Annotated in this window: 44 protein-coding genes and 1 riboswitch (2 of these 45 cut by a window edge); of the genes, 21 read left to right on the forward strand and 23 right to left on the reverse strand. The window is 71.5% G+C overall.

Annotated elements, in window-relative coordinates; translation table 11 throughout:
- Both OOK38_RS09300 and OOK38_RS09305 read left to right on the forward strand, forming a co-directional pair.
- A protein-coding gene (locus tag OOK38_RS09300) for an SWIM zinc finger family protein (protein WP_266761890.1) crosses the window boundary here: on the forward strand, positions 1 to 376 show its end. The gene continues 980 nt to the left of window position 1, outside the view; 376 of the gene's 1,356 nt are visible here — the last part of the coding sequence; its start codon lies off the left edge, out of view; it ends in the stop codon at positions 374 to 376.
- Between the two features lie 82 nt (positions 377 to 458).
- The gene (locus tag OOK38_RS09305; RefSeq protein WP_266761888.1) at positions 459 to 2,081 is read left to right on the forward strand and encodes a DUF5691 domain-containing protein; all 1,623 of its coding nucleotides are present in this window, start codon (positions 459 to 461) and stop codon (positions 2,079 to 2,081) included.
- A 456-nt stretch (positions 2,082 to 2,537) separates the two neighbouring features.
- On the opposite strand, the gene OOK38_RS09310 is transcribed toward OOK38_RS09305, so the two are convergent.
- The gene (locus OOK38_RS09310; RefSeq protein ID WP_266761887.1) at positions 2,538 to 2,954 is read right to left on the reverse strand and encodes a cobalamin B12-binding domain-containing protein; all 417 of its coding nucleotides are present in this window, start codon (positions 2,952 to 2,954) and stop codon (positions 2,538 to 2,540) included.
- 801 nt (positions 2,955 to 3,755) lie between these two features.
- Between OOK38_RS09310 and OOK38_RS09315 the strand changes: the two genes are divergently transcribed.
- Entirely contained in the window at positions 3,756 to 4,616 is an 861-nt protein-coding gene (locus tag OOK38_RS09315; RefSeq protein WP_266761885.1) for a triacylglycerol lipase, read from the forward strand.
- 210 nt (positions 4,617 to 4,826) lie between these two features.
- Positions 4,827 to 6,497, forward strand: coding sequence for a M23 family metallopeptidase (locus OOK38_RS09320; RefSeq protein ID WP_266761883.1), 1,671 nt, complete (start codon positions 4,827 to 4,829; stop codon positions 6,495 to 6,497).
- 144 nt (positions 6,498 to 6,641) lie between these two features.
- On the opposite strand, the gene pcrA is transcribed toward OOK38_RS09320, so the two are convergent.
- Positions 6,642 to 9,128 (reverse strand): DNA helicase PcrA, encoded by a 2,487-nt coding sequence (gene pcrA / locus OOK38_RS09325; RefSeq protein ID WP_266761882.1) that lies wholly within the window; start codon positions 9,126 to 9,128, stop codon positions 6,642 to 6,644.
- A gap of 432 nt (positions 9,129 to 9,560) precedes the next feature.
- A riboswitch (cyclic di-AMP (ydaO/yuaA leader) is annotated at positions 9,561 to 9,732 on the forward strand.
- Between the two features lie 7 nt (positions 9,733 to 9,739).
- On the opposite strand from pcrA, the gene OOK38_RS09330 reads away from it, so the two are divergent.
- The gene (locus OOK38_RS09330; RefSeq protein ID WP_266761880.1) at positions 9,740 to 10,915 is read left to right on the forward strand and encodes a C40 family peptidase; all 1,176 of its coding nucleotides are present in this window, start codon (positions 9,740 to 9,742) and stop codon (positions 10,913 to 10,915) included.
- 139 nt (positions 10,916 to 11,054) lie between these two features.
- The gene (locus tag OOK38_RS09335) at positions 11,055 to 12,035 is read left to right on the forward strand and encodes a tellurite resistance/C4-dicarboxylate transporter family protein (protein ID WP_266761879.1); all 981 of its coding nucleotides are present in this window, start codon (positions 11,055 to 11,057) and stop codon (positions 12,033 to 12,035) included.
- A gap of 42 nt (positions 12,036 to 12,077) precedes the next feature.
- Here OOK38_RS09335 and OOK38_RS09340 read toward each other — a convergent pair whose 3' ends face one another.
- Positions 12,078 to 12,431, reverse strand: a complete 354-nt coding sequence (locus tag OOK38_RS09340; protein WP_266761877.1) for a hypothetical protein — start codon at positions 12,429 to 12,431, stop codon at positions 12,078 to 12,080.
- 444 nt (positions 12,432 to 12,875) lie between these two features.
- Between OOK38_RS09340 and OOK38_RS09345 the strand changes: the two genes are divergently transcribed.
- Positions 12,876 to 13,949 (forward strand): NlpC/P60 family protein, encoded by a 1,074-nt coding sequence (locus tag OOK38_RS09345; RefSeq protein ID WP_266761875.1) that lies wholly within the window; start codon positions 12,876 to 12,878, stop codon positions 13,947 to 13,949.
- 14 nt (positions 13,950 to 13,963) lie between these two features.
- On the opposite strand, the gene OOK38_RS09350 is transcribed toward OOK38_RS09345, so the two are convergent.
- Together OOK38_RS09350 and OOK38_RS09355 are read right to left on the reverse strand one after the other, a co-directional pair.
- Positions 13,964 to 14,725 carry a response regulator transcription factor gene (locus tag OOK38_RS09350; protein WP_266761873.1) on the reverse strand — a complete coding sequence of 254 codons (762 nt, stop codon included), beginning with the start codon at positions 14,723 to 14,725 and terminating at the stop codon, positions 13,964 to 13,966.
- Complete coding sequence (locus OOK38_RS09355) at positions 14,722 to 16,011, reverse strand: ATP-binding protein (RefSeq protein ID WP_266761871.1); 1,290 nt, start codon at positions 16,009 to 16,011, stop codon at positions 14,722 to 14,724. The genes OOK38_RS09350 and OOK38_RS09355 overlap by 4 nt, the downstream gene beginning before the upstream one ends.
- Before the next feature lie 178 nt (positions 16,012 to 16,189).
- Here OOK38_RS09355 and OOK38_RS09360 point away from each other — a divergent pair, with 178 nt between their 5' ends.
- On the forward strand, positions 16,190 to 17,566 hold the full coding sequence (locus OOK38_RS09360) for a PspC domain-containing protein (RefSeq protein ID WP_266761869.1): 1,377 nt from the start codon (positions 16,190 to 16,192) through the stop codon (positions 17,564 to 17,566).
- The gene (locus OOK38_RS09365) at positions 17,553 to 17,777 is read left to right on the forward strand and encodes a hypothetical protein (RefSeq protein ID WP_266761867.1); all 225 of its coding nucleotides are present in this window, start codon (positions 17,553 to 17,555) and stop codon (positions 17,775 to 17,777) included. The genes OOK38_RS09360 and OOK38_RS09365 overlap by 14 nt, the downstream gene beginning before the upstream one ends.
- 18 nt (positions 17,778 to 17,795) lie before the next feature.
- Here OOK38_RS09365 and OOK38_RS09370 read toward each other — a convergent pair whose 3' ends face one another.
- Entirely contained in the window at positions 17,796 to 18,326 is a 531-nt protein-coding gene (locus OOK38_RS09370) for a DoxX family protein (protein ID WP_266761866.1), read from the reverse strand.
- Between the two features lie 456 nt (positions 18,327 to 18,782).
- On the reverse strand, positions 18,783 to 20,051 hold the full coding sequence (locus tag OOK38_RS09375) for a hypothetical protein (protein WP_266849323.1): 1,269 nt from the start codon (positions 20,049 to 20,051) through the stop codon (positions 18,783 to 18,785).
- 363 nt (positions 20,052 to 20,414) lie between these two features.
- On the opposite strand from OOK38_RS09375, the gene OOK38_RS09380 reads away from it, so the two are divergent.
- Complete coding sequence (locus OOK38_RS09380) at positions 20,415 to 21,296, forward strand: DUF4429 domain-containing protein (protein WP_266761865.1); 882 nt, start codon at positions 20,415 to 20,417, stop codon at positions 21,294 to 21,296.
- A 115-nt stretch (positions 21,297 to 21,411) separates the two neighbouring features.
- Here the strand turns inward: OOK38_RS09380 and OOK38_RS09385 are convergent, their stop codons facing one another.
- Positions 21,412 to 22,206: a class II aldolase/adducin family protein gene (locus OOK38_RS09385; RefSeq protein WP_266761863.1), complete on the reverse strand. Its 795-nt coding sequence runs from the start codon at positions 22,204 to 22,206 to the stop codon at positions 21,412 to 21,414.
- Positions 22,207 to 22,363: 157 nt separating this feature from the next.
- Between OOK38_RS09385 and OOK38_RS09390 the strand changes: the two genes are divergently transcribed.
- A complete protein-coding gene (locus OOK38_RS09390) occupies positions 22,364 to 22,834 on the forward strand; it encodes a pyridoxamine 5'-phosphate oxidase family protein (protein WP_266761862.1) in 471 nt (156 codons plus the stop codon).
- Between the two features lie 26 nt (positions 22,835 to 22,860).
- Here OOK38_RS09390 and guaA read toward each other — a convergent pair whose 3' ends face one another.
- Entirely contained in the window at positions 22,861 to 24,441 is a 1,581-nt protein-coding gene (guaA, locus tag OOK38_RS09395) for a glutamine-hydrolyzing GMP synthase (protein ID WP_266761860.1), read from the reverse strand.
- 328 nt (positions 24,442 to 24,769) lie between these two features.
- Between guaA and OOK38_RS09400 the strand changes: the two genes are divergently transcribed.
- Positions 24,770 to 25,054: a chorismate mutase gene (locus OOK38_RS09400; protein WP_266761858.1), complete on the forward strand. Its 285-nt coding sequence runs from the start codon at positions 24,770 to 24,772 to the stop codon at positions 25,052 to 25,054.
- A gap of 753 nt (positions 25,055 to 25,807) precedes the next feature.
- Here OOK38_RS09400 and OOK38_RS09405 read toward each other — a convergent pair.
- Positions 25,808 to 27,007, reverse strand: a complete 1,200-nt coding sequence (locus OOK38_RS09405; RefSeq protein WP_266848332.1) for a hypothetical protein — start codon at positions 27,005 to 27,007, stop codon at positions 25,808 to 25,810.
- 213 nt (positions 27,008 to 27,220) lie between these two features.
- On the opposite strand from OOK38_RS09405, the gene OOK38_RS09410 reads away from it, so the two are divergent.
- Positions 27,221 to 28,204, forward strand: coding sequence for an LAETG motif-containing sortase-dependent surface protein (locus OOK38_RS09410; protein WP_266761854.1), 984 nt, complete (start codon positions 27,221 to 27,223; stop codon positions 28,202 to 28,204).
- A 465-nt stretch (positions 28,205 to 28,669) separates the two neighbouring features.
- Here the strand turns inward: OOK38_RS09410 and OOK38_RS09415 are convergent, their stop codons facing one another.
- From OOK38_RS09415 to OOK38_RS09430, 4 genes are all read right to left on the reverse strand, one after another.
- A complete protein-coding gene (locus OOK38_RS09415) occupies positions 28,670 to 30,478 on the reverse strand; it encodes a GMC oxidoreductase (protein WP_266761852.1) in 1,809 nt (602 codons plus the stop codon).
- Positions 30,479 to 30,548: 70 nt separating this feature from the next.
- Positions 30,549 to 32,225, reverse strand: a complete 1,677-nt coding sequence (locus OOK38_RS09420; RefSeq protein ID WP_266848334.1) for a succinic semialdehyde dehydrogenase — start codon at positions 32,223 to 32,225, stop codon at positions 30,549 to 30,551.
- A gap of 230 nt (positions 32,226 to 32,455) precedes the next feature.
- The gene (locus tag OOK38_RS09425; protein WP_266848336.1) at positions 32,456 to 34,159 is read right to left on the reverse strand and encodes a serine/threonine-protein kinase; all 1,704 of its coding nucleotides are present in this window, start codon (positions 34,157 to 34,159) and stop codon (positions 32,456 to 32,458) included.
- A 92-nt stretch (positions 34,160 to 34,251) separates the two neighbouring features.
- The gene (locus tag OOK38_RS09430) at positions 34,252 to 35,892 is read right to left on the reverse strand and encodes a serine/threonine-protein kinase (protein WP_266848338.1); all 1,641 of its coding nucleotides are present in this window, start codon (positions 35,890 to 35,892) and stop codon (positions 34,252 to 34,254) included.
- Positions 35,893 to 36,302: 410 nt separating this feature from the next.
- Between OOK38_RS09430 and OOK38_RS09435 the strand changes: the two genes are divergently transcribed.
- Positions 36,303 to 36,716, forward strand: a complete 414-nt coding sequence (locus OOK38_RS09435; protein WP_266848340.1) for a hypothetical protein — start codon at positions 36,303 to 36,305, stop codon at positions 36,714 to 36,716.
- A gap of 15 nt (positions 36,717 to 36,731) precedes the next feature.
- Here the strand turns inward: OOK38_RS09435 and OOK38_RS09440 are convergent, their stop codons facing one another.
- The 3 genes from OOK38_RS09440 to OOK38_RS09450 form a co-directional block, all read right to left on the reverse strand.
- Positions 36,732 to 38,342, reverse strand: coding sequence for a serine/threonine-protein kinase (locus tag OOK38_RS09440; RefSeq protein ID WP_266849325.1), 1,611 nt, complete (start codon positions 38,340 to 38,342; stop codon positions 36,732 to 36,734).
- A gap of 188 nt (positions 38,343 to 38,530) precedes the next feature.
- A complete protein-coding gene (locus tag OOK38_RS09445) occupies positions 38,531 to 41,593 on the reverse strand; it encodes a protein kinase (RefSeq protein ID WP_266848341.1) in 3,063 nt (1,020 codons plus the stop codon).
- A gap of 169 nt (positions 41,594 to 41,762) precedes the next feature.
- Entirely contained in the window at positions 41,763 to 43,895 is a 2,133-nt protein-coding gene (locus OOK38_RS09450; protein WP_266849327.1) for a serine/threonine-protein kinase, read from the reverse strand.
- 263 nt (positions 43,896 to 44,158) lie between these two features.
- On the opposite strand from OOK38_RS09450, the gene OOK38_RS09455 reads away from it, so the two are divergent.
- A complete protein-coding gene (locus OOK38_RS09455; RefSeq protein WP_266848342.1) occupies positions 44,159 to 45,235 on the forward strand; it encodes a serine hydrolase in 1,077 nt (358 codons plus the stop codon).
- 70 nt (positions 45,236 to 45,305) lie between these two features.
- Here OOK38_RS09455 and OOK38_RS09460 read toward each other — a convergent pair whose 3' ends face one another.
- Positions 45,306 to 47,012: a glycerol-3-phosphate dehydrogenase/oxidase gene (locus OOK38_RS09460; protein WP_266761839.1), complete on the reverse strand. Its 1,707-nt coding sequence runs from the start codon at positions 47,010 to 47,012 to the stop codon at positions 45,306 to 45,308.
- Positions 47,013 to 47,281: 269 nt separating this feature from the next.
- Here OOK38_RS09460 and OOK38_RS09465 point away from each other — a divergent pair, with 269 nt between their 5' ends.
- The 3 genes from OOK38_RS09465 to OOK38_RS09475 all read left to right on the forward strand — a co-directional run bounded on the left by OOK38_RS09465 (position 47,282) and on the right by OOK38_RS09475 (position 49,449).
- On the forward strand, positions 47,282 to 48,487 hold the full coding sequence (locus tag OOK38_RS09465; protein WP_266761838.1) for a nucleotide sugar dehydrogenase: 1,206 nt from the start codon (positions 47,282 to 47,284) through the stop codon (positions 48,485 to 48,487).
- 151 nt (positions 48,488 to 48,638) lie between these two features.
- Positions 48,639 to 49,181: a hypothetical protein gene (locus OOK38_RS09470; protein ID WP_266761836.1), complete on the forward strand. Its 543-nt coding sequence runs from the start codon at positions 48,639 to 48,641 to the stop codon at positions 49,179 to 49,181.
- A 1-nt stretch (position 49,182) separates the two neighbouring features.
- The gene (locus OOK38_RS09475) at positions 49,183 to 49,449 is read left to right on the forward strand and encodes a hypothetical protein (protein WP_266848344.1); all 267 of its coding nucleotides are present in this window, start codon (positions 49,183 to 49,185) and stop codon (positions 49,447 to 49,449) included.
- A gap of 73 nt (positions 49,450 to 49,522) precedes the next feature.
- Here OOK38_RS09475 and OOK38_RS09480 read toward each other — a convergent pair whose 3' ends face one another.
- From OOK38_RS09480 to OOK38_RS09495, 4 genes are all read right to left on the reverse strand, one after another.
- A complete protein-coding gene (locus tag OOK38_RS09480) occupies positions 49,523 to 50,647 on the reverse strand; it encodes a GuaB3 family IMP dehydrogenase-related protein (protein WP_266761832.1) in 1,125 nt (374 codons plus the stop codon).
- Between the two features lie 137 nt (positions 50,648 to 50,784).
- On the reverse strand, positions 50,785 to 52,293 hold the full coding sequence (gene guaB, locus OOK38_RS09485; protein ID WP_266761831.1) for an IMP dehydrogenase: 1,509 nt from the start codon (positions 52,291 to 52,293) through the stop codon (positions 50,785 to 50,787).
- A 471-nt stretch (positions 52,294 to 52,764) separates the two neighbouring features.
- On the reverse strand, positions 52,765 to 53,340 hold the full coding sequence (locus tag OOK38_RS09490) for a sigma-70 family RNA polymerase sigma factor (protein ID WP_315903658.1): 576 nt from the start codon (positions 53,338 to 53,340) through the stop codon (positions 52,765 to 52,767).
- Between the two features lie 268 nt (positions 53,341 to 53,608).
- Entirely contained in the window at positions 53,609 to 54,220 is a 612-nt protein-coding gene (locus OOK38_RS09495; protein WP_003948568.1) for a response regulator transcription factor, read from the reverse strand.
- A 389-nt stretch (positions 54,221 to 54,609) separates the two neighbouring features.
- On the opposite strand from OOK38_RS09495, the gene OOK38_RS09500 reads away from it, so the two are divergent.
- Positions 54,610 to 54,939: a WhiB family transcriptional regulator gene (locus OOK38_RS09500; RefSeq protein WP_266761829.1), complete on the forward strand. Its 330-nt coding sequence runs from the start codon at positions 54,610 to 54,612 to the stop codon at positions 54,937 to 54,939.
- Positions 54,940 to 55,189: 250 nt separating this feature from the next.
- On the opposite strand, the gene OOK38_RS09505 is transcribed toward OOK38_RS09500, so the two are convergent.
- Positions 55,190 to 56,086, reverse strand: coding sequence for a LysR family transcriptional regulator (locus tag OOK38_RS09505; protein WP_266761828.1), 897 nt, complete (start codon positions 56,084 to 56,086; stop codon positions 55,190 to 55,192).
- 79 nt (positions 56,087 to 56,165) lie between these two features.
- Here OOK38_RS09505 and OOK38_RS09510 point away from each other — a divergent pair, with 79 nt between their 5' ends.
- On the forward strand, positions 56,166 to 56,834 hold the full coding sequence (locus OOK38_RS09510; RefSeq protein WP_266761827.1) for an MOSC domain-containing protein: 669 nt from the start codon (positions 56,166 to 56,168) through the stop codon (positions 56,832 to 56,834).
- A 108-nt stretch (positions 56,835 to 56,942) separates the two neighbouring features.
- Positions 56,943 to 57,671, forward strand: the 5' portion of a protein-coding gene (locus OOK38_RS09515; RefSeq protein ID WP_266761825.1) for an SDR family oxidoreductase. The gene runs 45 nt beyond the window's last position; only the first 729 of its 774 coding nucleotides appear in the window; its start codon is at positions 56,943 to 56,945; its stop codon lies off the right edge, out of view.

Genomic DNA, 57,671 nt, shown 5'->3' on the forward strand with positions numbered 1-57,671 from the left:
GCAGGTGCGGGCGGCGCTGGGCGAGCGGTTCACTCCTCCGGCGCCCGCGGCGATACGGCCGGCAGGACTGACCACGTCCGAGGCGGCCGCCCGTTACGGAGAGGCCCTGCGCGCCGACCCCTGGCTGGACTCCTACCCGGTCACTCTGGACCGGGTCGTCCCGATCCCGGACGGCGATTCATGGCAACTCGCTGATGCGGACGGAGAGTTGGCTCTGCCGCTCACTCTTTCCTCGCGGTCCCGTCCCGATCTGTGGCGACTGGTCGCCCTGTCCGGCGGCGCCCCGGTCACGGTCTTCGGCGAGTGCGGCCACCGCGGCTTCACTCCGCTGACGGCATGGCCGCAGGGCGAGGGCGAGGCGGTTCCGCTGTGCTGACCGCCGTCACCACGCCCGGCACCCCGGCCTCCCGCCGCGGCGGTCGGCCGCCGCTGATGCCCACCGTTCGGAAAGGACGCTCATGAACACGACCTCGACCTCGGCGGGCGTGCCCGTCGGTGGCTCCTGGGAGGAGCTCGTCACCGTGGCGCTGCTCGGGACCGAGCGACGTACACCTCCGGGGCGGCACCCGGGGCAGCAGGCTCCGGCGGCGCTGCTGGACGCGGCCGCCGTGGAGACCGTGCGACGGCGGGCCGGAGTGCGGCCGGCACGGGCGGCGGCCCGTCCGGAGCCCGCGGCGCCGGACCCCCGGACCGCGTTGCCGCCCGCCGCGGCCCGCAGACTGGCGACGCTGCTGGCGGACCGCCCCGGCACGGGCGGCGGTGGCCGCAGGGGGTCGGCGCCCGACCTCATGGAGCTGCTGCCCCAGTGGCTGACCCTGGCGAACGCGCGGGGATTCGCGGCACCCCCGGGGACCCTCCCGGCGCTCCTCGACGCGGCCCGGGGGCGCACGGACCTGCGTCCCGCGGCGCTGGCCTTCGCCGGGCCGCGGGCGCTGTGGCTGGCCCGGCTGAACCCGGAGTGGCGGTTCGCGCTGCGCTCCTCGCCCGGCGGTGGCGCGGCGCTGCCGGGGCCGGACGAGGCCGATCGCGTACAACAGCTGTGGCAGGAGGGACTGTTCGCCGAGCGGGTCGCCCTGCTGGCATCGGTTCGGGCCAAGGATGCCTCCGCCGCACGCGAGTTGCTCGTCACGACCTGGGCGACGGAGCGGGCCGAGGACCGGCTGATGTTCCTCGACTCGCTGCGGTCCGGGCTGTGCGCCGAGGACGAACCGTTCCTCGAACGGGCTTTGGCCGACCGCAGCCGCAATGTACGGGCGACGGCGGCCGAGTTGCTGTCCGCGCTGCCGGGTTCGGCGCTCGCCGCGCGGATGGCGGACAGGGCCGGTTCGTGCGTGGCCGTCGACCGTACGCGGAGCATGCCGGTGATCGTGGTCGAGGCACCCCACGAGTGCGACGCGGGGATGGAGCGGGACGGGATGGTGCCGAAACCCCCGGCCGGCCGGGGCGAACGGTCCTGGTGGCTGGGCCAGCTGGTCGAAGCGGCGCCGCTCGGGACCTGGCGGGAGCGGTTCGGCGGACGGTCGCCGGAAGAGATCGTGGCCCTGCCCGTGGCGGACGACTGGCAGAGGGAGCTGCATGCGGCGTGGTGCCGGGCGGCGGTGCGGCAGCGCGATCCCGGATGGTCGAGGGCGCTCCTCGGGGCACCCTCCGCACCGGAGGCCGGGGGGCCGGGGGCGGTGTCCCTGGCCGAGCGGTCCAAGCTGCTCGCGACCATGGACGCCGAGGAGCGGGCCGAGTGGGTCGCGGGGTTCATCGGTACGCACGGACTGTCCGAGGCGTTCCAGCTGCTCGGGGTGTGCGCGGTGCCCTGGGCGGGGAGCCTCGGGCGGGCGGTGGTCGACGCGCTCGACATCGCGCGGGACGCGGGAAGTTTCCCCTGGAGCTTCAGCGGGGTGATGGGGCTGGCCGAGCGCTGCCTCGACCCTGGGGAGGCGGGTCGGCTCGACGCTCTCACCTCGGTGCCCGACGAGTCGGAGCACGCGGTACCGGGAGCCGGCGGCTACTGGGCCGAGGCGTTCCAGCGACTCGTGACGACGTTGCGCCTGCGGGCGGCGATGGCCGCCGAGCTGTCGCCGCCATGAGGTTCCCGGCCGACACCCGGACCCACACGGCACGACTCGGCCCACGCGGCACCTCAGCCCACCCACCCCTGGGAACGGCCGAGTACCGCGGCCCAGGCGGCACCTCAGCCCAGGCGGCGCCTCAGCCACCCGCCCTCTGGGAACGGCCGGGCACTGCGGCTCACCCGGCAAGTCAAGCCCACCAGGCACGTCAGCCCAGGCGGCGCCTCAGCCACCCGCCCCCTGGAGGCAGCCGGGCACCGCGGCTCACCCGGCACCTCATGCCCACCAGGCACGTCGGCACGACCCGGCACCACGGGACGGCCCGGCGCCGCGGCACGAGCCCGGCACCACGGGACGGCCCGGCGCTGCGATACAGCCCGGCACCCCACCATCCGCGCAACCGGACCACCCGGCCGGCGACGGTGGGGACACCCGGCGGTCACGCCGACGGGACGGTCACGCCGACGAGGGCGGTTACGCTCCGGCCGGCTGCCGGACGTTCGCTCGGACCCAGTCCACGATCGACGTCGTCGTCGCGCCCGGGGTGAAGATCTCCGCGACGCCCTTCTCCTTGAGGGGAGCGATGTCCGCCTCGGGGATGATGCCGCCGCCGAAGACCTTGATGTCCTCGGCCTCGCGCTCCTTGAGGAGGGCGATGACGGCCGCGAAGAGCGTGTTGTGGGCACCGGAGAGGATGGACAGTCCGATCGCGTCGGCGTCCTCCTGGATCGCGGTGTCGACGATCTGCTCGGGGGTCTGATGGAGCCCGGTGTAGATGACCTCCATACCGGCGTCGCGCAGCGCCCGCGCGATCACCTTGGCCCCGCGATCGTGGCCGTCGAGCCCCGGCTTGGCCACCACCACGCGGATAGGTCCGGCTGCCACACCCATCACTGCCTCCATGAACCGACTACATCAACCTGTACCGACGAGGACTGCCGACACATGCCTACGACCACCGACTGACGACCACCGCCGGCGACCACCGACCGGCGAGGACCGGCGACGACTACCGAGCGACAGCTGACGACTACCCACTGTTGCCCGTGGGCGTTCGTCGACCGCCAACTACTGACCATCGACACATATCGCACATTTTTTCCGCTCGCCGCACCGATGGCCCCCGGATCACCGGATGAGCCAAGCGGCACAGGCGCCCCGAGCCGTATCGGCCCGGGTAAGTGAACGAACGTTATCGCCAGCATCCCGTAACCGGCAGTTTCGCGGTGGAGACCGAGGGGGAAATCACACACTGGGACAAGTTCGCCGCGCACGGTTCCGTACCGCGGCACCGGCGCCGCACGGAATGTGCGGCGTACGGGCCAGGCCGGAGTCGGCGCAAGAAGAGCCGCGATCAGGTGGCCGCATCACCGCGTCGTCAGCGGGACAGCGTGGTGACGGGGCACATCGGCGACGGCACGACAGCGGGGAGCAACGCCGGAAAGAGGACCGCGGGACGACGAGGGCGACTCCACGCCACGACACGATGCCGGCGCACCCAGCCCGGCGGAGCGTCGCGGATCCGGGGTCGGCGTCGTGTCCCACACCCCCCGGCGGGGCACTCCGTAGCGTCATCGGCGTCTCAGGCGCCGCGGACGCGTCGTCGGCCACCGCCGTCACCGACCTCACGGCTTTCCACTAGGGCACACGGGGGACGGAGCGGTCCTGCCGCGTGCCGACTGGAGGTCGGCCATGAAGGTCACTGGGGCCGCGTCGCCCTTTCTCCTCTGTCAGCGCCTGTTTCCGACGAAGCTCGCAGGGCTCTCGGTGGCCCTCCTGAAGGCAACAGCCCTGGAGATCGCGATTCTCGCCGGGCACCTCCTCCTCTATCCCTCAGGCATCACCCAGGAACGCCGCACCGCAGCCTCACTCCCCTCACCCGACGCCGCCGCCAAGCTGCCCACCGAGGAAAAGCCCCCGGTCGTCCTGCTGCACGGCTTCATCGACAATCGCTCCGTCTTCCTCCTGCTGCGCCGCAATCTCGCCCAGCACGGCAGGCAGCACATCGAATCCCTCAACTACTCGCCGCTGACGTGCGACATCCGCACCGCGGCGGAGCTGCTGGGCCGGCACATCGAGGAGATCTGCGAGCGCACGGGCCACGAGCGGGTGGACATCGTCGGGCACAGCCTCGGTGGACTGATCGCTCGTTATTACGTGCAGTGCCTCGGTGGTGACAGCCACGTCCGCACCCTCGTCACGCTCGGCACCCCGCACTCGGGCACCCGCGTCGCCCCCGTGATGAACGCGCACCCGATCGTCCGCCAGATGCGCCCCGGTTCCGCGGTGATCGAGGAACTGACCGGGCCGGCCCCGGGTTGCCGCACGCAGTTCGTCAGCTTCTGGAGCGATCTCGACCATCTGATGGACCCGCTGGAGACGGCCTGCGTCGAGCATCCCGACCTGCTCGCACAGAACGTCCGTGTCAGCGGAGTCGGCCATCTCGCGCTGCCCGTGCATCCGGCCGTCGCGACAGGGATTCGGCAGGCGCTCGACCTCGAGGAGCCGGGAGCCCGTACCGCCGCCCGGACCGCCGGCCTCACGGTGGCCTGACAGCCGCCCCGGGGGCCTCCCTGGGGCACCCTCACTTCGAACGCTTATCGAACGCCAGGCCAAAGCCTTGCCCACCCTCCCCCGAAACACGGCCGAATGCCCGTTTCCTGCGAGAGGGAAACCTGCCGAAGATTGTCGCGCCCGCATACCGCCGGGTACAGTCACCGCACTGCTCTGCCAGCCCCTGTTGTCGAGGCGAAAGAGAAGTTGGTGAACGACCGTCACCCGTCGGGGATCGTGACTCCCCCGGCCCCGGCTTCCGATGCCGCCTCGGCGCTCTACGCGCCGTATGGCGCGCAAGAAGCCCAGTACGGCGACTTCACCGCGTACGGCGACTACTCCGCCACGGCCTTCGACTCCGGCGCGAACGCGGCCACCACCGGCGCCTACGCCACCACGAACTTCGACACCGATCCGCTCTTCGGCAACATGCCGGGCGGGGGCGGCGGCACCGGTTCGTACGACGCCACGCAGTGGAACTCCGGCGCCCAACAGACGCTGAACTACGACCCGTACGCGGCCCAGCACCAAGCCGCCTACGACACCGGCGCCTACGGGACGACGGCCTGGGCGACCGGCTATCAGCAGCTCGCCGACATCCCCGCGCAGCACCCGGGCCCCGATGCCTCGGGCCAGTGGGACGCGAACACCTGGATCCAGCCCGGGCAGTCGCCCGAGGGGACCCAGCAGTGGAGCGCGCCGACGCAGGAGACGGGCGCGTACGACGCCACCCAGTGGAACAACGCCGGGGGCCAGGACGCGTACCAGGCGTACGAGCACCCGCAACCCGAGTCGTACGAACAGCATCACCCGCAGAACGAGTACGAACAGCAGCACACGCAGCCCGAGTCGTACGAGCAGCACGCGGAGCCCGAGTCGTACAACCACGAGCTCACGCAGCTCGACATGACGTACGAGCAGCAGTCCGACGCGGGGGCTCCGGTCCCCTTCGATCAGCAGGCGACCGCCACCTTCGATCAGGCCGTCCACGATCAACTCGCCTCCGAGGAGGACGAGTTCGACGACGCCGCGGACTCCGTCGACCCGGACGACTCCTACGAGGCGTACGACGAGGGGCGCGAGACGCCGCTGCTCGACGACATGGAAGAGATCACCCCGCGCCCCGCGTCGCGGACCGCTTCCCGTTCCCGGCGCCGCAGCCCCGCGAAACGTTCCGCTCTGCTGACCGTCGCGGTGCCTTCCGCCTGCGTGATGGGGGTCGCGGGGATCGCCGCCGCCTCCGTCGGCGGGATGGGCGGGGACGACACGAAGGACACGACGGCCAGCGCCCCCGACGCGGCCTCGGTGAAGCCCTCGGCCGCCAACAACAAACTGGACACCCAGCTCAAGAGTCTCTCCGCGGGCGCGGACGACTTCGCCGACCGGGCGAGCCGTACGCAGGAACGTATCGACCTCAAGGCCCAGCAGGTGGCGGAGAAGAAGAAGGCGGCGGAGGAGGCGGCCCGCAAGGAGCGGCTGCGTCCGAAGTTCGCGCTTCCGGTGGCGCGGCAGGGCCTCAGCGCCTACTTCGGCCAGGCGGGCGTCAACTGGATGTCCGTGCACACGGGCATCGACTTCCCGGTCTCGTACGGAACACCGGTGCTGTCCGCGACCGACGGGACCGTCCGGACGCAGTGGAACAGCGCGTACGGCAACATGATGATCGTGACCGCGATGGACGGCACCGAGACGTGGTACTGCCACCTCTCCACGTACAAGGTCCCCTCCGGCACCACCGTGAAGGCCGGTGACCAGATCGCCTTCTCCGGGAACTCCGGCAACTCGACCGGCCCGCACCTGCACTTCGAGGTCCGTCCCGCCGGCGGTTCGGCGATCGACCCGCTGCCGTGGCTGCGCAGCCACGGTCTGGACCCCACGTAGCGCGTGACGCGCAACTCGTCGCGGCGGCGGCCGCGACGGGAGAGCCGACGGCCGACTCCGGGGCCCCGGGCCGTCTTCGGACAGCCGAGGGTCCCCGCGATCCGGTCCTGTGACGGAGCCCGGTCCTGCGACCGGTCCCCCGAGCTACAACTTCTCCACCGGCGCGTACCGCAGGAGCAACCGCTTCGGCTTGGGCTCTCCGAAGTCGACCGTCGCCTCCGCGTTGGCGCCCGTCCCCTTCACCCCGACGACCGTGCCGAGGCCGAACTGGTCGTGCGTGACCCGGTCCCCGACGGCCAGCGAGACCACCTGCTTCTCGGAGACACCGCGGCGCGTGGCGAACCCGGAGGCACCCGAGGCCGCGGACCGCGAGCGCGACGAGGACAGTGACGCGGCGACACCGGAGACCGGGCCGGCCGACACGGGCGCCATCGCTCCCGTGCGCTTCCAGTCCAGATGGGTCGCCGGGATCTCCTCCAGGAAGCGGGAGGGCGGGTTGTACGAGGGCTGCCCCCAGGCACTGCGCATCGACGACCGGGTGAGGTAGAGCCGCTCCCGCGCGCGGGTGATGCCGACGTACGCCAGGCGCCGCTCCTCCTCCAGCTCCTTGACCTGTCCGAGGGCGCGCATGTGCGGGAAGACGCCGTCCTCCATGCCCGTCAGGAAGACCACGGGGAATTCGAGGCCCTTGGCGGTGTGCAGGGTCATCAGGGTGATGACGCCGTTGCCGTCCTCCTCGTCCGGGATCTGGTCGGAGTCGGCGACGAGCGCGACCCGCTCCAGGAACGCGGAGAGCCCGCCCGCGGTCTCGCCCTCGCCGGTCTCCTGCTCGAACTCCAGGGCCACGGAGGCGAGTTCCTGGAGGTTCTCGACCCGGGTCTCGTCCTGGGGGTCGGTCGAGTTCTGCAACTCGGAGAGATAGCCGGTGCGTTCGAGGACTGCCTGCAGGATGGTGGCCGGGCCCGCGCCGGACTCGACGATCGTACGGAGGTCCTCCATCAGCGTGTTGAACCGCTTGACCGCGTTGGTGGAGCGCGCGGCCATGCCGTAGGCCTCGTCGACCCGGCGCAGGGCCTGCGGGAAGCTGATCTTCTCGCGCTGCGACAACGCGTCGATCATCGCCTCGGCGCGGTCGCCGATACCGCGCTTGGGCACGTTCAGAATGCGGCGCATCGGGACGGAGTCCTCGGGGTTGGACAGCACCCTGAGGTACGCCAGGACGTCCCGGACCTCCTTGCGCTCGTAGAAGCGGACGCCGCCGACGACCTTGTAGGGCAGGCCGACGCGGATGAAGATCTCTTCGAAGACACGGGACTGCGCGTTCGTGCGGTAGAAGACCGCGACGTCGCCGGCCTTGGCCTCGCCCGCGTCGGTGAGACGGTCTATCTCGTCGGCGACGAACTGGGCCTCGTCGTGCTCGGTGTCCGCGACGTAACCCGTGATGTTCGAGCCCGCGCCCGCGTTGGTCCACAGGTTCTTGGGGCGGCGGGACTCGTTGCGCTCGATGACCGCGTTGGCGGCGGTCAGGATCGTCTGGGTGGAGCGGTAGTTCTGTTCGAGGAGGATCGTCGTCGCGTTCGGGTAGTCCTCCTCGAACTGGAGGATGTTGCGGATGGTCGCGCCGCGGAAGGCGTAGATCGACTGGTCTGCGTCACCCACGACGCAGAGCTCGGCGGGCGCCAGGTCGAACTCGCTGGGCGGTACGTCCACGGGGTGCTCGGAGGTGCCGACGAGCTCCCGCACGAGTGCGTACTGCGCGTGGTTCGTGTCCTGGTACTCGTCGACCAGGACGTGCCGGAAGCGGCGGCGGTAGTGCTCGGCGACGTCCGGGAAGGCGCGCAGCAGATTGACCGTGGTCATGATCAGGTCGTCGAAGTCGAGCGCGTTGGCCTCGCGCAGCCGCGACTGGTACATCGCGTACGCCTGGGCGAGGGTCTTGTCGAAGCCGTCGGCGGCCTGGGCGGCGAAGTCCTCCTCGTCGATCAGCTCGTTCTTCAGGTTCGAGATCTTGGCGCTGAACGACTTCGGCGGGAAGCGCTTGGGGTCGATGTCGAGATCACGACAGACGAGCGCCATCAGACGCTTGGAGTCGGCGGCGTCGTAGATCGAGAACGACGAGGTGAAACCGAGCCGCTTGCTCTCGCGGCGCAGGATGCGGACGCAGGCGCTGTGGAAGGTCATCACCCACATCGCGTTGGCGCGCGGGCCCACGAGCGCCTCGACGCGTTCCTTCATCTCGCCCGCGGCCTTGTTCGTGAAGGTGATCGCGAGGATCTGGCCGGGGTGGACATTGCGCTCGCCGAGCAGATGCGCGATCCGGTGGGTGAGCACACGGGTCTTGCCGGAGCCCGCGCCGGCCACGATGAGCAGCGGGGAGCCGGAGTGGACCACGGCCGCGCGCTGGTTCTCGTTCAGTCCGTCCAGCAGGGCCGCCGGGTCCACGACGGGCCGGGGCGCGCCGTCGCGGTAGTACGCGTCCCGGCTCGGCGGCGCGTCGAACTTCCCGCCGAACAGATCGTCCGGAACCGGCTCCGGTCCGTGATCGTCCTCGGGCGGCGGCGGGTGCTCGTCCTCGTGGGCCGCGGAGGGCTTGAGGTCCGCCAGGAAGCTGTCGTCAAAGAGGCTGCTCATCGCTCTCCGAGTCTAGGCCGCCCCACTGACAGCCCGCCGCCACCCCGGGAACTCGACCGGAAGTCGTGACGCGGCGCCGGGGCGGACGGGCTCGCGGCCATGGCACCCGGAAGCCCGTGACCGCACATGATCGGCCGGTCACCCCAGGTGAGGGCCCGGCGGGACGGAGTCGGCCTCCGCCCGGCCCCCGAAGGCACCGCGCCGCGACGGCAGCGAGCGCTCCCGTGGAAGCCGTCGCTCCATGACGGGCGCGAGCGGCCAATGCGCCCATATCCGAACGGATCGCCGTGAATGCGTCGCGGATAGCGGGACACATGGCGAAGGTCACGAAAATGTATCGGGCATATCGCGCATCAACCTTCACACGGGCCACACCCGTTGGCTAGCGTGCGGGAAGGCCACTCGACCGCAACCGGCGAACGTCGCCGGGCCGAGCGGCCTCCGCCGAGTTCGGCACGCCCACGAGGCCGCCGGAGCCGGGGACCCACCGACCTTGGGGTGAATCGGTCCAACCGCCTTGTGGGGCACGGACCGTAGGGCAACCTTCCGGAACCACCCGCCCGAACCCGACAGCTAACTCGGTAGGCGGATGACGGAAGGAGTCGCCTCTCTTGGCGTCGCACCGCAAATGGCGTCCTTCGGGTACGCGTGTCGCAGGCATACGGACCCCGGCCCTCGCGACGGCCGCCCTCACCTCCATGGCCCTGCTCTCCCAGACGGCGAACGCCGCCCCCTCGGCGAACCCCAGGCCCAGCCTCGAAGAAGTCGAGAAGAAGGTCAACGACCTCTACCACCAGGCCGAGACGGCCACCGAGAAGTACAACGCCACCCGGGAGAAGACCGCCAAGCAGAAGGAGCGCGTCGACACCCTGCTCGACGACGTCGCCGAGCGCACCGAGAAGCTCAACACCGCCCGCGAGGAGCTGGGCTCGTTCGCCGCCGCGCAGTACCGCACCGGGGCCTCCACGCCCGGCACCGCGACACTGCTGCTCGCCGACGACCCGCAGGACTACTTCGACCAGACCCAGCTGATGAGCCGTCTGACGACCCGCCAGAAGGCGTCCGTCGACGACTACATCACCGAGCAGGCCGCCACCACCAAGAAGCGCGCGGAGGCCACCGAGAGCCTCCAGTCGCTGACGGCCTCGCAGAAGGCGCTCAAGACGTCCAAGGCCACGGTGCAGCGCAAGCTCGCCGAGGCACGCGGCCTGCTCTCGAAGCTGAACGCCGAGGACAAGGCGCGGCTGGCGGCGATCGAGAAGAAGAAGCAGGAGGAGGCCGCGGCCAAGGCGGCGGAGCTGGCACGACAGCAGGCCGCCGCCGAGAAGGCTGCCACGGAGAAGGCCGCGCAGCAGCAGTCGTCGGGCACCACGACCGGCTCGACGTCCGGTTCGACGTCCGGTTCGACGGCCACGGACTCCTCGTACGCGACGAAGGCGGCCAAGGCAGTCACCTTCGTCCGCACGCAGATCGGCAAGCCGTACGTCTGGGGTGCCACCGGCCCGGACTCCTACGACTGCTCGGGCCTGACCCAGGCCGCCTGGAAGGCCGCCGGTGTCAGCCTGCCGCGCGTCACCTACGACCAGGTGAACGCCGGCACGACGGTCTCCCTCGCCGACGCCCAGCCCGGTGACCTGGTCTTCTTCTACGACGACATCAGTCACGTCGGCGTCTACATCGGCAACGGCATGATGATCCACGCGCCGAAGCCGGGGGCGTACGTCCGTGAGGAGTCGATCTACTACGACGGCACCTCGGCGATCCACAGCGTGGTGCGCCCGGCGTAGACCGGAGTACGAGCGAGGCCTGCCGCGGGGCACGCGCGAGTGAAGCCGAGAGGCCCCACGCGCGCGTGCCCCGTGTTTTCGTGCCCCGCACGCGCGTGCCCCGCCGGGAACGGGCCCGGAGATCCCTAGCATCGGGCGCATGCCAGACACACCGGACATGCCGGACACTCCCTCGTTCCGCGCCTGGTGGGCGGGGCGGCCGCCCGCCGCCGGCGCCGCCGTCCTGGCCACCGGCATCATCTCGGTCGGACTCCAGCTGACCGGCTACGAGACCCTCTCCCGGATCGCGCTGGTCCTCGCGTCCCTGGCCTGGCTCGGGCTCGCCGCGGAATTCGCCGCCCGGCTCGTACGCGACCGGGAGCAATGGATGCGGCAGGCCGGCACACCGGCCGGGCTCACCGCCGTCGCGGCGACCACCGTGCTCGGCACCCGGTTCTCCGCACTGGGGTGGCAGGGACTCGCCGAGGCGCTGCTCGCGCTGTCGGCCGCGCTCTGGCCGGTACTGCTCCTGGCTGTCGTACGGCACCGGCGGCGCCGTATGACGGGAGGCGTGTTCCTCGTCTGTGTGGCCACACAGGGACTCTCGGTCCTCGGCTCGACGATCGCCACGGCCGTGGGCACGGACTGGCTCGCGCATGCCGCGCTGGTGCTGTTCTGGCTGGGGATCGTGCTCTACGGGGTGTCGTTCGCGCACTTCGACCTGTGGGAGGTGAAGCGGGGCGCCGGGGACCACTGGGTGGCGGGCGGCGCACTCGCGATCTCGGCGCTGGCCGGGGCGAGACTCGTCGCCGCGCACCATGCGAGCCCGTACCTGTGGAACGACGACGACCAGGGCGTCCTGCGCGCCACGACCGGCGCGCTGCTCGTGCTCGACCTCACCTGCTACTGCGTGCTGCTCGTCACGGAGGCGGTGTGGCCGCGCCTGCGGTACGACGTACTGCGCTGGTCGACCGTCTTCCCGATGGGGATGACGGCGGTGTCGACCCTCTCGGTCGCGGCCGCCCTCGGTGTCTTCTGGCTCAAGGGACCGGGCCAGGTGCTGCTGTGGTTCGCGGTGGCGGCGTGGCTCGCGGTCGCCGCGGGCTCCGTCCTCGCCGTCAGGTCCGCGGCGCGGGGGTGAGGGGGCCGGACAGGGCCGCGGCGTCTGGACCGAAGGGGCTGATCAGGTCCACAGGACGGCGATGAAGATGTTCGCGACGGTCAGCAGCCCGACGAGGCCAAAGAGACCCTTGTCCACCTTCTCGTCGTCCCGCTTCACGTAGACGAGCCCGAGGATCACGATCAGCAGCGCCAGCTTCACACCGATCTTGACGTTGTTGACCGTGTTGCCGTCGGCCTGGTTGAGCCCGACCAGGGCGACGCCGGTGACCAGCATGGTCAGGGCGCCGTGCAGCATCGCGGGGACGAAGCGGGCGGTGCCCCGGCCCATCGCCTTCATCTGGGTGAGGAAGCCGCCGAGGAGCGCGGCGATGCCGATGATGTGCAGGCCGACGAAGAGATGGATGAGTACGTCCATGGGGCCGGAGCCTAATCGCACACCCTGACGCCTCTTCCCATCGGGCCGCCCCTTCACCCCGACCCTTCGCTCCCCTCTCACTTGTCACCTGGCCATCCCGTGTCATCCATAGCACCGGAGCCACTCCGGTTGTCCGGGATTCATGGCATCGGTCATCACCCTGCGTGAAGGCGGCGACGGCAGGCGAGGATCTCGGTCACATAAGGTCACCAGGCGGTCCAGTAGGGACAGTTCCGTACATGGCGTTACCAACGCCGCACTCCCAGGTTTAACGTCCTCCCCCAGGTGACCGGCTCCCCACCGCCGCCCGGGCCAGGGGCGGCAGTCGGCCACCACCGCCGAGAAGGTCCGGCGGCGGTCCGCTCCCCCTGTGTGAGCCGCCGCCGGACGTGTCACCGCTTGACCGCCTTCGCAGGACGGTCGTACGGAAGGATGTGGGCCCTCGTGGCAGCGCACCGCAAGACCAAGCAGCGCTCGATCGGCGGAAACACGGCCCGCACAGCAGTCACCATCGCCCTCGCGGGCGCGGCGACGGCGACCGGCTTCGACGGGATCGGGCATGCCGACCCCCAGCTGTCCCCGACGCAGGTGAAGGCCAAGGTCGACAAGTTGTACGAGGAGGCGGAGGCCGCCACCGAGAAGTACAACGGCGCCAAGGAGAAGGCCGACAAGGCGGAGGCGCACCTGGACACGCTCCGCGACGAGGCGGCGCGCAGGCAGGACCGGCTCAACTCGGCTCGGGACGCGCTGGGTTCGATGGCGGCTGCGCAGTACCGCAGCGGCGGACTCGACCCGGCGGTGCAACTCGCGCTCTCCGACGACCCCGACCAGTACCTGGAAGGGGCCGCGCTCGCCGAGCGGGTCGGCACCCGGCAGTCGGCGGCCGTCTCCGGGGTACGCAAACAGCTGCGGGAGATCGAGCAGTTGCGCGGTGCCGCGCACGTCGAACTGGCCTCGCTCACGTCACGGCAGACGGAGCTGAAGCAGCAGAAGAAGACGATCAACGGGAAGCTCGACGCGGCACGCCGGCTGCTCTCGCGGCTCACCCCCGAGCAGCGCACCCAGTACGTGGAGCGGGGCGGCGCGGCCGAGCAGCAGCACGTCTCTCGCTCCTCGGCCCGCGGACCGGTCCAGGCGGCCCCGGCCGGCGCCACCGCCGCGGCGCCCAGCTCCCGGGCGGCGGCGGCCGTCTCCTACGCCTACGCCAAGCTCGGCAGCCCCTATGTCTGGGGTGCCACCGGGCCCGACGCCTTCGACTGCTCCGGACTCGCCCAGGCCGCGTACCGTTCCGCGGGCCTCTCGCTGCCCCGGACCACCTATGCCCAGATCAACGCCGGCCAGCGGGTCTCCCGCTCCGAACTCCGCCCCGGCGACCTGGTGTTCTTCTACGCCGGGATCACCCACGTGGGCATCTACGTCGGCAACGGGCAGATGATCCACGCACCGAATCCGTCGGCACCGGTGCGGGTGGCCCCGATCGACGAGATGCCCTTCGCGGGTGCCACCCGGGTGGTGTGATTCCCCCGCGTCGCTCAGACCAGCCGTCGCGCCGTCGCCCAGCGCGTCAGCTCGTGCCGGTTCGACAGCTGGAGCTTCCGCAGCACCGCCGAGACGTGCGACTCGACCGTCTTGACGGAGATGAACAGCTGCTTGGCGATCTCCTTGTACGCGTACCCCCGGGCGATGAGGCGCAGGACCTCGCGCTCGCGCTGGGTGAGACGGTCCATGTCCTCGTCGACGGGCGGGGCGTCGGTGGAGGCGAAGGCGTCGAGGACGAATCCGGCGAGGCGCGGCGAGAAGACCGCGTCGCCGTCCTGGACGCGGAAGACGGAGTCCACCAGATCCGTGCCGGTGATCGTCTTGGTGACGTACCCGCGGGCGCCGCCGCGGATCACGCCGATCACGTCCTCCGCGGCGTCCGACACGGACAGCGCGAGGAAACGGACCGGCCGCTCGGCGTCGGCCATCAACGGGGAGCAGCGGCGCAGCACTTCGACGCCGCCGCCGCCGGGGAGGTGGACGTCGAGAAGGACGACCTCGGGGCGGGTGGCCGTGATGACCGTGACCGCCTGGTCGACGTCCGCGGCCTCGCCGACCACCTCGACGCCGGTCCGCTCGGTCTGTCCGATCTCGGCCTGGACCCCCGTACGGAACATGCGGTGGTCGTCGACGAGCACCACGCGCACCCGGCGCCCGCCCTCGGCGCCGGCCGGTCCGGCCGCTCCGGATGCGCTGGCCCCGGGGATCTCTCCGGCCGAACCGCCGGACTCCACAGGCTCGTTCGCGTCGCTCATGACGTCTTCTCCGCCCTTTCCATCTCCAGCTCGACCTCGGTGCCGCCGTCCGGCACCGCGCGCAGTCGCGCCGTGCCGCCGTTGCGCTCCATGCGGCCGATGATCGATTCTCTGACGCCCATGCGGTCGGCGGGTATCGCGTCGAGGTCGAAGCCGGGGCCGCGGTCACGGACGGACACGAAGACCGTCCTGCCCTCGACTTCGGCGTAGACCTGTACGGCGCCGCCCTCGCCACCGTACTTGGCCGCGTTCACCATTGCTTCCCGCGCCGCCTGCATCTGCGCGGTCAACCGGTCGTCGAGCGGGCAGTCGCCGACGACGACGACCTCGAGGGGAACGCCGTGCTTGTCCTCGACCTCGGCGGCATGACGGCGGACCGCCTCCGCGAGGGTGTCGGGCTCCTCGTCCTCGTCCTTGCCGCTGCCCTCCGGTTTGTACAGCCAGGCCCGCAGATCGCGCTCCTGGGCGCGGGCCAGCCGCCGCACCTCGTTGGCGTTCTCCGCGTTGCGCTGGATCAGGGTCAGGGTGTGCAGCACCGAGTCGTGGACGTGGGCGGCGACTTCGGCCCGCTCCTGCGCCCGGATGCGCATCAGGCGCTCCTCGGAGAGGTCCTGGGTCATGCGGACCAGATAGGGGCCGGCGAGGAGCGCGATACCGACGAGGACCGCGAGCGCCGCCTGGAGCACCGAGCCGAGGTGGGCCGCTGAGCCCTGGAGGACGAATATCCCGGAGACACCGGCGGTGACGAGCAGGACGCCCGCAGCGGACCGCAGCAGCGTGAGCGTACGGCGACGGCGGCCGACCTCCACCCAGCGGGCCCGGCGCGCGTTGTCCGCCTGGCGCCAGACCAGGGCGACACCGGCGCCGACGAGGACGGTCGGCCACAGATACGCCTTGGTCCCGCCGCCGAGGTTCACATTGCCGACGAAGACCATGGCCACGACGACCATGAGCAGCAGGGCGACGATCTGGCCCTTGTCCGGCTTGCGGGCCACGAGTCTGCGCCGGCCGTCGGGCGAGGTCTCGGTGGTGAACGCCGGCGTACGGCCGGAGCCGACGCCGCCGACGCCGAGCGGCACGAAGAACCAGAACGCGGCGTACAGCAGGGCGCCCAGCCCGTCCGCCATGAACAGTCCGACGAACATCAGCCGCACCCAGACCACGGGCAGCCCGAGATGCCCGGCGAGCCCTCGCGCCACGCCCCCGAGCCAGCGTCCGTCGCTGCTGCGGTAGAGCTTGCGCGGGGGCCGCGGGTCGTCGACGGGCATGGCTGCGGCTTCCGGCATGGCATCGATGGTCACACGCCCGGCGGACCGGAGCATCAGGGTCGGCCCCCGATACTCCCCTGATCTTCGGGAAACCGGCGATCGAACGGGCCCCGCCCTCCCCCTCGGGGCGGATATCAGGGTTCGGCCAGGGTCATCCCGACTGCCGCGGCGCCGTCCCGCCCGTCACCATGGACGCATGACAGATCAGCAGCACGCGGCGGCGGAGCCGGACTCCGGCTCCGCTCCAGGTGATGAGCCGCGCGCTCACGGGGATGCGGCGACCGCCCGGCCCCGGGAGGCGGGCGCCGCCTCCGAGGTGCCGCGCAGGTTCCGGCGCGACCGCCGGCAGAAGATGCTGGGCGGAGTGTGCGCCGGGCTCGGCCGGCAGTGCGACATGGACCCGGTGATCTTCCGGATCGTGCTCGCGGTGCTCGCCGCGACCGGCGGCATCGGCCTCATCTTCTACGGCTTCGCCTGGCTCTTCGTCCCGTACGACGAGGACGAGGAGAACGAGGTCCGCAAGCTGCTCACCGGCCGCGTCGACGGCCAGGCCCTGGCCGCCGTGCTCTTCGCGCTGGTCGGCTGCGGAGTGTTCCTGTCCATGCTCAACAACGGCGGCGTGCTGACGTTCGCCGTCGTCCTGTCCCTGCTGCTGGCCGGCGCGGGCTACTGGTCGCAGCACCGCGGCGCCACCGACCCGGACCCGCTCTCCGCTCAAGCCGTCGCAGACGCCCCGCCGGAGGCGCAGGCCCCGCCCGTCCCCGCCTCCTACCCGTCCTGGTGGCGCGACCCGATAGTCAAGGACGGTTCGCACGTCGGCGGCACCGGCTATCTGTGGGGCCCCCAGGAGGCCCGGGACCGGGATGTCGCGGCCGCGCTCAACATCGCCCGCGGCACCTCCCGCCCCGGCGTGCGCGCGGAGCGGGAGCCCAAGCAGCGCGGCCCCCGTCGCATCGGCGGTCGGGTCTTCCTGCTCGCCCTCCTCGCGGGTGGCCTCGGCACCGGCCTGACCTGGAACGACCAGAAGCTCGGCACCAGCCTTCAGGCCGGACTGGCCGCCGCTCTCATCGTGTTCGGCCTGGGTATCGCCCTCAGCGCCTTCCTCGGACGCACGGGCGCGGGAACCATCTTCCTGGCCGTGATCACGGCAGGCCTCCTCGCCGCGTCCGCGGCCCTTCCGAAGGACATCAGCACCCAATGGGTGCGGAAGAACTGGACTCCGGCGACCGTGGCCGACGTACGGCCGAACTACGACCTGGGCATGGGCGTGGGCACCCTCGACCTCAGCCGCCTCGACCTCGCCAAGGACCAGACGGTGACGACCGACGCCGAGGTGGGCGCGGGCCGGCTGAAGGTGATCGTCCCCAAGGACGTGACCGTGCGGCTCAGCATCGACGTGGGCGTCGGGGACATCCAGTTGCCGGGCGACAACGAGAAGGACGTGGACGTGGAACCGGGCAAGCACAAGCAGGTGACCCTGCCTCCGGCGACGGGCGGCAAGAACGGCGGCACCCTCGACCTCGATCTCCAGGTCGGCGTGGGCCAGGCGGAGGTGGCCCGTGCCACGTCATGAGTTCCAGCCCGGAAAGCTGGTGGCGGGCCTCTTCCTCACCGCCGGGGGCACCGCCTACGCCGGGGACGCGGCCGGCTGGTGGGAGACCGAGTGGTTCGCGATCATCCCCGTCGTCGTGATCGGCCTCTGCCTGGCGGGCGCCGTCGCGACCGTGACCCACGCCGTACGCAGACGCCGCGCGGACCCGGGTCCGCGCGGCGTGAGTTCCTAGGACTGCTCTTCTTGCCTTCTAGCGGTAGGCCCCGGCGCGTTGCCTGCGCCGGGCTCGCAAGGCCGCGTCCACGGAGAAGACCGAGGCGCCCGCCAGGACGAGGGGGGTCCAGGCCATCAGATAGGCGAGGTCGTTGCCGTAGTAGTACGGGTCGGAGGCCCAGCTCACGGTCAGCCACAGACTGAGCGAGATGAGCGCGCCGCCGAGTGCGGCGAGGCGGCCCAGCAGGCCGATCAGGGTGCCGATGCCGACGGCCAGCTCGCCGAAAGCGATGGCGTAGCCGAAGCCGACGGGGCTCTTCAGGGACAGGTCGACCAGGGCCGGGATCGCGGAGGAGTCACGCACCGTGCGCATCATGTCGCCGATCGAGCCGGAGCCGGAGGCCTTCATGAAGGCGCTGTCGGTGAGTTTGTCGAGGCCGGCGTAGATGAAGGTGACGCCCAGGAAGACCCGCAGAGGCAACAGGGCGTAACGGGTCGCAGTCTCCCGCCAGTCCCGCCTCTCCTCGAGATACTGGGCGTGAGTATCCGTCCGCATACCGTGAGTCATCGCTCTCCGCCGCCTCTCACCCGCGTGCCGTTGACCCCACAACAGACCATACGTACGAACCCGGCCCCCCGCTCAGAGCCGGAACCTTTTTTCCTGCCCCCACCTCCCCGAACACCACGGCCTGACCCCTCCCCCGGCACCCCCACAACCTCTCTTCGCCCCCTCCGCCCCTACCCGTCCCGTACCCGGGGCTCCGCCCCAGACCCCGCTCCTCAAACGCTGGAGGGGCTGGATCTTGCACCCGCAGCGGACATCGCACGGGAGGGGCCGCGCCGGTACATCCCTGATGTCCGTCGCTTACGTTCGGATCGAGCAGCGGCTCCCGTTCAGAACTCACGTCTGATCCAGCGGCGACGGACTGGGATGTACCGGCACGGCCCCGACCCACCCACCGAACCCGCACGCACGCACGCACGCACCGAACCGAACCGGACCCGCACCGGACGACGTCACGGATCAGTCGGTCACATCGATCTCGTACCGGTTCGTCTCGACCCCCGCCGCGGTGACCACCTGCACCTCCACCCGCCCGGGTTCCACATCCACCGGCACCGGCACCGTCAGCACCGCGTCCGTGGGATTGCTGAACCCCCCGGACACCGGCACCAACGGCACATGCACATGCACGGGCCCGATCCGCACGACCATCCGCGACAGCCGGTCCGCGCTCTGCGCCCCCGGCGGCACGAACCCGGCCCCCCGGATCTCGATGTCGTCCCCGGTGCGAATGGGTGCGTCCAGATCGCCCGCCTCACGGGCACGGACCACCGAGAGGACCACCGGCCGCCCGCCCTCGGCGTACTTCCCGGCGAGGTAGGTCGCGGCCGACACCAGCACCAGCAGGGCCAGCCCCCACGGAAGGTCCGGCAACTGCGACGGCCGCCGGGCCAGCCGCACCACCGCGAAGACCAGAGCGACCACGCTGATCACCACGTACTGGATGTCGGCGAAGCTCCCCCGCCCGGCGTCATCGGTCAGCAGGTCGGCCGCGCGCGGCCGGTCCGCGCGCACCTTCTGCAGCCGCTGCCCGAGCACCCGCAGCCCGACCACCCTCCGCACCAGCACCGCGACCCCGCACACCACGGCGACGACGGTCACGACACCGGCGCCCCGGGCGAGCCCGAGCCCGGCGATGAGTTCGTCCCGGCGGCCGTGCGCGGAGGCCGCCGCCAACTGCCCCACCAGCACGAGCAGCGCGTACACCACGACCAGCACCCAGCCGGCGGCCACCGCACGGGAGGTGGAGAGACGGTTGTCCTCGCCGATGACCGGCGCGAGGGCCCCGCCCCGCGCCCGGTGCAGCCACGCCGCTCCCGTCAGGAGTCCGGCCAGGACGACCGCGGCGACCAGCCCGGCCGTCCGCGCCGCAGTCCAGCCGGCCCCGATCGCGGTGAGCGCCTGCACCAGGAGCAGGACGACGACGCCACCCCAGACGGTGAACGCGGTGTACCGCCACAGCCGCCCCAGCCATGCCTCGCCCTCGATGCGGCCGCGTTCGGCGACGAGGTCCGCGGACTGGGTGAGTTCGTCGGACACCCACTGCCGGGACGCGGAGGCGGAGTGCGCGACGGCGGCGGGCAGTCCCTGCCCCGATGCCAACGCGTCACGTTTGGCGAGGAACGCGGCGACGGCCCGCCGGTGCCCCGTACGCGCCCCGTGCGGGCAGTCCCCGCACGTGCAGCCACCCTCGTGCGCTCCCGACCCACCACCCAGGCCACCGCCCAGGCCTCCGCCCGGCCCGCCGCCCGGACCACCGCTCCGCCCGCCGCCCGGTCCGGTGCCCGACCCGGCACCCGACCCGGCACCGTGCCCCGCACCGTGTCTCGCCTCCTGCACCGCCACGCCAACTGCCGCCTTCCCGCCCCAGAAAACTCCGTACGGCCGAACCGTCCGTACGCCCGACCGTCACACCGGCCGGAGCACCCGCCCGCCCCACCCCCAAGGGCGCGAAGCACGTACACCTGCCTGACAACTGCCCCGTGATGACAGCGAATTGTGCCGTACGGAGCATGGTGCGCATGCGTCAGGTCGGGTCAGCGCGGGTGAAGCGCGGCCACCCCGTGTTGACCCGGCTGCGAGAATTTCTCCATGGCCGAGATCATCCAGCGCGACGGGACCTGGGCCTTCGACGGCAGCACGGTCAGGATCACGCCGGGACTGCACCGCAGCGTGCCGCTGTTCCGGCAGACGTACGGCGAGATCTCCGTTCCCCTGGAGGCGGTGTCGGGCATCGTCTACGCACCCGAACGCAAGCGCGGCCGCCTGCGTCTGCGGCTGCGCGAGGGCTCCGACCCGCTGCTTCAGGCGACCGGGGGCCGGCTTCCCGACACGGCGGACCCCTACAGCCTGACGGTCGACATCGACCGCTCCGGGGTGGCCGAGTACGTCGCCGAGGAGATCCGCCGCGCGCTGCTCCTGGACCAGATCCCCAAGGAACCGGCGAAGACGTATCTGCTCGCGGGACCGCCCGTCCCGGTGTCCGTCCGTTCCAGCGACGGCACGGTCTCCTTCGACGGGACGCAGGTGCGCATCGACTGGGCGGACACCTCGGACCGGGTCAAGCGGGCGACGGGCCCGCGGATCATCGCCCTGGGCGATCTCGTGCAGGTCGAGTGGCTGCCCAACTCCGGTTACGAGGACGGCTTCCTGCGTTTCGTGACACACGAGGCGGTCTTCTCCAAACTGCCGCCCGGGAAGGACCCGTACGCCCTCGATCTGTGGGGCAGCACCCGCCGCGACCTGCTCACGGCGCTGGTCGCCACCGCGGTCACGGCACGGATGCCGCATCCCTCCACGCGCGCCGGGGAGTACGCGGACGGTCCCCGACCGGCCCCGGTGGTGCCGCGCCAGTCCGACCATCACGACGTACTGCTGCGCCGTCTGCGGGAGTTGGGAGAGCTGCACCGTGACGGCGTCCTGACGGACGAGGAGTTCGCCAGGACGAAGGCGGCCGTCCTGCGAGGCTTCTAGCACCGCGCCGGGCACCGTTCACCCACTCCGGCAGCACCGTCCGCACCCCGCGCCGCGATCCCTGACCCCTGACCCCTGATCCCTGGCCCCTGGCCCCTGGCCCGAACGGCAGCCCCTAGCTGAGAAGGTCGGGTTCGCTGCGGCTGATGTCCTGCCACAGCGGCTGGTAGTTGATCCACGCCACCAGGTCGCCCCCGAGCTGCTCCCGGGTGGCGACCGCCTGCTTGTGGTCGATGAGGAGGGGCCGGCCCGCGGCCTTCGCGGTGAGCTGGACCTGGCTCGACCGTTCCATGGACAGGAACCACCAGGCCGCCGCGTCCACCGAGTCCCCGACGGTCAGCAGTCCGTGGTTGCGCAGCACCAGCGCCTTGCGGCTGCCCAGCGCGGACGCGATCCTGCGGCCCTCCTCCGCGTCGACGGCGACCCCGGTATACGCGTCGTACAGCGCGTGATCCTCGTAGAACGCGCAGCTCTCCTGGGTGATCGGGTCGAGCAGATCACCGAGGGCGGCGAGGGCGCGGCCGTGCACGGAGTGGCAGTGGGCGACGGCGACGACGTCGGGGCGGGCGGCGTGGACCTGGGAGTGCACGGTGAACGCCGCCTGGTTCACGTGGTAGCGGCCCTGGATCACCTGCCCGTCCTGGTTGGCCATGACCAGGTCGCTCACGGTGACGTGCTTGAACGGCATGCCGAACGGATTGACCCAGAAGCAGTCGCTGTACTCCGGGTCGCGCGCCGTGATGTGTCCGGAGACGCCGTCCTCGAAGCCGAGCCGTCCGAACAGCCGGAGCGCGCCGGCCAGCCGCTCCTTGCGGTGCCGCCGCTCGTCGTCCATCGATTCGTGCATCGGCGGCATGGCGAACCGCAGCTGGTCGGTGGGGCGGGGCAGGGGCGGAGTGGGCCCGTGCATATGTCCTCCAACCACTGGCGTGTTCGGTACGGAGCGGAAGTTACCCGGGGTCAGCGCAGGAGAACAGGGGTGTTCCGTGAGAGAAAAAAGAGGAACAAAGAGGGACACCGACAAAACCCGACAGGAGATGTCGGGTATACGCGTCAGACTCGCTGGCATGAACTGGGAAGCTCTCTCCACGGCCGAACCGGACCTCGCCGAGACCGTCGAACAGCGCTTCGGCGCCTTCACCCACCACGTCCTCGCGACCCTCCGCAAGGACGGCTCGCCCCGCACCTCCGGCATCGAGGCGCGCTTCCTGAACGGCGAGCTGTGGCTCGGCATGATGCCGGACTCCCTCAAGGCGCTCGACCTGCGCCGCGACCCGCGCTTCGCGCTCCAGACGAACCCGGGGGCCGGCACGGACATGGGCGGCGGCGACGTACGGATCAGCGGGCGGGCGGTGGAGGTCGGCGACGACGTCCCGGCGAAGGCCGCGTACGTGAAAGAGGTGGAACCGCCGGAGCCGTTCCACCTCTTCCGCACCGAGCTGACGGAGGTCACGCGGACCTATGTCGAGGACGACACGTATCTGGTCGTCCAGGTCTGGAAGCCCGGCGCGCCGGTGCGCACGCTCAGGCGGACCTAGGGGGTTCTACGCCCCTCGTGGGAGGACTACTCCCACTCGATGGTGCCCGGGGGCTTGCTCGTCACGTCGAGCACGACGCGGTTGACGTCCGCGACCTCGTTCGTGATGCGGGTCGAGATCTTCGCCAGGACGTCGTAGGGCAGCCGCGACCAGTCGGCCGTCATGGCGTCCTCGCTGGACACCGGACGGAGCACGATCGGGTGGCCGTACGTCCGGCCGTCGCCCTGCACGCCCACGCTGCGGACGTCCGCGAGCAGGACCACCGGGCACTGCCAGATGTCCCGGTCGAGACCGGCGGCGGTGAGCTCCTCGCGGGCGATGGCGTCGGCCTCGCGGAGCAGGTCCAGACGCTCCTTGGTGACCTCGCCGACGATCCGGATGCCGAGCCCGGGGCCGGGGAACGGCTGGCGCTGGACGATCTCGTCCGGCAGGCCGAGCTCCTGGCCGACCATCCGGACCTCGTCCTTGAACAGCTTGCGCAGCGGCTCGACGAGCTGGAACTCCAGGTCCTCGGGGAGGCCGCCCACATTGTGGTGGGACTTGATGTTGGCGGTGCCGGTGCCGCCACCGGACTCGACCACGTCCGGGTAGAGCGTGCCCTGCACCAGGAACGCGACGTCCTCGCCCTCGGCGGCCTCGGCGATGATCTCCGCCTGGGCCTGCTCGAAGACGCGGATGAACTCGCGTCCGATGATCTTCCGCTTCTCCTCGGGGTCCGAGACACCCTTGAGCGCGGTGAGGAAGCGCTCCTGCGCGTCCACGACCTTGAGCTGGACGCCGGTCGCGGCGACGAAGTCCTTCTCGACCTGCTCGGTCTCGCCCTGGCGCATCAGACCGTGGTCGACGTACACGCAGGTGAGCTGGGAGCCGATGGCCTTCTGGACGAGGGCCGCGGCGACCGCCGAGTCCACGCCTCCGGACAGACCGCAGATGGCGCGCTTGGTGCCGACCTGCTCGCGGATGAGGGCGACCTGCTCGTCGATGACGTTGCCGGTCGTCCAGGACGGGGTGAGACCCGCGCCGCGGTACAGGAAGTGCTCCAGGACCTGCTGGCCGTGCGTGGAGTGCATGACCTCGGGGTGGTACTGGACGCCGTAGAGCTTCTTCTCGTCGTTCTCGAAGGCGGCGACCGGGACGACGTCCGTGGAGGCCGTGACCGTGAAGCCCTCGGGAGCGGCGGAGCAGGCGTCGCCGTGCGACATCCACACCGGCTGCTCGTCCGGGGTGCCCTCGAAGAGGGTGGAGCCGGACTTCGAGACATGCAGCGGCGTACGGCCGTACTCGCGGGCGCCGGTGTTGTCGACCGTGCCGCCGAGGGTCGTCGCCATCAGCTGGAAGCCGTAGCACATGCCGAAGACGGGGACGCCCGCCTCGAAGAGCTCGCGGTCCAGGCGCGGGGCGCCCTCCGCGTACACCGACGAGGGCCCGCCGGAGAGGATGATCGCGGCCGGGTTCTTGGCGAGCATCTCCTGGACCGGCATGGTGCTCGGCACGATCTCGCTGTAGACCCGGGCCTCACGGACACGACGGGCGATGAGCTGGGCGTACTGCGCACCGAAGTCGACGACCAGGACGGTGTCGGGGGCGGCGGGGGACGCTTCTGGCACGGTCTGCCTTCCGGCGGTGAGCAAAAGGGTGTGTACGGCCGATTCTACCGGGGGCCGCGGTGGGGCTGGCGCCGCCCGGGTTTCCGGCCCGGGTCTCACCATCCGAACCCGCTTGGCCCGTGCCCCCGCGGGCGTGCATACTGCGGTCATGCTCACGCACACGACCTTCCTGTTTACCTATGGCAACCGGCCCACCGGCTGCCATGGTCGTGCTGCTTGAGCAACTGACAAGCGACTTCCCAGGCGCCCCGGGCCGACAAGGCCCGGGGCGTCTGCCGTTTCCGGGCCGAGCCGCTCCGGGGCACCCCTTCCACCGAGGAGCCCCACCATGGCCGACGTACTCGACAAGACCGGCGCCCGCACCGACGAGGCCGCCGATGTGATCACCGGTGCCCGCGAGCGCATCGACACCCTCGACGACCGGATCATCGGTCTCGTCCAGGAACGGATGGCCGTCTCGGCCGTGATCCAGGAGGCCCGGATCACCTCCGGCGGCCGACGGGTCAACCTGTCCCGCGAGATGGAGATCCTCGGCCACTACCGGGAGGCGCTCGGCAAGCCGGGCACCTCGCTGGCCATGACCCTCCTCGAACTGTGCCGCGGCCGCGTCTGAGACCCGGGAGGGTAAGCCGGGAGACCACGGCCTCCGGGACGCGCGGCCCAGTACCCGGCGTACGCACGTACGCATTCCCTCTCACCCGTACGGCGCGTGACCGGGGTGCCGCGGACTTCGTTTCTCCTGATGTCCGTGTCAGCCAGGGGCGGGCCCGAAAGAACCACGCGTGGCTCCGCTGGAGCGATGAGACGTACGGATCGTGCCGTACGTCGTGGGACCTCGCTCCAGGTGCTGTGACCGGACGGCAGGGGACAGCAGCCCGGTCACTCAAGAGAACGGTCGGCTCCGGGGACGCCCGGGGCCGTCCGGCGGAATCTGTTCAGCGGTGTCGCGGCGGTTGCGGAGGCCGTCGCCCACCCAGCACGATGCGAGAACAGCGCACACCGCAGATCCACCCTGTGCGGTCCAGCTCTCGGGACAGTCCCAAGTCCCGTGCTGGACAGCCTCGTCGACAACCAGGACAGCCTCGTCGACAACCATCGGACAACTCGATCCGTGCCGCGGAACCGCACCCCGCGACACGGCCCGCCAAGGTCGGCACCACAGGCGCACCCCGTGCGCCGCGGCGCCCGACCGGCGGCAACCCCCTTTGACCAACGGCGCACCCCCCGGCGCCGCTTCCAGGCATCGGCGCTGCCCTGACGTCGGTGCTGACGTGCGAAGGGCCCCGCGGACATCCGTCCCGTGGGGCCCTTCGCCGTGCCGGGGCGCGGACGCCGGGGTCCATGGACGCCGCGGCGCGGACGCGGGTCAGGTGCGGGACACCGTGCCGCAGCCGGCCGCGGCGGAGGGCTGGATGTCGCGGCTGCGGTCGTACGGGTCGGTGGTCGGGCCCGTCGGCGGCGCACCGCTGGGAGTGGCCGACCGGAACTGCGGGTGCAGGAAGCCGTCGTAGACGTCGCAGGCGGAGTTGCCGATGTCCTCGGTGTACTTGCTGATCGTCAGTCTGCCCGGAGTGACCTGGAACTTCCTCGGGTCCAGGAACGCGACGTCGAGGACGCGGCGCACGATGGTGCGGGTCACCTCGGTCGACTTCCCGCGGGCCGGGGACACCGGGTAGACGAAGGTGTAGTCGGCGTGGATGGCGACCGACGCGTCCTTGCCCTTCTTGAAGGTGATCCGGCCGCGGGTCTTGACCACGTTCCCGACCAGGCGTGCCTCGTCGGGGTCGAACCGGCTGAAGAGCGTCAGCGGGTCGTGTCCCTTGCCCGGTGCGCGCAGCCGGCGGTTCACATCGTGGACCATCCCTGGCTGTCTGGGATCGAGGACGGCGATCGCCGCCTCGGGACGCTCACCGCGCAGGGTCGCCGGGTCGAGGTTCGCCCCGACGAGCAGGTTCTTCGTCTGCCGCAGCGCGGTGGCCACCTGCTCCTTGGTCAGCGACCCGACCGGGGTGGCCTTCGGGACGACGATGCCGGCCGCGCCGTCGGCCCAGCGCTCGGCGGGGGACCCGGCGAACGGCCGTTCCCGGGTGGGCGATCCGGTGTTCGAGCCGGAGGGCGGCGCGGTCGGGGCCGCGGTCTCGGCGGGCAGCGGGGTGCCGTCCGCGGACGCGTCGGCGGAGGTGCCGAAGGGATCGCCGGGCAGCAGGGAGGGCTTCATCGCGACGACCAGCACGGCGACGGCGAGCGGGACCCCGATGATCGCCCACAGCCGGCGGCGGCGGGCCGCGCGCCCGTCCATCTCGCGCCACGCGGGGCCCGTCCGCCAGCCCTCGGGCTGGGCGGTCCGCTGCGTGCCCTTCCAGGCTTTTCGGCGGGAGGCCCGCTCGGCCTCCTGCGCGTCCCGCTGACGCAGCCGTTCCGTCACCATGCGCGCCCGTGCGGACGGTTCTTTGGGGGCCGAGTCGCGGATGTCGCGTTCGCTGTCGCGTGCGAAGCGTTCCCACACGTCGTCAGGGACCGCCGGCTCCCCGGTCTCCTCGGGCTGCTTGTCAGACACGAAGGACATTTCTAAGCGGTTCGAACGGACGTACACAAGGCACATCCGGGTGTGACTCAGCCCACATAAGAATTATGTGAGTTGAAGGACAACCATTCTCAGCTTTCGCCGGTCACACCTGCAGAACCAACGGCCACAACCGCGCCCCACACGCGGAGGCCTCACCCATAAAAGCCATATGAGTGCCGCGAGTTCACGGCGCTCCGGACTTCCGAGGTCTTCATGAAGCTTCGCCGTGCCATGGCCACTGCGGCCGCGACGGCTGTCATAGCCCCGCTCGCGCTGCTGTCGGTCGCGCCGGCCGCGTTCGCGGAGGAGAACCCCACCCCGAGCGCGAGCGTGTCCGAGTCCTCCTCCGAGTCGGCTTCGCCGAGCTCGTCCGAGGCCGCTCCCGAGCCGTCCGACTCCGCGTCGGCCAGCGCCTCCGCGTCGTCGTCCACCAGCGCGTCCGCCCCGGCCCCGAGCGACTCCGCCTCGGCGTCGGCCCCGGCGCCGAGCTCCTCCGAGCCGGAGGAGTCGGAGTCCCCGGACCCCGAGCCCTCCGAGTGCGAGGACTCCAAGGTCCAGGTCTCCATCAACGGCCTGCCCGGCAAGATCGCGGCGGGCAGCGGCTGGCACAAGTTCTCCCTGGACGTGCTGAACAACTCCGACTCCACCCTGACGGACCTCGGCTTCTTCGCCGGCGCGTCCTCCGACAAGGCGGGCGAGGACCTCTTCCGGAGCAAGAAGGTCCAGCTCCAGGCGTACAACCCGGCCGACAAGACCTGGGAGAACGTCGACGAGGAGGGCTACGCGGTCGGCTTCGTCGGCTACACCGACGAGCTCAAGCCCGACTACGAGGTCGACGTCCCGCTGCGCATCAACGTGAAGTCCAGTGCCCCGGTCGGCGCCGGCTTCTCGCTGGGCGCCAGCATCTACGGCGACGCCGACGCGGAATGCACCGGCTTCGGCGAGGTCGCGTACAAGTTCCAGATCGTCGCGGCCGGCACGGACACCGACGGCACCAAGCCGCAGGAAGGCGGCAAGGTCCCGGTCTCGGACAAGCCCGCCGACAAGAGCAACACCCCGGCGGTCGACGGCAGCCTCGCCGAGACGGGCTCCAGCTCCGCCCTGCCGATGATCGGCCTCGCCGGCGGTATCGCCGTGGTCGCCGGTGCCGGCGCCCTGGTCGTCGTCCGTCGCCGCAAGTCCGGCGCGACCGCGTAACACGGCCGCACACGACTGACGCGGGCATCAGCCCCGTACGAAGAGAAGGACCTGCGCTCGGAGGGGGGTGCAGGTCCTTCTTCGCGTCCGGGACCGGGACTCGTGCGGGGCCCGAGCTCCAGCCGAGACCCCAGGCCCGAGGCCGACCGGGACCCGGGGCCCGGACACCGGAGCCGACCGGATCCGAGGCCCAGAGGCCCGAGCGGACCCGGACCCGAAGCCCGAACGCCGGAGCCGACCCGAACGCCGGAGCCGACCCGAACGCCGGAGCCGACCCGAACGCCGGGGCCGTCCGAGGCCCGGGGCTGTCCGGGACCCGAGGCCCAGGGCCGCCCGAGGCCCAGGACCCACCGGGACCCGAGGCGCGGGGGCTGTCCGGGACCCGAGGCACGGGGGCTGTCCGGGACCCGAGGCACGGGGGCTGTCCTGCACTCCGGGAACGCCCGCCCCGGGTTCCGGGCGGGGCTACGGCTTCGGCGGCAGCGTCGGCATGCCCAGGAACGGCAGCCTCAGTGCGCCGAAGGCGTCCGCGGGGACGGCGGGCCGGCTCGGCTCCACCGCCTTGAGACGCTCGTACGCGACTCCCGGCGCCGGACGCGGATCGGCCTCGCCCTTGTTGGGCCAGAACGACATGGCCCGCTCGGCCTGCGCGGTGATGGTGAGCGAGGGATTGACGCCCAGGTTCGCCGAGACGGCGGCACCGTCGACGACGGAGATGCCCGGGTGGCCGTAGAGCCGGTGGTAGGGGTCGATGACGCCCTCGTCCGCCCCGGCTCCGATCGGACAGCCGCCGAGGAAGTGCGCGGTGAGCGGGGTGCCCATCAGCTCGCCGACATTGCTGCCCGCGAAGCCGTTGATCTCCTCGGCGAGGACGGAGGCGGCCTGCGAAGCGGCCTTGATCTGCTTGGGGTTGGGAGCCCCGTGCCCCTGACGTGCCGTCAACAGTCCCTTGCCCGCACCCTTCGGCTTCAGATAAGTCGTCAGGGAGTTGTCGAGCGACTGCATGACCAGCCCGATGATGGTGCGTTCGGACCAGCGGCGGTTGGAGAGCGAACGGAGCACCAGCAGCGGGTGCCTGGCCGCGTTGACGAGCCACCCGGCGACCCTCGACGAGCCTTCCGCGTAAGGGACCTGGAGGATGGACATGCCGCCCATCGCGTTGGAGCCCTTGCCGTAGCGGACGGGTTCGATGTGGGTGTTCTCGTCCGGGTGGATCGAGGACGTGATCGCGACGCCCTGGGTGAAGTCGGCCTTGGGCGTCCCGTGTGCCTTCCGGTAGCGCCGGTTGTCGGTCTGCGCGCCCACCAGCGCCTCGGAGTTGGTGCGGGTCAGCTCGCCCAGCTTCTGCGACAGGTACGGCAGTTGGCCGCCCGCCTTCATGCGGTGCAGCAGCGTCTGGGTGCCGTAGGTGCCGGCCGCGAGTACGACCCGGTGCGCCGTGAGGGTCCGGCCCTTGCCCTTGCGCCGCTCGTCCGTCGGGAGGGTCCCCACGGCGTAGCCGCCCCGCGAGTCGTCGGTGACGGACACGACGGTCGTCATGGGATGGACGACGGCGCCCGCTTTCTCGGCGAGGTAGAGGTAGTTCTCGTTGAGGGTGTTCTTGGCGCCGTGGCGGCAGCCGGTCATGCACTCGCCGCATTCGGTGCAGGCCTTGCGGGCGGGACCGACCCCGCCGAAGTACGGGTCGGCGGTCTCCGCGCCGGGCTCGGCCCTGGCACGGCCGTCCGCGTCCTGCCCGTCGCCGAAGAAGACACCCACGGGTGCCATGTGGAAGGTGTCACCGACCCCCATCCGCTCCGCGGCGGCCTTGAGGTGCACGTCCGACGGGGTCATGGTCGGGTTGAGCCGCACGCCCAGCATGCGCCGGGCCTGGTCGTAGTACGGCTTCAACTCCCCTTCCCAGTCGGTGATGTCCTTCCACTGGGGGTCCTCGAAGAACGGCTTCGGCGGCACGTAGAGGGTGTTGGCGTAGTTCAGGGAACCGCCGCCGACGCCCGCTCCCGCGAGCACCATCACATTGCCCAGCAGATGGATGCGCTGGATGCCGTACATCCCGAGCCTCGGGGCCCAGAGGTAGTTCTTGATGTCCCAGGAGTTCTTGGGGAGCGCGTCGCGGGTGAAGCGCCGGCCCGCTTCGAGGACACCTACGCGGTATCCCTTCTCCGTCAGCCGCAGCGCGGTGACGGATCCGCCGAAACCGGAGCCGACGACGATGACGTCGTAGTCGTACGTTCCCTCGTCCGGCTGTTCCTGGACAGAGCTCTCCTGTGACACGTGCCGCTCTCCTCGTTGAGAACCGTTGCGAACCGTGGATCGTTGCCGAGGGCCCGTGCGGGGCCGGTGCCTAGCGCAGCCGGAACGCCTTCATGACCTTGAGGCTGCGGCTCATGAACGCCGCGTACTTCTCGTCGTCCATGCCGAGGGACGGCGCCATCGGCAGCAGCCTCTGATGGGCGACGGTCTGCGCCTCGGTGTACTTGAGGATGCCCTCGGAGCCGTGCCGGCGGCCGAGGCCGGAGTCCTTCATGCCGCCCATGGGCGACTGGACGCTGCCGTACGCGGGCGCGTACCCCTCGTTGACGTTCACCGTGCCGGTCCGCAGCCGGGCCGCGACCGCGCGACCGCGCCGCCCGTCCTTCGTCCAGACGGACGAATTGAGGCCGTACGGCGTGGCGTTGGCGAGCTCGACGACCTCGTCCTCGGTCGTGAACCGGTAGAGGGAGACGACGGGGCCGAAGGTCTCCTCGGCGCAGACGGCCATCGGGGCCTCCACTCCGTCGAGGATGGTGGGCTCGTAGAAGTACGGGCCGATGTCGGGCCGGGCGACACCGCCGGCGAGGACCGTGGCCCCCTTGGCGACGGCTTCCTCGACGTGCCGCGCCACCGTCTCCAGCTGCCGTTCCCCGACCAGCGACCCCATGTCCGCCCCGTACGCCAGGGACGTGCCGAGCCGCATGGCCCTGGTCCGGGCCGCGAACCGCTCCGCGAAGGCGTCGGCGATCGACTCGTGGACGTACAACCGCTCGATGGAGATGCAGAGTTGACCGGCGGAGGAGAAGCAGGCGCGGACGGCGCCCGCGGCGGCCTTGTCGATGTCGGCGTCCTCGAGGACCACCATGGCGTTCTTGCCGCCGAGTTCGAGGGAGACGCCGACGAGACGGGCGGCGGCGCCCTGGGCGACCTCGCGGCCGGTCCGGGTCGACCCGGTGAAGGAGACGTAGTCGGCGTGCTTCACGACCTCGGGTCCGACGACGGGCCCGTCCCCGAGGACGACCTGGAAGACCTCGGCGGGCAGCCCGGCCTCGATGAGCAGGTCACGCGCCCACAGGGCGGTGAGGCAGGTCTCGGTGTCGGGCTTCATGACGACGGCGTTGCCCGCGACGAAGGCCGGCAGCGCGTCGCCCACCGACAGTTCCAGCGGGTAGTTCCAGGGCGCGATCTGCCCGACGACTCCGCGCGGGTGGCGCAGCTCGGTGACCTTGGTGAGCGTGGGGACCGCGCCGGTGTGCCGCTTGGGGCGCAGATACGCGGGCGCCTTGCGTCCGTAGTGCCGCGCGGCGACCACGACGGCCTGGACCTCTTCGTGGGCGTGCAGCCGGGCCTTGCCGGTCTCCAGCTGGATCAGGTCCAGCACCTCGGCCTGCCGGGCGAGCACGAGGTCGTGGAAACGGAGCAGGACGGCGGCGCGCTGCCGTACCGGGGTGGCACCCCAGGCGACCTGGGCCGCGCGGGCCCGCTCGAAGGCCTTCTCGACGTCCTCCGGGGTGGACTCGGGCAGGTCGGCCAGCTTCTCGCCGGTGAACGGCGTGTGGTTGGCGGTCCGCCCGGACCCGGCCACGCCCTTGGTGAGCTGCGCGACGAGCTCGGGGGTGACGACATCGGCGGCGGTGCGGGCGCCGACCGGGGCGGGGGCGAGCGGGTTGGTGCCGATGACACCGGGGACGCCTGATGCGCCGGTACCGGCCGTCTCGTCGGTGCCGGTCATTTCCGTGGCCTGCTCCGCGGCCTGCGAGTCCGTCATGAGCCGCAGAGTATGCCTGCTCGCTCCCTTTGGGTACCCGTCGGTAATAGCCTTTCACCGAGTACTCACACACCGCCAGTGATCACTGGCAGCAAACCCGCTGATCAGGCCGTTGTCGATCCAACGATCACCGGGGGGTCACTTTTCCGATCACAGTCCGGTCACCGGGGACGAGACCGCGGCCACAGCCACCGCGACCCCGGCCGCCCGCGCGGCACCGCCGCGGTCGATCACGGCTTGTCGATGTCCAGGTTCGCGATCGCCGTCCTGGCGACTTCACGACCCCGGGCCGTGAAGTCGCCCTTGCTCGGATAGCTGATCGTGAGCCTGTACATGTCGCCGGCCTTCGACTTGTAGTAGAAGAGCCGGAGTTCACGAGGGCGGGGGTTCTGGCTGTCGGTGGTCTTGTAGCCCACGGTGTTCTCCGCGGCCTGCCCGCCCTGGTACGTGACCCCTGCGTCCGGGGACGTCTTCGGGCCCTCGGGCATGCTCAGGTCGTACGAGCCGGTCGCCTTGAACTCGCCGTCGTCCGCGTACATCTCGGCCCGCGCCGAGCCCTTGATCTCCTTGTTCGTGTCCTCGGACTTCCTGGCAAGGCTCAGCCCGATCCAGATGCTCCCGCTCCAGTCGGTGTACGTGACCCAGTGCTTCTTGTCCGACGTCCGGTCCGGTGTCGCCTCCTGGTACCCGGCGGGCACCGCCAGCGTCGCGGCGACGTCCGTCACGTGCTTCTTCTCCCAGCCGTCCGGCAGCGGACCGGCGAACGGGTCCGCGATCACCAGGTACACCGCCACCGCGGCCGCGACGACCGCCACTCCGAGGCCGATCAGGGTCTTGCGGCCGACCCGGATGCCCCTGCCGCCGGACCCTCCGGGGCCGTCCGGGCCCTCGATCCGCACGACCTGGGTGGGCGCCGGGGCCGGCGGCTGTGCGGCCTCCTCCAGGAGGCGCCGCACCTCGGCCGCCGCGGGGCGGTGGGACGGCTCCTTGCTGAGCAGCCCGTTGATCACCTCCGCGAGCGGGCCGCCCACCGAACCGGACGCGGCCGGCGTGGAGTTGAGGACCGACTGAAGGGTGGCGGGTGTGTTGCTGCGGCGGAAGGGGGAGACACCCTCGGTCGCGGTGTAGAGCACCACACCGAGCGACCAGAGGTCGGAGGCCGGACCGGGGCGCTGGCCGAGCACTCTTTCCGGGGCGATGTATTCGGGCGAGCCGACGAAACCGCCCGTGTCCGTCAGGCTGGTCTCGCCCTCGATCTGGGCGATTCCGAAGTCGGTGAGCACGACGCGGTCGTGCCGGCCGAGGAGCACGTTGTCGGGCTTGACGTCGCGGTGCAGGATGCCGGCCGCGTGCGCGGCCTCCAGGGCACCGAGGACCTCCAGACCGACGCGCGCGGCCTCGCGGACGCCGAGCGTGCCCTCCTGGAGGGCGTCACCGAGCGAGCGGCCCCGCACCAGCTCCATGACGATCCAGGGCTGTCCGTCCACGACCGCCACGTCGTGCACGCTCACCACCGCGGGGTGGTCGAGCCGCGCCGCCGCGCGCGCCTCGCGCCGCATCCGCTCGTACGCGTTGGCACGTTCACGCTCGGGAAGGTGGTCGGGAACCCGCGGTTCCTTGACGGCGACCTCGCGGTCCACGGTCTCGTCCTTGGCCCGCCACACCGTGCCCATGCCGCCGTGCCCGAGCTTGGAGAGCAGGCGGTAGCGCCCGCCGATGAGGCGCCCGGTCCCCGGTTCCGGCGCGGGCTGCGGCGCGGGAGCCTGCGGCTGGTCCGGGACGATCCGGGCGGGCGTGGCATACGGATTGCCCGGGTACGGCACGGCGGCGGCCGGGGCCCCCGCGGGTACGCCGGGCACCGCGGCCCTCGGCGGTTGCAGACCAAAACTCGTCGGCTCGTCGCCCCCGTGAGGGACTCCCCCGTTGTCGCTCATGCGTCCATCTGTATCGCGGCAGGCCGGTCGCCATCCAGTCCCGTCGCCCGCCGGTCACAGACCCGTGACGCGCACCATCCCTTATCTCCCCTTTATGAGGGTACGAAGGTATCGACCGCGACGTCGAAGTACTCCTTCGCCTCCGTCCCCCGCCCGACCGGCGCCGAGACCCATACGTCGTACATCCGGCCGCCCTGCTCCCAGCACAGGTCGTAGGTGTGCCGTGCGCCCTCCGCCTTGGTGAAGCCGTCCCAGGTGAACTCCCAGAGGGCGGCCGGGTGTCCGTCGTGCGTGGTCCGGGCGACCGTGCCGGCGCGGTACCCGGGGTTGTTGGCGGGCCCCGCGGCGTCCGCCCGGCGCATCACCCCGAGCGGACCGCCGGTCTCGGGATCGGCCTGCTTGATACCGAGGCGGAAGGTCTGCCCCGGCGACATGTAGAAGACCCGCTCCCCTTGCGGGTCCCGGGTGAAGTCCTCGGGCACGGCGAGCGAGAAGCCGTCCGGGTCCGACGCGACGCGGTATCCCGAGGGCGCCGTGCGGGCCGCGGTGGCGGTCGGCGACTGCCGCCGGGTCACCGTGACGGTGGGCGCGGCGCTCGCGGGCGGGGCGGAGAGCGTGCCGGACGCCGAGGACGACGTACCCGGTGTCCGTGATGTGCCCGGCGCACTGGACGAGGGCGGTCTGCCGTCCCCGCCGCCGTGCATCAGCAGCATGGCCGCCGACACCCCCGCGCCGGCCATCGCGGCCACCAGCGCGGCGGCGACGAGGAGGCTCCGCGTGGACTGCTTGGGCGGGCCGTCCGCCGCGGTACCGGAAGCGGGCGGCTGCGCTCTGGTCCCCGGTCGGTGCAGAGGGACGTCCCGCCGCGTGGGCGTGTACGGGACCGACAGGCGCGGCGTACGGCCGGTGTCGCGGAAGGCGCGCAGCATCCGCTCGGCCTCCGCCGCGTCGAGCCGCCGCTCCGGATCGCGCTCCAACAGTCCTCGCACGACGGGCAGAAGCGGTGCGGCCTGGGCCGGCGGACGGATCTCGTCGACGACGACCGCGTGCAGGATGCCGCCCAGCGAGTCGCGGCGGAAGGGTGATGCGCCGCTCAGCACCGTGCACAGCAGGGCGCCGAGCGACCACAGGTCGGACTCGGGACCGGTCCGCGCCCCGGACATCCGCTCGGGCGCGGTGTACTCGGGGGAGCCGACGAACGCCCCGCTCTCCGTGAGCGTCGTCGCGCCCGCGACCTGGGCGATCCCGAAATCGGTGAGCACGACACGGTCGGTGCCCGCCTCGACGAGGACGTTGGCGGGCTTGAGGTCGCGGTGCAGGACCCCCGCCTCGTGCGCGCGGCGCAGCGCTCCGAGCAGGTCGATGCCGATGCGGGCGGCCTCGCGGGCGTCGACCGGGCCACGCGCCGAGATCCGCTCGGCGAGCGAGCCGCCGTCGATCAACTCCATGACGATGTACGGGCGTTCGTCGTCCACCACCACGTCGTGCACGACGATGATGTGCGGGTGGTGGAGCTGGGCCACGGCCCGCGCCTCGCGCAGGGTGCGGTCACGCTGGAGGCGGTTCTCCTCGGCGGAGAGCGAGTCGTCGAGGGCCAGTTCCTTCACGGCGACCTGCCGGCCGAGCAGTTGGTCGGTGGCCCGCCAGACGACCCCCATGCCGCCCCGGCCGATTCTCGCCTCCAGCCGGTAACGGCCCGCGATCACGCGGACGTTCTCCCCCTCGGTCCCCATGGGCCCCATCATGCCGCACCGGACGGACGCCTTCCGTGGCGGCGACCGGCCAAGTATGCCGCCGCCCCAGGACTTTGCCGGGCTCCGGCCCGCCCGTGTTCCCGCCGGACGCCTTGCCCGCGAAGCTCCGGGCGCGGCCGGCTCGGCACACCAGCGGCCCGGTGGCGCGCGACGGCTCCTGAGAGACGGTGAGTTCGGCCGGCGCGGCCGGTTCGGCCGGTTCGGCCAGTTCGCCTGCGTCCGTGACCAGGGCGGGCCGGACAGCCAGGGGCGGTCTTTTCGGCCACGACCTGTTGCGCATTAAAGACACAAGGCCTGGAAAATCGCCAAGAGATATTCACCGTGCGGGGGCAAAACGGGCGGCCGGAATCACCCTGTCATGTCGATCATGGAAGCCTTACCTTTCCCTCATGGGAAACACGTTGAAGCGCCTTTCCGTCACGAGCATCGCGGCGGTGGCCATATTCGCCACGACCACAGTGACCAACGCCAGCGCGGCGAGCGGCGGAGCCGCGTGCTCGGTGACCGGCGCCTCGGGGAGTCTCTCGTTCACCAACTGGACGGCCCACCACGCGGACATCAGCGGTTGGGTCAAGGACACCGCCGCCGATGGCCACCACGTGGCCATTCGCCTCGTTTCCATAGACGAGGGCACCGGATGGGTGACGGAGTGGCCCTGGCATTCCGAATACGACGGAAACGGATCGACCACCTCGTTCAGCACCTACGCGTCGCCCTCCGGCGATGATCTCGACTACGTCGGCGCGCAGGTGGCGGTCATCGAAGGGAGCACGATCGTCCGCCATTGCACGGACTATGCCTGATCCGTTCCGCTCGGATCAGCCCTCCTGGAAGCTCCGCAGGATCACGTCGAACTGCTTTCTGGTGGTGGCCCAGTCGCCGGCCGGCGAGGCCTCGTAGACGGCGTACTCGGTGCCGTCACTGCTCATGTACCCGACGTCGATCGCACGGTAGGGCCCCGGGAAGTAGTGCGGCGCGTCCTTGGCCAGCGCGTCGAACGTGTACTCCCAGCGGACACCCGGCTGGTCGCGGAAGAGCTCCTCCTTGAGGAGCAGTTGTCTGTAGTCCCGAAGCCGCCGTGCGAGGTTCTCGTCCAGGTCGCTCATGTGCTCGTACGAGGTGCTGAAGTCCGGCGCGGTGTCGACGGCGACCCGCACGAGGTGCTTGCCCTTGTCGGGCGAGTAGTCGACCTGCCGGAGGCCGTCCTTGTCGATGGAGACGGACCGCGTCCACCCCTTGGGCAGGGAGATGCTGAAGCCCACCGGGTCGTCGCGCCGTTCCCAACCGTCGGGAACCGCCCCCTGGCCGCCCTTGTCGCTCGGCTTGGCGTCGGCACTCCGGGTCGACGAGGCAGAGCCGGAGCCGCCGGGGCTGCCCGTGCCGAACTGCTGCAGCGCGACCGCGACACCCCCGCCGACGATCGCCGCGAGGGCGACGACCAGGACGAACGTACGCAGGCGGTGCCGCTTCGGCGGCGCGGGCACGGGCCCGGTCCTCATCGGCGGATACGGCGTGGCGGCGGCCGTCTGCACGCGGGTACCGGTGCCGGTCCCCGTCTCCGTGGTGTCGTACCCCGCCTGCCCCGTCGGCGCATACGGCTGCGCCGCACTCGACAGTCGCCCCGCCGCCGCCTCGGCGAGCATCTGCTCGGCCTGCGCCGCGCCGGGCCGCTCGGCCGGATCCTTGCGCAGCAGTGCGGCGAGGACGGGCCCCAGCGCACCCGCGTTGACCGGTTCGGCGGGTTCCTCCTCGACGACGGCCTGCATGGTGCCGATGGGCGAGGTGCGGCGGAACGGCGACCGTCCCTCCACCGCCGTGTACAGCGTCGCCCCGAGAGCCCACAGGTCGGAGGACGGACCGGGGTCGTGGCCGCGCACCCGCTCGGGCGCGAGGTAGTCGACGGACCCGACGATCTCGCCGGTCCGTGTGATCGTCGTGTCGCCCTCGACCTGCGCGATCCCGAAGTCGGTGAGCAGCACACGCCGGTCGGACGACAGCAGGACGTTGCCGGGCTTCACGTCCCGGTGCAGCACTCCGGCCGCGTGCGCGGCGCGCAGCGCGCGCAGTACCCACAGACCGATCCGTGCCGCCTCGGCCGGTTCGAGGCGGCCCTGCTCCTTGACCTCGTCGGCCAGCGAGTTGCCCTCGACCAGCTCCATGACGATCCAGGGCCGGTTGTCGTGCTCCAGCACGTCGTGGATGGTGACGACGGCCGAGTGGTTGATCCGGGCCGCGGCCCGCGCCTCGGCGTGGGTGCGGGCGAGCAGCCGGGCGACGTCGCTCTCGGCGACGTACAGCGCGGCGGTCAGTTCCTTGACCGCGACTGCGCGGTGCAGCACCTCGTCGTGGGCGCGCCAAACCCGGCCCATGCCACCGCTGCCGATGGAGTCGACAAGCCGGTAGCGGCCCGCGAGGAGCAGGCCCTGCATCTGATTCACGTTTCCCCGCAATGGTCTTGACAGGGTCAGACTAAGGAGCGGTCACCCACCAGGGAACAAGCGGGGTCGTACGGAGACCGCACTGTGACGGTTCTCCCTTCCCTGTACGGGAGGGAACCGATCGATGTTCAGGCGGCCTCGCCCGGTGGAACGCGGGGGTCCGGGCGCAGGAGACTTGTTCAGCCCGTGACTTGATAGGTCCCCGACGCCTGCTCGTAGAGCCGGGTCACCTCGTCCCGTTCGGCTTCCGGGCCGCGCACCTGCACCACGTGGTAGTGCCCGCCGACGATGATCGCGAGGTTGCGCACGTAGAGCGAACGTCCCGCCGAGTCCTGCCAGATGAACTGGCCCTCGGCCATCGCCCGGCCCCCCACGTCGATCCGCCGCATCCCGCTGGAGGTGGCCCAGGTCGAGTCCCGGAAGGGCTGCAACTCCTTCTCGTTCTCCCGCTGGTACGTCATCGGGTCACTGCCGTATGTGGCCGTGCTGTCCCGGCCGGGTACGACGATGAGCTCGAAGTCCCCCTGGGAGTAGACGACCTGGCCGCTGCCGTTCTTCGGCGAACGGTCCCAGCCGCTCGCCACGGCGACCCGGAATCCCTCGGGGTCCTTGCGGAGCGTGAAGCCCTGGGCGACATCGGGATCGGTGGTGGTGTGCGAGGAGGTCGAACTCGACTTCCCCGAGGGGCTCTTGTCGGGGCCCGGTGAGGTCTGGTCGGGTCGTGGCTCGCTGCTCGCCTTGGCGTCGCCGCCGGTGTCGGGGGTGGGTCCGGCCTGCCCGGCGGCGCCGGTCCGCTGCTCGCCCGTGCCGCTCCGGTCCGACTTGGGCATGAAGACCATGGCGTACGCGACCGCCGCGGCCAGCAGGAGCAGGATCAGCAGGAGCAGATTCCGGCCGAGCCGGCGGGGCCGAGCCGAACTCGCCTTCCTGGCGCGCTTGTGGCGGGCGTGCGGGCTGGTCGCGGGCAGCCCGGCGCGACGCCTGCGGACCAGCTCGCCCCGGCGCCGCACGATCGGCAGCCGGCTCGGGTCGGCGGGCGGCACGGGCACGACGTGCGCCCCGGCCTCGGGCTCGGGCGCGGACCGCACCAGGGACCGCAGCCAGCCGCGCAGCTCCTCGAAGTCGAGCCGCTCGGTGGGGTCCTGGCGCAGCAGCGACTCGACGACGGGCCGCAGCGGTCCGCACTCCTCGGCGAAGGCGGGCGGCTCCGCGCACACCAGCTGCACCAGTTCGGCGGTGTTCTCCTCCGGATACGGCGCGTGCCCCTGTACGGCGCGGAAGAGCAGCGCGCCCAGGGCCCACAGGTCGGTGGCCGGCCCGATCGGGGCCGCGAGCTGCCAGTTCTCGTGCACCGGCCCGGCCTGTTCCGGCGCCCAGCGCTCGGTCACCGGTCCGACCACGGCCATCCGTGCCTGCCGGGCCCGCTCCGCCGCGAGCGCGGTGGCGGGACCTCGCCGTGGCGACGCCCCGACGACCAGCTCGCCCCAACCGCCGCTGCGGCTTTCGGGGTGGTGCGGGGCGGGGGCGGGGCCCTGCGCGATACCGGGAACCCGGGTGTGATCGGCGGCCGGGGAGGCGCCGGGCCCGCGGGCGTGCCCGGACTCGGTGAAACCGCCCGGAAGTCCGGGCGCTTGGGTGTATCCGGAAGCCTGGAAGCCGCCGGTGAACCGGCCGCTGTCCGGGACCCGGCCGGTGTCGGGAGACCCTCCGGGGGCCGGGACGCCCGGACGACCGCCGTGCCCCGCGGCGAAGGGCTGCTGTCCTCCGGGCCCGGACGCGGGACGCTCGTACCCGGTGGCCCCCATGGCCGGCCTGCCGCCCGCTCCCGGGGGAAGGGTGGGGTGCCCTTGGCCGTTGTCCCCGCCGACGGGTCCGGCAGGGCGTGGCTGAGCCCCGTGCCAGGTGGCGCCCACTCCGTACGGGTCGGCTATCTGGCCCGGGGGCGCGGTGTGGGGGCGCTGCTGCCCGCCTTGACCGGGCAGCAGCGTCTGCCCGTGAGCCCGGTCCTGCGGGGAGTGCTCGGAGGCGCCGTACGCACTGTCCTGGCCGGCCTGTCCGTTCTGCTCGCCGGGTGCCGCGGGCCGGGGTGCCGGAAGGGCGAGCGGGTCGCCCCGCTGTTCCCCCTGTACGCGGGCCGCGGCGCGCGCTCCCGCGCGGTACGCGGCGATGGCCCCGGCGCGCGCTGCGCGGACGTCGCTCTCGGCGCCCCCCGCTCCGCCGCCCGTGTCCGATCCGCCGCCCGGCCCGGCCTGCCCCGCAGGACCGGCCGCCTCGAGAGCACGCGGGCCCCTGCCCCCGGCACCCGTCGTGGGCGTCCCCGGAACCGGTGTTCCCTGCTCCGCCCGGGCCTCGATCGCCGCCCGGCGGGCCTCTTCGGCATCGGCACCGGACGTGGCCGCCACGGCGACACCGCGCGCGGGACCGCCTCCGAACCCGATGCCGCCGGCGGGGCCGCGCCCGCCCGCGCCGCCCGGCCCACCGGCGCCGGCACCGCGAGGAGCGCCCGCGTCCGGCCCGGCCGGACGACCGTTCCCGGTCCGCCCGGAGCCTCCGCCGAAGCCGGGCCGCGCGAGGCCGCCCTCGGCGGCCCCAGGACCCGGTCCGGGCTCATTCGTGAGGTCGTCCTCCCGCACCGGCACCGGGTCGTACCCGCACAGCGCCTCCTCGGCGGCACCGGCCGCCAGTCCGGTCAGCAGTACGCGGCCGTCGTCGCAGACGAGCACCGTGCGCGCGGTGATGTTCCGGTGGACCCACCCGTGCGCGTGCAGGACCCGCAGCGCGGTCAGGACGTCGGAGGCGACCTCGGCGGCCCGGTAGGGGCTGAGCGGCTTGTCGGCGAGCAGCGCCGCCAGCGGCCTCGCGGGGACCAGCTCGCTCACGATCCAGAGCGACCCGCCCTCGGCGAACACGTCGAAGACCTGGTCGAGCCGGGGATGGTCGGGGATCTGCGCGGCGGCCTGGGCGGCCTCGATCGCGCGGAGCACCGCCGGTTCGGTGGGCCGGCGCGTGGTCCGCGCGGAGGCCCGCCGTACCCCGCCGTCCCGGGCCACGAACCCCTCGGGCAGCCCGTCCGCGTCGAGCACCTCGGCCTCGACGACCTCCGGCAACGGCACCTGCCGTACCAGGACTTCCTGCCCGCTGTAGGTGTCGAAGGCCCGGCTCTCGGCGAGTTCGTACTCGTCGGACGGCGGCAGGGGCAGGCGGTAACGGTCGGCCAGTACCCGTCCCGCATAGTCGTCCACGATGCCTCCCCCAGCCGACCGGTTGGTCAATTCCGTTCGCCTTGCGTTCCGTTGTGGCTTCGTACGGTCCGCAACCACTCACGATACGTGCCCGAGGCAACCCGCAGAGCGGTGATGCGAGATCTCGGGCTCCCTTCCGTGGCGGAACGTCACCTCGGCGAGCGGTACGTCACGACTTCGGCTGGAACGTCTCGGTCAGCGTCTTCCACGTCTTCTTGCGCAGAGCGCTGTCCCACGCGGAGGCCTTCGCCGTGTACATCAGCGCGTACCCCTGATGCGCGTTGACGACGAAACCGCGGTCGATCGACCGGTACTTCGTGCCCCCGTCCACGTAGGTGAACTCCCAGTCGGCCGTGTTCCAGCCGCGGTAGTCCACCTGCTCTATGCGCACCCTGGTGTACTGGGAGCGGTTCATGTAGCGCTCCTGGTTCTTCCAGTCCGCCACCGGGTCGTCCTTGGGCGTCGTGGTCCAGCCGACCAGGAGCTTCTGCCCGTCGGGCCCCGTGAACCGGGCTCCCGCGGCGTCCTGGGACTGGTACTTCCACCCCTTCGGCAGCCCTATCGAGAAGCCCTGCCCGCTCTTGTACGTCTTCGCGGCGCCGGAACCCGATCCCGACTCCTTGCCGCCGCTCGAACCGTCCGACGTGTTCGCACTCGCGCTCGCGTCCGAGGAGGCGTCCTCGGTCCCGTCCGCGTCCGAGCCCGAGCCGGAGCCCGACTTGTCGCCGCTGTCGACGCCGTCGTCGTCCTTCTTGGTGTCGTCGTCCTGCTTGGTGTCGTCGCCGCTCCCGTTCCCGGACGTCGCTCCGCTGGAGGCGGCCGCCTTGCCGCCGCCGGTCCTGCTGTCCTTGGAGCCGTCGTCGTCCCCGCCACCGAGAGTGAGGGCCAGAACGGTGCCGAGCACGGCCAGCGCCAGGGCCACCGCGATGATCACCAGCGTGCGGCGCGGCACGACATCCGTCAGCGACGCCTTCGGCGCCGGCCGCGCCGGCCGCTCGGGGGCCGCCGGCCACCCGGAACCCGAGGCGTTCCGCCCACCGTCGGCACCCGCGGATCCGGCGCCCCCGGCCGAACTGGAGTTCACCGACGCACCGTCACGGCCCTCCGGCTTCCGCGGAGCGGGCGGCACGGACGAACCCACCGACGCGGACGGCACGGAGGTGCCGCCGGCCGTCCCGGCGGCCCCTTCCGCCCCGGAGGCGTCCGAGCCGCCGGCCGTCTTCGCACGGGCCGTCGCCGCCGCGGTGGCCGCCGCCGTGGCGGCACCGGCCGCCGTCGCGGCCTTGCGCACCGAGCGCATCGCCCCGCGCAGCCGCTCCGCCGGCTCCTCGCCCTTCCTGGCACCGGAACCGAGACCGCCCGCACCCCGCCGACCCGGTCCTTCCGGCACCGGTGGCAAGGCCACGACCTTCGTCGCGTCCGGCGGCTCCGGCAGGGACCGCTCGGGGTCGGGCGCGCGCAGCACTTCCTTGAGCATCGCGCGGGCGCCCGCGTCGTCGAGCCGCTGCTCGGGGTCCTTGGCGAGCAGGCCGTAGATCACGTTCTCCAGCGGGCCCGCGTTCTTCGGCTGTTCCACCGGCTCGGTCATCACGGCCGTGAGCGTCGCGATCGCCGAGCCCTTGTCGTACGGCGGCACACCTTCCACCGACGCGTACAGCAGACCGCCCAGCGACCACAGGTCGGCCGCGGGGCCGGGCTTGTGGCCGCGCGCCCGCTCCGGCGAGATGTAGGAGGGCGCGCCGACGAGCATGCCGGTCGAGGTGATGGACGGGTCGCCCTCCACCTGCGCGATGCCGAAGTCGGTGAGCACGACCCGGCCGTCGTCGGACATCAGCACGTTCGACGGCTTCACGTCCCGGTGCAGGATGCCCTCGCGGTGCGCCGAGCGCAGCACGTCGAGGATGGCCAGGCCCACCTCGGCGGCGCGCTTCGGCGTGAGCAGGCCGTCCTCGCGGATGGCCTCGGCGAGCGACTTGCCCTCGACGAGCTCCATCACGATCCACGGCCGGTTGTCCTCGTCGACCACGTCGAAGACCGTCACCGCGCCGCTGTTACGGATCCGCGCGATCGCCTTGGCCTCACGCAGCGTGCGCGTGATCAGCCGGCGCTTCTCCTCCTCGTCGATGGCCGACGGGAACCGCAGCTCCTTCACAGCCACCGTGCGGCCCAGGGTCTCGTCCTGCGCGCGCCACACCGTGCCCATGCCGCCGCGGCCGAGAACATCCCCCAGCCGGTACCGCCCGGCGAGGAGACGTTCGCTCTTGTCCTGACGGGATGCTCCCGCCCGCTCCGCCTCCGACATGCGTCCCCTCATGCAACCCGCCCTGACAGAGCCTTCATTGTCCCTCACCCGACAAGTGCCCGACGCCCTGGGGGCCCCTGGAACCGCAACAGCTCAGCCAATGAGACGCCGGGCCCCGGCCGACCCCTCACCAACCGGCGCACACCCGCGCAGACCGACAACCCGGCAACCGGAGTCGCGCACACCGGCCCCACCCGCCCCCCGTCCCGACCCCCGGCACAGAAACGTGCCCCATGATGGGCCGCGACAAGGAAGGACCGCCGATGCCGAAGCCCCGGACACCTCGGACACTCCTGGCCATACCCATGTCCCTGGCACTCCTCGGCATGGCCCAAACCGACCTGCCGGGGCGGACCCTGGCCTCCTCCCAAGGCTCCGTCACCGCGGCCTCGGACACCGCGCTCGCCCTCCTCGTGACCCGTGGCGGTGCTCCGGCCGCCGCCCTGCTGGCCGACGAGGAGTCGGGTCCCCGCTTCACCGACGCCGGAAACGGAATATCTCGTTCCGATCATTTCCGCGCCGGAAGCATCACCAAGACCTTCATCGCGACGGTCGTCCTGCAACTCGCCGCCGAACACCGGCTGTCCCTGTCCGACTCCGTCGACGACCACCTGCCCGGTCTGGTGCGCGGTGCGGGCAACGACGGCCGCCGCATCACGCTGCGTGCCCTGCTCCGCCACACCAGCGGCCTCCACGACTTCACCTCGGTCACCCGGGGCGCCGTCCCGGTGACCCCGCTTCAGGCCGTACGCATCGCACTCACCCATCCCCCGGCCCACCGGGGCCGCTTCGCCTACTCGAACACCAACTACGTGGTACTCGGCATGGTCGTCGAGCAGGTCACCGGCCACTCGTACGCCACCGAGACCGAGCGCCGCGTCATCACTCCCCTCGGTCTGACCGGCACCTCGTTCCCCGGTGCCGGCACCTCGCTTCCCGCACCGCACGGCCGCGCGTACGCCGCCGACGGCTCCGACGTCACCGAGCTCGACCCGCGCGTGGCCGGCGCGGCGGGTGAGCTGGTGAGCACGCTGGCCGATCTGAACCGCTTTTACGCGGCCCTGCTCGGCGGCGAGCTGCTGCCCTCGCACTGGCTGCGCGAGATGCTCGACACCCGCGCCGCACACGGCTCGTACGGCATGGGGCTGTTCCCGGTGAAGCTGCCGTGCGGGACCACGGTGTGGGGGCACAACGGCCGCATCTCCGGCAGCTACGTGCGCAGCGCGGCCACCGTCGACGGGCGCCGTGTCCTCACCTTCCGGGTGAACACGGACGGGGTCACGGACCCGACGCTCGAACCGGCCCTGCTCGCCGCCGAGTTCTGTCCCCGCACCCCGTAGAACGGCCGGGCCGCGAGCGAAGATCCCAGCTCACCGCACCCGTTCGAGTGAGATGAGCGGGAACCCGCGGTCAGAACGACACGATGTCCGGCGCCCCCAGCCGCGCCGCATCCGCCGTCAGATCGTCCGGCTGGCGCTGGGACTCCCGCTCCGCCTCGACCCGCTTCTCGTAGTGCTCCACCTCGCGCTCGATCTGGTCCTTGTCCCAGCCGAGGACCGGCGCCATCAGCTCGGCGGCCTCGCGGGCGCTGCGGGTGCCCCGGTCGAAGGTCTCGATGGAGATGCGGGTGCGCCGGGTCAGGACGTCGTCCAGGTGGCGGGCGCCCTCGTGCGAGGCCCCGTAGACGATCTCGGCCCGGAGGTAGTCCTCGGCAGCCGGCAGCGGCTCCCCGAGCGACGGGTCCGCCACGATGAGGTCGAGGAGTTCCTCCGCGAGCGACCCGTACCGGTTCAACAGGTGCTCCACACGCACCACATGGAGCCCGGTGCGGGCCGCGATCCGCGCTCGCGCGTTCCACAGCGCGTGATACCCCTCGGCGCCGACCAGCGGGGTCTCCTCGGTGACGCATTCCGCGACCCGCTGGTCGAGGCCGTGCACCGCCTCGTCCACCGCGTCCTTGGCCATCACGCGGTAGGTCGTGTACTTGCCGCCGGCCACGACCACGAGTCCGGGCACCGGGTGGGCGACGGTGTGCTCGCGCGACAGCTTGCTCGTGGCGTCCGACTCTCCGGCCAGCAGTGGCCGCAGCCCCGCGTACACCCCCTGGACGTCGTCGCGGGAGAGCGGCACGGAGAGCACCGAGTTCACGTGCTCCAGCAGATAGTCGATGTCCGCGCTGGAGGCCGCCGGGTGGGCCTTGTCGAGGTCCCAGTCGGTGTCGGTGGTGCCGATGATCCAGTGGCGGCCCCACGGGATCACGAACAGCACCGACTTCTCGGTGCGCAGGATCAGCCCCGAGGTCGAGTTGATCCGGTCCTTCGGTACGACCAGATGGATGCCCTTGGACGCCCGGACGTGGAACTGGCCCCGCTCCCCGACCATCGCCTGGGTGTCGTCGGTCCACACGCCCGTGGCGTTGACGACCTGCTTGGCGCGGACCTCGTACTCGCCGCCGCCCTCGACGTCGCGCACCCTGGCTCCGACCACCCGCTCGCCCTCGCGCAGGAAGCCGGTGACCCGCGCGCGGTTGGCGACCTTCGCGCCGTACGCGGCGGCCGTGCGCACCAGAGTCGCCACATAGCGGGCGTCGTCCATCTGTGCGTCGTAGTACTGCAGGGCGCCGATCAGCGCGTCCTTCTTCAAGGCCGGTGCGACGCGCAGGGCGTGGCGGCGGCTCAGATGGCGATGGGTGGGCAGTCCGCGTCCGTGGCCGCGGGCCATCGACATGGCGTCGTACAGCGCGACGCCGGAACCCGCGTACACCCGCTCCCAGCCCTTGTGCTGGAGGGGGTAGAGGAACGGGACGGGCTTCACCAGGTGCGGTGCCAGCCGTTCGAGCAGCAGGCCGCGCTCCTTCAGGGCCTCACGGACGAGCGCGAAGTCGAGCATCTCCAGATACCGCAGACCGCCGTGGATCAGCTTGCTGGATCTGCTCGACGTGCCCGATGCCCAGTCACGCGCCTCGACCAGGCCGGTGGACAGACCGCGTGTCACCGCGTCCAGCGCGGTGCCCGCGCCGACCACGCCCGCACCCACGACCAGCACGTCCAGCTCGCCCTCGGCCATTCCCGCAAGTGACTCGGCGCGCTCCGCCGGCCCCAGTGTCGCTGTCCTCACCGCTGCCTCCCGCTGTTGTCGCGCTGGCCGCACCTGTCCGGCGACGCCCGGCTCACATCCCCCTGCCCAAAGTCTGACCGTCTTGCCCCTCATCGGCCACCGTCCGTCCGCAGCCTGTGGACAACTCTCGGCGACGCGCAGGGAATCTTGATCGATCAATCCCGTAAATCGGTCATATTTACTCCTAGTCTGACATTGCTCTCGCCCATCCTGTCCACAGGGCTTGCGCACCTGTCCCGCATCGGTTACTGGGAAGGACGGCCCACTCCATGCCCGCAGACCTCGCCGTCATCGGACTCGGTCATCTCGGCCTGCCCCTGGCCCAGGCCGCCGTCGCCGCCGGCATCTCCACCCTCGGCTACAAGACAGGGCCGGAGGGCGGCTCCCTCACCCCCGCAGAACTGCGCCGGATGCTCTCGGGGGGCTTCCGGCCGGCCACCGACCCGGCCGAGCTGGGCCGCGTACGCACCGCCGTCATCTGCGCCCCTACCCCGCGGGGCGCGGACGGCACCCTGGACCTCGGCCAGGTGGAGGCGGCGGCCCGCGCGCTGGCCGCACAGCTGCGCCCGCACACCACCGTGATCCTGGAATCGGCCGTACATCCCGGCACCACCGAGGAATTCCTCCGTCCGCTCCTCGAAGCGGGCTCCGGGCTGCGCGCGGGGCGCGACTTCCACCTCGCCTATTCGCCCAGCCGGGTCGATCCCGGCAACCGCGACTTCACCCCCGCGAACACACCGAAGGTCATCGGCGGCCTCACCCCGGCGTGCACCGAGTCGGCCGCCGCCTTCTACGGGCGGCTCACCGACAAGGTCGTACGCGCGCGCGGGCCCCGCGAGGCGGAGACCGTGCAGGTCCTGGAGACCAACTTCCGGCACGTCAACATCGCGCTCGTCAACGAGATGGCCGTGCTCTGCGACGACCTGGGCGTGGACCTGTGGGACGTCATCCGCTGCGCGGAGACCAAGCCGTTCGGCTTCCAGGCGTTCCGGCCCGGACCGGGCGTGGGCGGGCACGGGATCGCCCAGGACCTCGGCACGTCGGGGCGCCCGCTGCGGATGGTCGAACTCGCCCAGCAGGTCAACAACCACATGCCCCAGTACGTCATCCAGCGCGCCGCCACGCTCCTCAACGAGCACGGGAAGTCCGCCCGTGCCGCGCGCGTGCTCCTCCTCGGCGTCACCTACAAAGCGGACATCGCCGATCAACAGGGCGCTCCCGCCCACGAGATCGCCGTACGCCTGATGGAACTCGGCGCGTCCGTCAGCTATCACGACCCGCACGTCCCCGCCTGGAGCGTCCTCGGGCGGCCCGTGCCGCGCGCGGACTCCCTCTACGAGGCCGCGGCCCACGCCGACCTGACGATCCTGCTCCAGCAGCACCGCACGTACGACCTGCAAGGACTGTCCGTGAAGGCCCAACTCCTCCTGGACACAAGGGGGGCGACCCCGACCGGCGCGGCCCACCGGCTCTGACCTCTGAAATCCCCTCACGGGTTGTCACTCCCGCCTGCTAATGTGCGGCAGCTCTCGCACACACGTGCGCCCACGTCCCGGGCGCCGACAGGTGTGTGCCCGCGTCCCACGCGCACACCACAGCTGCGCCCACTTCCCTGGGGGGAACCACATGAGTCAGCCGACGCCGCCGCCCGGCAACCCGTTCGCCGGCAAGTCCGACGACCAGCCGCCCGTCCCGCAGCAGGGTGTCCCGCAGGGCGCGCCCCAGCCGGGCTTCCCGGTCGCGCCCGTCGCCCCGGTCGCCCCCGCGCGCGGCAACGCGGCGCTCGGTCTCGCCGCCGCCGTCGGCGCGGGCCTGGTCTCCGCGGTCCTGTACGGCCTGATCATCGGCCTCACCAAGCACGAGATCGGCTATGCCGCCGTCGGCGTCGGCTTCCTGGTCGGCATCGCCGCGGGCCGCGTCGGCGGTCGCAGCCAGACCCTGCCGGTCGCCAGCGTGATCGTGTCCGTCGCCGCGATCTACCTCGGCCAGATGGTCGGCGAGGCCATGATCATCGCCAAGCAGTTCGGCGTCGGCTTCAGCGAGGTCTTCTTCGACCACATCGACGTGGTCCAGGAGGCGTGGAAGTCCGAGGCCGACCCGCTGACCTTCGTCTTCTTCGCGGTCGCGGCGTACGTGGCGTTCCAGAGCACCCGCAAGGCCGGGCTCTGAGATGCCCGTCTGGCTGTTCCTGATGCTGCTGGGCCTGGCGCCCGTGGTGGCCGGGGGCTGGATCGCCTTCAACGTGCGGGGCGCCGCCGACGCGATCAAGGCTTTCCTGCGGCGCGGCCACGAGATGCGCGCCCTCGCGGCCGGCGACTTCACTCCGTCGTTCAATCGGGTCGAGGCCGTCGGTGTCCGGGCGTACGCGGCGGCCATGGGTGTCGCCGGCTTCGTGCTGGTCCTCGCGGGCGCCGCCGAGCTGCTGACAGGCGGCTGACGGGACGGTCGTACAGGTGAAGGGCCCGTCCACCACTCGGTGGACGGGCCCTTCACTCGTACATGCGTACGCGCTAACGCTTGTGCTGCGAGTCCGCGACCGTCACCTCGACGCGCTGGAACTCCTTGAGCTCGCTGTAGCCCGTGGTGGCCATGGCGCGGCGGAGGGCGCCGAAGATGTTCATCGAGCCGTCCGGGATGTGCGACGGACCGGTGAGGATCTCCTCGATGGTGCCGACGGTGCCGAGGTCGACCTTCTTGCCGCGCGGCAGCTCCTCGTTCACCGCCTCCATGCCCCAGTGGTGGCCACGGCCGGGCGCGTCGGTGGCGCGCGCGAGCGGGGAGCCCATCATCACGGAGTCCGCGCCGCAGGCGATCGCCTTGGGGAGGTCGCCGGACCAGCCGACACCGCCGTCGGCGATGACGTGCACGTACCGGCCTCCGGACTCGTCCATGTAGTCGCGGCGGGCTGCGGCGACGTCCGCGACGGCGGTGGCCATCGGGACCTGGATGCCCAGCACATTGCGCGTGGTGTGCGCGGCGCCGCCGCCGAAACCGACGAGGACACCGGCCGTGCCGGTGCGCATCAGGTGCAGCGCCGCGGTGTACGTGGCGCAGCCGCCGACGATCACCGGGACGTCGAGCTCGTAGATGAACTGCTTCAGGTTCAGCGGTTCGGCGGCACCGGAGACGTGCTCGGCCGACACCGTCGTGCCGCGGATGACGAAGATGTCCACACCCGCGTCGACGACGGCCTTGGAGAACTGGGCCGTGCGCTGCGGGGACAGGGCGGCGGCGGTGACGACCCCGGCGTCGCGCACCTCCTTGATGCGCTGCCCGATCAGCTCCTCCTTGATGGGAGCCGCGTAGATCTCCTGGAGGCGCCGGGTCGCGGTCTCCGAGTCCAGCCCGGCGATCTCGTCCAGCAGCGGCTGCGGGTCGTCGTACCGCGTCCAGAGGCCTTCCAGGTTCAGGACGCCCAGGCCGCCCAGCTCGCCGATACGGATCGCGGTGGCCGGGGAGACGACCGAGTCCATCGGGGCGGCCAGGAAGGGCAGCTCGAAGCGATAGGCATCGATCTGCCAGGCGATCGAGACCTCCTTCGGGTCCCGCGTACGGCGGCTCGGGACGACGGCGATGTCGTCGAAGGCGTACGCCCGGCGGCCGCGCTTGCCGCGCCCGATCTCGATCTCAGTCACGTTGTGGCCTTTCCGTCTTCGCTTCTGCGCCTCCCAGTATCCCCGACGCCTACGGCAAGGGCGGCCCCGGAACCTCCGGGACCGCCCTTGTCGGGGGCTCCACGCACATGCGAAAGCCCGTTCGTGCGTACGGGTGACTACTTGTTGCGGCTGTAGTTCGGCGCCTCGACCGTCATCTGGATGTCGTGCGGGTGGCTCTCCTTGAGACCCGCCGAGGTGATCCGGACGAACCGGCCGCGGTCCTGGAGCTCGGGCACGGTGCGGCCGCCGACGTAGAACATCGACTGGCGCAGACCGCCGACCAGCTGGTGGACGACCGCGGAGAGCGGGCCGCGATAGGGCACCTGGCCCTCGATGCCCTCGGGGACGAGCTTCTCGTCGGAGGCGACACCCTCCTGGAAGTAGCGGTCCTTGGAGAAGGAGCGCTGCTCGCCACGGGACTGCATGGCACCCAGGGAGCCCATGCCGCGGTACGACTTGAACTGCTTGCCGTTGATGAACATCAGCTCACCCGGGGACTCCTCGCAGCCGGCGAGCAGCGAGCCGAGCATCACCGTGTCGGCGCCCGCGACCAGGGCCTTGGCGATGTCACCGGAGTACTGGAGGCCACCGTCGCCGATGACCGGGACACCGGCCGCCTTGGCGGCGAGCGACGCTTCGTAGATGGCCGTGACCTGCGGGACGCCGATGCCGGCGACCACGCGGGTCGTACAGATGGAGCCCGGGCCCACGCCGACCTTGATGCCGTCGACGCCCGCGTCGATGAGCGCCTGCGCGCCGTCACGGGTGGCGATGTTGCCGCCGATGACGTCCACGCCGGAGGAGTTCGACTTGATCTTGGCGACCATGTCGCCGACCAGGCGGGAGTGGCCGTGCGCGGTGTCGACGACGATGAAGTCGACGCCCGCCTCGATCAGGGCCTGGGCACGCTCGAACGCGTCGCCCGCGACACCGACGGCCGCGCCGACCAGCAGACGGCCCTCGCCGTCCTTGGCGGCGTTCGGGTACTTCTCCGCCTTGACGAAGTCCTTGACGGTGATGAGGCCCTTGAGCACGCCCGCGTCGTCGACCAGCGGAAGCTTCTCGATCTTGTGGCGGCGCAGCAGCTGCATCGCGTCGTTGCCCGAGATGCCGACCTTGCCGGTGACCAGCGGCATCGGCGTCATGACCTCGCGCACCTGGCGCGAGCGGTCGGTCTCGAAGGCCATGTCCCGGTTGGTGACGATGCCGAGCAGCTTGCCGCCGCCGTCGGTGACCGGCACACCGGAGATGCGGAACTTGGCGCAGATCGCGTCGGCCTCGCCGAGCGTGGCGTCCGGGTGCACGGTGATCGGGTCGGTCACCATGCCGGACTCGGAGCGCTTCACCAGGTCGACCTGGTTGGCCTGGTCCTCGATGGACAGGTTGCGGTGCAGAACACCGACGCCGCCCTGGCGGGCCATCGCGATCGCCATGCGCGACTCGGTGACCTTGTCCATGGCGGCGGACAGCAGCGGGATGTTGACCCGGACGTTCTTCGAGATGTGCGAGGCGGTGTCGATCTGGTCGGGCGCCATGTCCGACGAGCCCGGCAGCAGCAGCACGTCGTCGTAGGTCAGCCCGAGTGTCGCGAATTTGGCGGGCACTCCGTCGACGTTGGCAGTCATGACACCTTCCCCAAATGGCCTTGATCGGTGCGGATGTCCATGCTAACGGGAAGCATGGCTCTCTCATTCCACGGTTGAGGGTGGGCTTCGGCTTCGTATGTTCGTACGGGAGGGATGTCGTCACCGTTCAGACCCGTGCCCGGAGAGGGCGTCGGGGCCGCGCCGGTCACACCGCGCCCGGTCATGTCTTCGCCGGCCGGCCCCGCCCCCGTGGTGGAGGGGAACCCGCCGTGCGCCCTGGCCGGGACCGGCGGCGACGTCATCGGGGTTCCCGCCCTTCCCCGCCGTTCACAGGGGAGGAAGGGGATCCGCCGTCATGGGAAGGGAGCCCGCGTCACCCGGCCGGGTGACGGTGGGCACCACGGGAGGAGACCGTCGGCAGCACCGGAGAACACCGTTCCGGACGGGACCCGATCGGCGCGGCGGGGACCCGGCGCACCGGTCGCGCGTCACCGCGACCGGCCGAAATCCCTACTGCTCCGCCAGCGCCCGCAGCCGGCTCAGCGCCCGGTGCTGTGCCACCCGGACGGCGCCCGGTGACATTCCCAACATCTGGCCCGTCTCCTCGGCCGTGAGGCCCACCGCGATACGCAGAAGAAGCAGCTCGCGCTGATTCTCGGGGAGATTGGCCATGAGTTTCTTGGCCCATTCGGCGTCGCTGCTGAGCAGCGCGCGCTCCTCCGGGCCGAGAGAGTCGTCGGGCCGCTCCGGCATCTCGTCGGAGGGAACGGCCGTGGACCCCGGATGGCGCATCGCGGCGCGCTGGAGGTCGGCGACCTTGTGCGCGGCGATGGCGAAGACGAACGCCTCGAAGGGGCGCCCGGTGTCTTTGTAGCGCGGCAGCGCCAGGAGCACCGCGACGCAGACCTCCTGCGCCAGGTCCTCCACGAAGTGCCGCGCGTCGCCCGGAAGCCGGGACAGACGGGCGCGGCAGTAACGCAGCGCGAGCGGGTGTACGTGAGCGAGCAGGTCGTGTGTGGCCTGCTCGTCGCCGTCGACCGCGCGATGGACGAGCGCACCGATCCCCGTCGTCTCGTCTTCACGCATCGGTCCATGGTGCCTTGGCGTCGTGTTGTCCGTGGCACCGCGTCCATAGTTGTGCACCGAAGCGTTATGAGCAGGTGCGCCGGAACTCATCTCCTGCGCCCTCCCCTTCCGCTCGACCGACTTGTCCCCAAGGAACTCCACACCTCAAGGATGCGGCATCCGCCGGGAAACGGGGATCGGACACCGAAGAGGCTCTCTCCGAGGGCCCGGCCCCACCCGCCGTCCGGCGGGCAGGGACTACTTCCGTCATACCCTCGAGGCGGCTCACCTAGCGGACCAGGCCCCACCGGAATCCGAGCGCGACCGCGTGCGCCCGGTCCGAGGCGCCGAGCTTCTTGAAGAGCCGCCGGGCGTGAGTCTTGACCGTGTCCTCCGAGAGGAACAGCTCACGGCCGATCTCCGCGTTCGAGCGGCCGTGGCTCATGCCCTCGAGCACTTGGATCTCACGCGCGGTGAGCGTGGGCGCGGCGCCCATCTCCGCCGAGCGCAGTCTGCGCGGCGCGAGCCGCCACGTGGGGTCGGCGAGCGCCTGGGTCACGGTGGCGCGCAGCTCCGCCCGTGAGGCGTCCTTGTGCAGATAGCCGCGGGCACCGGCGGCGACGGCGAGTGCCACACCGTCCAGGTCCTCGGCGACGGTGAGCATGATGATGCGCGCACCGGGGTCGGCGGACAGCAGCCGCCTGACCGTCTCGACGCCGCCCAAACCGGGCATGCGTACGTCCATCAGAATCAAATCCGAACGGTCGGCACCCCAGCGGCGGAGGACTTCCTCGCCGTTGGCCGCCGTCGTCACACGCTCGACACCGGGCACGGTCGCGACCGCACGGCGGAGCGCCTCTCGGGCAAGCGGGGAGTCGTCGCAGACGAGGACGGATGTCATGGCCGTCCTCCGCAGCTGATGCGCGTCACCTTGAGCCTCCAGGCTGTTACGAATCGTCACCTGTGCGGTCGATACTCGCCGACGGATATGACCGCCTGCCCGAGCGCTTGTTCCTTCAACCGCCTCAGCCATCTCAACGATGGTCACTCGAAAGAGTTACGGGGCAGTCGGCCGTCATCGGCACTGTACGTGAGGGTGCGGACACGGTGCAGACATGCGCGCCGACCCTCAACCTTTCATCACAACCGATGCCCCATTTAGCCTGTTTTCTTCCCATTTGCTGGTGTCTGAGGCTAGATTCGCAATGAGTCATATTTTCATCTCCTTAGATCGTAGATGTACGGTCGGTGGGCACAGAGCAGCCCAGAACGGCAACAAGGGGACACGCAATGGCAGATTTCTCCCGCCTTCCCGGTCCGAACGCGGACCTCTGGGACTGGCAGCTCCTCGCGGCCTGCCGCGGGGTCGACAGCTCGCTCTTCTTCCACCCGGAGGGCGAGCGTGGTGCGGCACGGAGCGCTCGTGAGAACTCGGCCAAAGAGGTCTGCATGAGATGCCCGGTGCGCGCGGAGTGCGCGGCACACGCGCTGGCGGTGCGCGAACCGTACGGCGTGTGGGGCGGACTGACCGAGGACGAGCGCGAAGAGCTCATGGGACGGGCACGCAACCGGCTGGTCTCGGCATCGACCACCGGCAGCAGTCCCGCTTCGAACAACTGAAGGAACGTTTCTGCTCTGAAGGCGCGTGCCGGGCGGACGCGCACCCGGCGTAGAAGGTACGCGTGCCGGGCGGACGCGTACCCGGCGGACGACGCGTACACGGCCGGGACGGGCACGGCAGACAGGCACGGCAGGACGGACACGGCAGGGACGGACACGGCACGGTGAGACACGTCGGCACGTGCACGCGTGCCGCCGCTTTCGACGCGACAGGAGCCGTGCGTCCGCGGCAGCCCCCGGAGGGAGGCCGCTAGCGGGCCGCCGCCCGCGCCAGCCGGTCCAGCGTCGCGGCCACCGCGGGCACGGCGGCGAGATCCGGGAGGGTGAGGGCGACGATCTCGCGGCGCACCGGGGGCTCCACCGTCACGGTCCGCGCCCCCTTCGGGCGTACGGACTCGATCGCGAGCTCCGGAAGGACGGCGACGCCCAGTCCCGCGCCCACCAGCCCGACCACGGCCGGATAGTCGTCGGTGGCGAAGTCGATGCGGGGCTCGAAGCCGGCACCGCGGCAGACCTCGACGAGCTGGCCGCGGCAGCGCGGGCAGCCCGCGATCCACGGCTCCCCGGCGAACTCGGCGATCGACACGGACTCCGACCGCGCCAGCCGGTGCCCCTCGGGCACCAGACCGACAAGGCGGTCCATCAGCAGCGGCCGTACGACGAGGTCGTCCCACTCCTCGACGCCAGGCGCCCCCTCGTAGCGGAACGCGAGCGCGATGTCGCAGTCGCCGGCCCGGAGCTTCTCGACGGACTCGGGCGGTTCGGCCTCCTCCAGGGAGACACGGGTGCCGGGGTGAGCGGCGCGCAGCGCGGCGAGAGCCGTGGGGACGAGGGTGGAGCTGCCGCTGGGGAAGGACACCAGCCGGACCCGGCCCGCGCGCAGACCGGCGATCGCGGCGACCTCCTCCTCGGCGGCCGTGAGACCGGCCAGGATGCTCGCCGCGTGCTTGACCAGGGCCTCTCCTGCCTGGGTGAGGCGCATCTCGCGGCCCGTCCGGACGAGCAGGGGGGTGCCCACGGACGACTCCAGGGCCTTCATCTGCTGGCTGACGGCGGGCTGGGTGCAGCCCAGCTCGCGGCCCGCCGCCGAGAAGGATCCGGTGGTGGCGACGGCGCGCAGGACTCGGAGATGACGGGCCTCGATCACCTTTTGAGCATAAGCGAATCTTGGATGTGGCGGGAAATATCGCATCGACGCTTTGGGCTGTATCGCCTAGCTTGGTGCCATGAAGCTTCTGTCGCTCAATGTCGGCCGGGCGCGGGCCGTCGGGTACACGGACCAGCCGGAGGGCATGACCGGCATCGACAAGCGGCCGGTCGACGGGCCGTTGCGCGTGACGGCACCGGGACCCAAGGGGGTCGGCGGGAGCGGGCTCGCCGGGGACGCGATCTGTCACCTGCGCCATCACGGCGGTGACGACCAGGCCGTGTACGCGGTCGCGCGCGAGGACCTCGACGACTGGGAGCGCGAGCTCGGCCGGACCCTGCCGAACGGTGTGTTCGGCGAGAACCTCACGACGTGGGGGCTCGACGTGTCCGGCGCGCTGATCGGTGAACGCTGGCGGATCGGTTCCGAGGTCGTCCTGGAGGTCACCTCCGGGCGGATCCCCTGCCGCACCTTCCAGGGGCACCTCGGCGAGAAGGGCTGGGTGAAGCGGTTCACGCATCGGGGCGCGCCCGGCGCGTATCTGCGGGTGATCGAGCCCGGTGAGATCCGCTCCGGGGACCCGATCGGCATCGCGCACCGGCCCGGCCACGATGTCACCGTGGCCGTCGCGTTCCGTGCCTCGACGACCGAACGGGAGCTGCTGCCAAGGCTGTTGACGGCGGGGGACGCACTGCACCCGGAGGCCAGGGCGGCGGCGCGGGCGTACGTGGCGAAGTACGGCGCGTAGGGGCCGCCCCGGCCCCGGCCGAACGGGGTGCGGAGAACTCGTGGAACCCGGTCGCACGTTGGGTGGCACCGGCCACCGGGCGGCAGGGCCGGTCACTAATCTTGCGCCATGACAACGGCTCTGATTACGGGATCGACCGCGGGAATCGGTGCCGCCTTCGCGCGGCGGCTGGCGGCGGACGGGCACAACCTCGTGCTGGTGGCGCGGGACACGAAGCGGCTGCGGGAGCAGGCGACCGAGCTGCACGACCGGCACGGCATCGAGGCGGAGGTGCTCACGGCGGACCTGGCGACGGACGAGGGCATCGAAGCGGTGGCCGCCCGCCTGTCCGACCGCAGGAACCCGGTCGACCTGCTGGTCAACAACGCCGGCTTCGGCAACAAGGGCCGCTATCTGGACGTGTCGATGGCGGACGAGCTGAAGATGCTCAAGGTGCACTGCGAGGCGGTGCTCCGGCTGACGTCGGCGGCGACCGAGGCGATGCGCGAGCGCGGCCGGGGCGGCGTCGTCAACGTCGCGTCGGTGGCCGCGTTCGTGCCGCGGGGCACGTACGGGGCGTCGAAGGCGTGGGTCGTGCAGTTCACGCAGGGCGCGGCGAAGGATCTCGCGGGCAGCGGCGTGCGGTTGATGGCGCTGGCTCCCGGTTTCGTGCGCACCGAGTTCCACGAGCGGGCCGGCATGGGCACGGACAACATCCCGAACTGGATGTGGCTCGACGCCGACAAGCTGGTCGCCGCGGCACTCGCCGATCTGGCGCGCGGCCGGACCCTGTCCATTCCGGACCCGCGCTACAAGGCGCTGATGGGCGTGGTGAAGGTGACGCCGCGGGCGCTGCTG

Source organism: Streptomyces sp. NBC_00568 (assembly GCF_026341855.1).
Taxonomy (GTDB): domain Bacteria; phylum Actinomycetota; class Actinomycetes; order Streptomycetales; family Streptomycetaceae; genus Streptomyces.

What these genes read in the sequence shown, in the direction of transcription:
- OOK38_RS09350 (WP_266761873.1), bottom strand. Translation starts at nt 14,725, where the DNA reads ATGAGCGACGCGAACGAGCCTGTGGAGTCCGGCGGTTCGGCCGGAGAG.
- guaB (WP_266761831.1), bottom strand. Translation starts at nt 52,293, where the DNA reads ATGACTGCCAACGTCGACGGAGTGCCCGCCAAATTCGCGACACTCGGG.
- OOK38_RS09430 (WP_266848338.1), bottom strand. Translation starts at nt 35,892, where the DNA reads ATGGGGACCGAGGGGGAGAACGTCCGCGTGATCGCGGGCCGTTACCGG.
- OOK38_RS09435 (WP_266848340.1), top strand. Translation starts at nt 36,303, where the DNA reads ATGGGAAACACGTTGAAGCGCCTTTCCGTCACGAGCATCGCGGCGGTG.
- pcrA (WP_266761882.1), bottom strand. Translation starts at nt 9,128, where the DNA reads ATGAGCAGCCTCTTTGACGACAGCTTCCTGGCGGACCTCAAGCCCTCC.
- OOK38_RS09380 (WP_266761865.1), top strand. Translation starts at nt 20,415, where the DNA reads ATGGCCGAGATCATCCAGCGCGACGGGACCTGGGCCTTCGACGGCAGC.
- OOK38_RS09495 (WP_003948568.1), bottom strand. Translation starts at nt 54,220, where the DNA reads ATGACATCCGTCCTCGTCTGCGACGACTCCCCGCTTGCCCGAGAGGCG.
- OOK38_RS09410 (WP_266761854.1), top strand. Translation starts at nt 27,221, where the DNA reads ATGAAGCTTCGCCGTGCCATGGCCACTGCGGCCGCGACGGCTGTCATA.
- OOK38_RS09310 (WP_266761887.1), bottom strand. Translation starts at nt 2,954, where the DNA reads ATGGGTGTGGCAGCCGGACCTATCCGCGTGGTGGTGGCCAAGCCGGGG.
- OOK38_RS09355 (WP_266761871.1), bottom strand. Translation starts at nt 16,011, where the DNA reads ATGCCGGAAGCCGCAGCCATGCCCGTCGACGACCCGCGGCCCCCGCGC.
- OOK38_RS09305 (WP_266761888.1), top strand. Translation starts at nt 459, where the DNA reads ATGAACACGACCTCGACCTCGGCGGGCGTGCCCGTCGGTGGCTCCTGG.
- OOK38_RS09500 (WP_266761829.1), top strand. Translation starts at nt 54,610, where the DNA reads ATGGCAGATTTCTCCCGCCTTCCCGGTCCGAACGCGGACCTCTGGGAC.
- OOK38_RS09385 (WP_266761863.1), bottom strand. Translation starts at nt 22,206, where the DNA reads ATGCACGGGCCCACTCCGCCCCTGCCCCGCCCCACCGACCAGCTGCGG.
- OOK38_RS09440 (WP_266849325.1), bottom strand. Translation starts at nt 38,342, where the DNA reads ATGCAGGGCCTGCTCCTCGCGGGCCGCTACCGGCTTGTCGACTCCATC.
- OOK38_RS09425 (WP_266848336.1), bottom strand. Translation starts at nt 34,159, where the DNA reads ATGAGCGACAACGGGGGAGTCCCTCACGGGGGCGACGAGCCGACGAGT.
- OOK38_RS09455 (WP_266848342.1), top strand. Translation starts at nt 44,159, where the DNA reads ATGCCGAAGCCCCGGACACCTCGGACACTCCTGGCCATACCCATGTCC.
- OOK38_RS09390 (WP_266761862.1), top strand. Translation starts at nt 22,364, where the DNA reads ATGAACTGGGAAGCTCTCTCCACGGCCGAACCGGACCTCGCCGAGACC.
- OOK38_RS09510 (WP_266761827.1), top strand. Translation starts at nt 56,166, where the DNA reads ATGAAGCTTCTGTCGCTCAATGTCGGCCGGGCGCGGGCCGTCGGGTAC.
- OOK38_RS09450 (WP_266849327.1), bottom strand. Translation starts at nt 43,895, where the DNA reads ATGTCGGAGGCGGAGCGGGCGGGAGCATCCCGTCAGGACAAGAGCGAA.
- OOK38_RS09315 (WP_266761885.1), top strand. Translation starts at nt 3,756, where the DNA reads ATGAAGGTCACTGGGGCCGCGTCGCCCTTTCTCCTCTGTCAGCGCCTG.
- OOK38_RS09340 (WP_266761877.1), bottom strand. Translation starts at nt 12,431, where the DNA reads ATGGACGTACTCATCCATCTCTTCGTCGGCCTGCACATCATCGGCATC.
- OOK38_RS09405 (WP_266848332.1), bottom strand. Translation starts at nt 27,007, where the DNA reads ATGTCCTTCGTGTCTGACAAGCAGCCCGAGGAGACCGGGGAGCCGGCG.
- OOK38_RS09400 (WP_266761858.1), top strand. Translation starts at nt 24,770, where the DNA reads ATGGCCGACGTACTCGACAAGACCGGCGCCCGCACCGACGAGGCCGCC.
- OOK38_RS09370 (WP_266761866.1), bottom strand. Translation starts at nt 18,326, where the DNA reads ATGACTCACGGTATGCGGACGGATACTCACGCCCAGTATCTCGAGGAG.
- OOK38_RS09490 (WP_315903658.1), bottom strand. Translation starts at nt 53,340, where the DNA reads ATGCGTGAAGACGAGACGACGGGGATCGGTGCGCTCGTCCATCGCGCG.
- OOK38_RS09465 (WP_266761838.1), top strand. Translation starts at nt 47,282, where the DNA reads ATGCCCGCAGACCTCGCCGTCATCGGACTCGGTCATCTCGGCCTGCCC.
- OOK38_RS09470 (WP_266761836.1), top strand. Translation starts at nt 48,639, where the DNA reads ATGAGTCAGCCGACGCCGCCGCCCGGCAACCCGTTCGCCGGCAAGTCC.
- OOK38_RS09335 (WP_266761879.1), top strand. Translation starts at nt 11,055, where the DNA reads ATGCCAGACACACCGGACATGCCGGACACTCCCTCGTTCCGCGCCTGG.
- OOK38_RS09360 (WP_266761869.1), top strand. Translation starts at nt 16,190, where the DNA reads ATGACAGATCAGCAGCACGCGGCGGCGGAGCCGGACTCCGGCTCCGCT.
- OOK38_RS09420 (WP_266848334.1), bottom strand. Translation starts at nt 32,225, where the DNA reads ATGACGGACTCGCAGGCCGCGGAGCAGGCCACGGAAATGACCGGCACC.
- OOK38_RS09475 (WP_266848344.1), top strand. Translation starts at nt 49,183, where the DNA reads ATGCCCGTCTGGCTGTTCCTGATGCTGCTGGGCCTGGCGCCCGTGGTG.